Genomic DNA, 57,671 nt, shown 5'->3' with positions numbered 1-57,671 from the left:
CCAGCGGCAAACCCGCTCCGTTCGACTGCATCGGCCCCAGAAGCAACATGAGCGACGCACAGGCTATGGTCCGGCGAATTAGTGTTTTCATTTTTTTAAATACAGGCAAAGGAAATTTAGCTACCGGCTCCGCATCCACACAGTCGGCAGACGAATTATATCAAGCGACAGCGAAACACCCATCAACCACCTTCGTTTGCCACCCCATGTGGAACATGGCCAGTTGCCACAAACCGGCGCGCTGATTCGCAGTGTTCGGTCTGATCATCGAAAAAAATGTCCGCACCAAAAGTCTTCAAAAAGGCGCCTTTATCCAACCCGCCCAGAAAAACGGCTTCGTCTATGCGTATATTCCATGCCCTGAGTGTGCGGATAACCCGCTCGTGTGCTGGTGCACTCCTGGCAGTAAACAAAGCGGTACGGATTGGTGAACAGTCCTCTGGCCAATCAGACTGCAGATGATGGAGAACAGAAAGAAAATGGCGGAACGGCCCTCCGACCATGGGTGAAGCTGCCGCTGCCCGTTCGGATTCAGAGAAGGCGACCAAACCCTGTTCCTGGTAGACCCGTTCGGAATCGTCAGCAAACAGAACGGCATCGCCGTCAAATGCGATCCGTAATTGATCATCCTCGCTATCAACAATCTGCGAGGGCACGATAGTGGCGGCGGCGATGTTAGCGTCGAGAGCGCGTCGTACATCCTGGGGATCAGTAGAAAGAAACAGGTCGGCATTAAACGGTGCGACGTAGGGAAACGGACTGGCGCCGCCTGAAAATGCAGCTCGTGTAATTCCCAGCCCATAGTGGCTGATCGAATTGAATATCCGCAGGCCGGTGTCGGCACTGTTGCGAGATATCAGTACCACTTCGACACGCCGGCTGGTTCTCGCTGAGCGGTTAAGGTTCAGCAGTTTGCGTGTCAACGAAAAAGCCGCGCCGGGCTTTAGAACCTCGTCTTCGTGGCTGATCTGGTACCGACAATATGCGTCAACACCCTCTTCGGTAAAAACACGATGACTCTCTTCGAGATCAAACAACGCGCGTGAAGAGATGGCCACAACCAGACGGTTATCAGATTGGGTCTCCATCAGCGCAGTTTAGCACTGACTGCTCAGCCCTCATCATGCAGTACGGCACCAAAATCGCTTCAAGAATGAGCCTGCAATCACCAATACTGACAGCAGCACTATGGGTAGGTTGCCCAGGCGTACATACGGTGTGATGCCGGCCATCGGAATAAGGCTACCGCGAACCGTGTCGGGTTGAAACTGTGCTGCGACAGTGAGTAGTTTTCCCTCGGCAGAAATCAGTGCAGACAGCCCGTTATTGCTGGCTCTGATCAGTGCTCGACCGCTTTCCATGGCCCGCATACGGGCCATCTGCAGTCGCTGATGTGGGGCCAGAGAGTTCCCAAACCACCCTTCCTCGCTGAGATTGACCAGCACCGCCGATGCTGGCAGTGATTTTCTGATGAGATACCCAAATGCATTTTCATAACAGATCGAAACGCCGACGGGTTGCCCTGCCAGACGCATTGGCTGTTGTGCCGTCGGCCAGGCCGTGAAGTCAGACATCGGGATGTTCAGATAGTTCAGTACCCAACTGAAGAGCGGGCGGATTGGAAGAAACTCACCGAATGGGACCAGGCGCTGTTTGCGGTACATAGAATCAACTACACCCAGGCCCAGTGCGCTATTGAAATACTCTGTTCTCTCGTTGTTTCGGGTGCGTTCCAGAACCCCCACTAATATGTCGGCCGGCAGCGCCCTGAGTTGCGAGAGATAGGCTGGCGGAATCTGGTCATGGTAAAGCGGCAACGCTGCTTCGGGCCAAACAATCAGGTCCACCTGCCCTACTTGACGGGAAACCGATAAATAGCCCTGGGCGATTGCTTCAAGATTATCCGCAGACCATTTGCGCTCGAGGGGAACATTCTGCTGAACGATCGCGATTCGAAGTGGCTTTCCAGCAGATTGAACAAATTCAATACGATCAAGCACCAACACCCCCGCTCCTACGACAACCAGGGTGCAAACCGCAATGACACGATCTCGTAGGGGCCCTGTGATCAGCATCATGACCGCTGCACCACCGGCAGCGCCCACGGCACCGACAGTCAACACGCCGCCAACAGGCGCCAGTGCCGCCAGCGGTGTGTCAATCAACCCATAGCCCAGATAGAGCCACGGAAACCCGCTAAACAGCCAGCCGCGTAGCCATTCCCCAAGTATCCAGCAGGCGGGCATGATCAGCAGCAGTCTCAGGGCTGACCCATGCTGACGACAACAGGACTGCAGCCACCCCGTAGCTGCTATATATCCCGACATGATCAACACAAAAAACACAACGGCCAAGATGGCAAGCGGTACAGGCATCTGGCCAAAGTCGTGCAGACTGACATAAACCCAGGATACGCCCACGCCAAAAGCGCCTATACCGAACCAGAACCCCAACAAAGCTGCCTGCAGGGGGCCGGCTGTTAACCACAGCAAAAACAGTACCGCCAAAGACAGGGGTGCTACCAGTGCATACTCGAACGGTGCAAAACCCAGCGGAAACAGACCGCCGACCGCGACAGCAGTAAGAATTGGGCCGAACCGTCTCAGTAGACCGCTATCACTCAATGTGCTGGCCGGGCCACTTCGACCGCCGGTGGTTTCAAGTCGAGGGCTTGCGAGTGACCCGCAGTAAGCGGGGAAGGCGACTGTCGGCACTGAGTACTTCGACATGAATCCCGGGCAAGTCCACTGATTCACCTCTGGTCGGTAGATGGCCGAGTTCGGCCGTAACAAGCCCACCCAATGTGTCGAACTCCAGCGGGTCCAGTTTTGTATCGAAGGTTTGATTAAAACCACTGATCGACACCATTGCCTTTACCACACAATAATCAGCACCACGACGGACAACCATACCGGCACCTTCATCGACATCATGCTCATCCTCAATGTCGCCGACGATCTGTTCGAGTACATCTTCAATGGTTACCAGGCCAACGACGCCGCCATATTCATCCACCACAATGGCCATGTGATTGCGACTGGCCCTGAACTCCTGCAAGAGCACGTTCAGACGTTTGCTCTCTGGAATAAACACAGCCGGTCTCAACAGCCTTTCCCAGGGCAGGTCACGGTCACCACTTTCACGAAGATGGCGCAGCAGATCCTTGGCCAATAAGATCCCAAGCACTGTATCGCGATCACCGCCCGTCACTGGAAATCTCGAATGCGCTGATTTGATAATGACCGGCAGCAGTTCATCCAGCGTCTGGCTGGAATCCACAGTGACCATCTGTGCCCTGGCAACCATGACCTGATCGACCTGCAGGTCGGAAACCACTGCGACGCGTTCCATCATCAGCAAGGTATCGTCATCCAGCAATTCCCTGTGGTGGGCCTGTCGCAACACTTTAAAGAGTTGCTCTCGACTCAACGGTGCCCCACGAAGAAAATGCCACAACTGACCGATGACTGGGCGCCACCATTGTTGTCTATTTGACATAAGCCGAGCCTGCCACTTAGTGCAAGTTGTAGGGATCTGGAAACCCCAGCTGACGAAGGATCAACACTTCAATGGATTCCATGTCAGTGGCCGCGGCATCGGTTGTATGGTCATAACCACACAGATGTAGTACGCCGTGGATAATCATATGGGCCCAGTGTGCATCCGCGGCTTTGTTCTGTTCTTGTGCCTCGGTTTGAACAACTACTGAACAAACTGCGATGTCACCACTGACACCCCGACGCTGGGATCCAAGGTTGTCCGAGGGAAAGGAAAGTACGTTGGTGGCGGAGTTCTGGCCCCGGAAACGGACGTTAAGATTCTGCATTTCATCTCGTGTAACAACGCGCACCGTGATCGCAACAGCCCTTTTTTGTACAGACTTCAGAGCGGAATCAACCCAGGCTGTTATTCTGGGCCCATCTGGCACGAACTTGTCGTCATGACCCAGCTGGACTTCGATCGCGTTGTTCACTACTTTGGTCTTTCTCCCTCGTCGACTTCGTAGGCTTCCACGATTTTCTGGACCAAAGGGTGTCTGACTACATCCCGGGATGTGAATCGGGACACCGCGATGCCGTCTACATAAGCCAGTAGTCCACTGGCATGACGAAGCCCTGATCGAGTTTCCTTCGGTAGATCCACTTGTGTCACATCCCCCGTGATTACGCTTTTGGAACCAAAGCCAATCCGTGTGAGAAACATTTTCATTTGCTCGCTCGTCGTATTCTGAGCCTCGTCAAGAATGATGAACGATTCATTCAGCGTCCGGCCACGCATGTAAGCCAGCGGTGCCAACTCAATAATTCCTCGATCCATGAGTTTGCCGACGCGCTCAAACCCCAGCATTTCGTACATTGCGTCATAAAGAGGTCTGAGGTACGGCTCCACTTTCTGACCGATATCACCAGGCAAAAAACCAAGCCGCTCACCAGCCTCAACCGCGGGTCGCACCAAAAGAATCCTGTCTACCTCGTTATTTGCCAGGGCCTGCACAGCGCAGGCGACGGCCAGGTATGTCTTGCCGGTACCAGCTGGCCCAATACAAAAGGTGAGGTCATGGGTCATGATGTTACGCAGGTAGGATCGCTGGTTCGGATTCTTGCCCTGGATTATGGTCTTGCGAACACGAATCACGACATCTTGGGAGTCTGGTTCACCGGCATTTTCATCATACGGAATCTGCGAGATTGCCAAGTGGACTTTTTCCGTACTCAATGCCGGATCGGTCGCAGTATCTCGGTACAGTGCGTGGAGCACAGTTTCGGCCTGTTTAACAGCGTCAGGCCCACCGTCTATACAGAACAAATGCCCCCGGTGAGAGATCTTCACACCGAGGCGTTCCTCGACCTGTTTGAGGTTGCAGTTGTATTCGCCACACAGGCCCGCGAGGCGCTGATTGCTTTCCGGATTGAGGTGGAAAGTGACCGGAGTTGTTATCGTCTTCAAGCGGCGTTGCTTGCCCGTGATTGACCGGTTCGCATAATAGCAGAATTTTCCGAAGTGTCCTCAACCCTCTGGCCACGCAGAGAATTCGGCAGGGCTTCGGTGATCATGATATCAACAAACTGGTTCTTACACTGCGAAGAACCCAAGAAATTGACCACCCGATTGTTGTCGGTGCGACCACTTAACTGTTGGGGATCTTTTCTTGACGGTCCGTCGACCAGCACCCGTTGAATGGTGCCAATCATCTGCTGGCTGATCGTACTCGCAAACTGCCGGATGCGTTCCTGCAGGCGGGTTAACCGCTGCTGTTTGACCGCCGCCGACAATTCGTCCGTCAACACTGCCGCCGGTGTGCCCGGCCTGGCACTGTAAACAAAGCTGTACGACTGGTCGAATCCCACACGGTCAACCAAGGCCATGGTCTGATCAAAATCGTCGTCGGTTTCACCGGGGAATCCAACTATAAAGTCAGTTGAAACCGCCAGCTCCGGGCGTTGTAACTTCACCTGCCTGATAATCTGTTCGTAATCTGCCACGGTGTAACCGCGTTTCATCAGCCTGAGTATCCTATCCGATCCGCTCTGTACCGGGAGGTGAAGATGGCTGACCAGTTCGGGCACATCGGCATAAACATCAATCAGGTCCTGATCAAAATCAAGCGGGTGAGAGGTGGTGTACCGTAGCCGCTCAATGCCTTCTACCGCCACGCTGTAACGGACCAGTTCCGCAAAACCGACCTTGCCGCCACCGTGCCGGGCGCCGGCATAAGCGTTGACGTTCTGTCCGAGCAGGGTTACCTCTTTAACACCTTGTTCTGCGAGTTCATAGATTTCTGTGATCACGTCGTCAAACGGTCGACTGAATTCTTCTCCTCGCGTGTAGGGAACAACACAGAAACTACAATACTTACTGCAGCCTTCCATGACAGAGACGAAGGCCCGGCAGCCATCGACCCGAGGTTGCGGCAGGTTGTCGAATTTCTCGATCTCGGGGAAACTGATGTCCACAAGACTTCGTCGCTCCGACAGTAGCGCGTCATACATCGACGGCAATCGATGGTAGGTCTGCGGTCCAAACACCAGGTCAACATAGGGTGCTCGATTGAGAATAGCGTCACCTTCCTGACTGGCCACACAGCCCCCCACGCCGATCACCAGTTGTGGCCGGCTGTCCTTCAATTCACGCCAGCGGCCCAGTTGTGAGAACACTTTCTCCTGTGCTTTCTCTCGCACGGAACAGGTATTCAACAACAGGATATCGGCTGCATTGACATCATCGGTCTTTTCCATACCGTGTGATTGAGCGAGCAGATCCGAGATTCGTCGTGAATCATAGTCGTTCATCTGGCAACCGAACGTTTTGATATATAACTTCGTAGTCATCTTCTGGTCTCGATCGTTCTGCCGTGCGTTTGCCACTGGCTCAGCCCCAACGATCATCACGAACGCTGATCACACCTTCTTTTACCTCTACCGGAAAAACGTGAAGCGGTTCGTAGGCCGGCGGTGCCAGCACCTCACCGGTACGGATACTGAAGCGCGCGCCGTGGCGTGGACACTCGATCACGTCGCCCAGAATACAGCCTGACGCAATCTCGGCACCATCATGGCTGCAGACATCTTCAATCGCATAGTACTCACCGTCGAGGTTGAATAAGGCCACATCCGTTCCGTCTACCTCCACGACCTTCGCTTCCCCGGGTTTCAGGTCGCCAGAGGCCCCGACGACGAACCAGTCACTCATGAATTGTCAGAAAAAGCCAAGTTCCAGGCGAGCGGCCTCACCCATTCGATCCATGCCCCAGGCCGGGTCCCAGACAAGCTCGAGGTGAACATCGGAGATTCCCTCAACGGACCGGGCCGCAGTCTCGACTGCAATCGGCAGGCTCTCGGCGACCGGGCAATTGGGCGAGGTCAGGGTCATATCGATCGCCGCGTTGTTGTCCGGATCAATCTCGATTCGGTATATGAGCCCCAGGTCGTAGATATTGAGTGGAATCTCGGGGTCATAGATTTCCTTAAAGGCGTCGATCACTTTTCCACGCAGTTCGGGATCTCCACCCCCGCTAACCTCGGGCCCAGTATCCGCCGGATCTGTTTCAGGGTCCGTTGAATCTTCTGCGAGTACGTCCGGGGCGGTCTGCACAGATCCTGTGCCGGCCGGGCCGGATCCGAGGGTCTCAGTCGCCGCGCCCTGCTCAGCTTTGCTGACTCCGGCCTGCGGCGCAGCGTGCTCTTCAGTCGGGCCGGTAACCGAGTCACCCTGATATTTCGCGGCTGAGCGTTCCGGATGCTGATCTTCCACGCCTGTTTCGTCCGCTTGCCCGTCACCCGCCATGAACTTGCTGACAAAGCTGTCGTAATGCTTTCTGATATCCATTTCGTTTTACCTACCTGGTGTTATTCGGTCGTGGCCATGTCACCGGTGTCGTACAGTGCCGAACGCACGGTGTGCCAGGCCAGGGTTGCGCATTTGACCCGGCTTGGGTATTCCCTCACACCGGCAAGCACTTCCAGCTTGTCCAGCTCAAGCCTATCATCCGAGTCCTCACCCTTGGCCATGCGGTGGAACGCCTCGAAGTATCGATCCGCTTCTTCGATGGTCAAGCCTTTCACAGTTTCGGTCATGATGGAGGCCGAGGCGGTCGAAATGGCACAACCACGACCCTCGAAGCGCACGTCCTCGACCACGTCGTCGTCACTTAGGTGCAAAAAGACCACCACCCGGTCACCGCATAACGGGTTGAAGCCTTCGGCCCGGCGATTGGCCGATGCCAGCTCACCGTAGTTTCGCGGGCTGCGGTTGTGGTCAAAAATGACCTCCTGATAAAGATCGCGCAAATCGTTCATGTTCTGAACATTTCCCTGGCTTTGCCAATGGCGGCAAACAACGAATCCACTTCCGCCTCGGTGTTATAGGGGCCAAACGTCGCGCGGGTGGTGGCCGGCACACCGAAATGTTCCATGACGGGCATCGCACAGTGGTGTCCAGTGCGAACGGCCACACCTTCGTGATCCAGAATCGTGCCGACATCGTGTGGGTGTATGCCGTCCAGCTCAAACGACAGGATGGCGGCTTTCTCACACGCATTGCCGAAGATGCGCATGCCGGGTTCAGCACTCGCCTGGTCGGTTGCGTAATCGAGCAGTTGGCGCTCATGCGCCGCGATACGGTCCATACCCAACGTTGTGGCGTAATCAATCGCTGCCCCAAGACCGATGACACCCGCGATGTGGGGGGTACCGGCTTCGAACTTGTAGGGCAGGTCGTTGTAGGTTGAGCCCTCGAAACGCACTGTTTTGATCATGTCGCCACCACCTTGCCAAGGCGGCATTGCCTCCAGCAACGATTCTCTGCCAAACAGTACCCCGATACCGGTGGGACCGTAAAGTTTGTGGCCCGAAAACGCATAGAAATCACAATCCAGTTCGATCACGTCGACTGGACCGTGGGGTACAGCCTGGGCACCGTCAATCAGCACCACCGCACCGGCATCGTGCGCCATCTGGACCATGCGCTGTACCGGATTGATGGTCCCCAATGCATTGGATACCTGTGTCATGGCAACGAGTCGTGTACGGTCCGATAACAGTTCGCTGAACCGGGCCATGATCAGTTCGCCATTGTCATCAAACGGTGCAACCTTCAGCACGGCACCGGTCTGTTGGCACATCAGCTGCCAGGGCACGATATTGGCATGGTGCTCCATCTCGGTGATCAGCACCTCGTCGCCCGGCCCCAGCCGAGAACGCCCATAACTCTGGGCCACTAGGTTGATGGCCTCGGTCGTTCCGCGAGTAAACACAATCTCCTTGACCGATCCAGCATTGACAAAACAGCGGATTTTTTCCCGCGCGCCCTCATAGGCTTCGGTCGCCCGCTGGCTGAGGGTGTGGACACCCCGATGGACATTGGAATGATCACGCCGCTCGTATTCGGAAAGCGCGTGGATGACCTGCTCTGGCTTCTGCGAACTGGCACCGCTATCAAGGTAAACCAGCGGTCGCCCGTTGACCCGCTGATGCAGAATTGGAAAATCCTTCCGCACGGCCTCGACGTCAAGCGGAAGAATATCTTCGTCGAGGGCGGCTGACGATTTTTTCATATTGTGGCCTGACCCGTGCTCGAGAACAGTTCGCTCACGCGCTGGTCGAGATACGCTCGCAGATTGCTCGGCTCAATCCTGCCCAGGATTTCGCCGGCGAACGCGTATGTCAGCATTCTGCGGGCCTGGCGCTCACTGACGCCGCGAGAACGCAGGTAGAACACTGCCGTCTCATCAAGCTGGCCCACGGTCGCGCCATGAGCGCATTTGACATCATCGGCATAGATTTCCAGCTGCGGCTTGGTGTCTATCTCGGCATCTCGGGACAGCAGGAGGTTCTGGTTCCTCTGTTCGGCGTCGGTCTGCTGGGCGTCGGGTTGAACCGTAATCCGGCCGTGGAATACGGCTCGCGAACGGTCAAAGAGGATACCCTTGTAGAATTCCCGGCTGGTCCCACCCGGACAGTTGTGGATCACGTGCGTATGGTTGTCGACGTGACTGCGCCCACGGGACAGGTAGAGGCCAACCAGGTCGACCGCGGCACCGGTTGCGTCCAGATTGACCAGCACGTCGTTTCGCACCAGCGCCCCGCCCAGCGTCACCGAACAGGCAGTCAGCCGACTGTCGCGGTTCAGCCTGGTGAAAAGGCCACCGACGTGGAAGCTACGCGAACTCTCATCGACGATACGCTGGTGTGTGAGCCTGGCACCGTCATCCAGGATCACTTCGCTGACCGCATTGGTCAGTGAGCGTGCTTCAACCGCAGACAGGTAACGCTCTATCACGCTTGCACGACTACCGGACCGGCACACAATCAGGTTGCGCGGAAGCCCTAAGCGCCCTTCACCCTCGCACGCAGACACAAACAGCAGTTCGATCGGTTTTTCCAGCACAATTCCGGGACCGATCTCCACGAAAGCGCCATCCGGGATGAAGGAAGAATTCATCGCCGTAAAGCCGTGGGGTAAGCCGGGCAGTGTCGAGCCGAGGTTCTCTTCAGCCCGTTTGGCATCCCGCTGCAGAATGTCCGCCATACCGGCGACGGTCACCCCAGCCGGAAGACCGTCACATTGCGACAGTTCTGGTACCAGAATACCGTCCGCAAAGACCAGTCGGTGGCTGTCAAGACCGGGCACCTGTGCATCGGCGACGAAGTCTTGATCATTCCAGCGGGAAGGCTGTGAGACGGGGCTGAACAAAGACCGAGTGATGGACTTAATGTTAGTGTACTTCCAGTCCTCCTGCCGCGTGCTCGGCAGACCGACCGCCGCCAGTGTTGTCCGCGCTTGATCGCGACTGGTATCCAGCCAGGCAGTGCCTGCAGCCGGGAGGGCAGCAGCTTGCTGAGCAGCAACATAGTCAGCGACATTCGAGGCGACTTGATCCATCCAGTCAGACCGCCAATGCTGCGGCAGGCGAGCCCGCCTGTTCGACCCAGCCGTACCCGTTTTCTTCCAGTTCCAAGGCAAGTTCTTTGCCGCCCGACTTCAGTATCCTGCCGCCTGCCAGCACATGTACCTGGTCCGGCACAATGTAGTCGAGCAACCGCTGATAGTGCGTGACGATAATGATTGCCCGGTCCTTGCTACGCAGGCTGTTCACACCCGAGGCAACAACCTTCAACGCATCAATATCCAATCCCGAATCTGTCTCGTCCAGCATGGCTAACCGCGGTTCCAGCACGGCCATCTGGAAGATCTCGTTGCGTTTTTTCTCTCCACCTGAAAACCCTTCGTTGACCGGGCGGTGCAGAAGCTCTTCTTTCATTTCAACCAGTTTCAGTTTCTGCCGCACCATTTTCAGAAAATCTATCGCATCGAGTTCGTCTTCGCCCCGGTGCTTGCGAATCGCGTTGACCGCAGCCTTGAGCATGTAGACATTGCTGACGCCAGGAATTTCCACGGGGTACTGGAAGGCAAGAAAAATTCCCTGGCGGGCCCGTTCCTCCGGCACCAGTCCCAGCAGGTCCTTGCCATCGTAAAGTACCGAACCCGAAGTGACCTCGTAACCGTCACGTCCGGCGATCACGTTCGCCAGAGTGCTCTTGCCCGAGCCATTGGGGCCCATGATTGCATGCACTTCACCGGCGTTCACCTGAAGATTGACGCCGTTCAAAATTGACCGGCCGTCTACCGTGACGTTAAGGTCTCTGACACTCAGCATTTATGTTTCCCCCACGTTCTATTGTCCATTCCACTGTGCCTTCGGGATCAACCGACCGCACCCTCCAGACTGACGCCCAGCAGCGCCTGCGCCTCTACCGCAAACTCCATTGGCAGTTCCTTGAATACTTCCTTGCAGAAACCATTGACGATCATCGAAACAGCGTCCTCCTCCGACAGCCCCCGCTGACGGCAATAAAACAGTTGGTCTTCACCAATCTTTGAGGTGGTTGCTTCGTGTTCGACGATCGCGGTTGGATTTTTCACTTCCACGTAGGGAAAGGTATGTGCACCGCAGCGGTCCCCCATCAGCAGGGAATCACACTGGGAGTAGTTGCGCGCATTTTCAGCACCCTTGAGTATCTTGACCAGGCCGCGATAAGCGTTCTGGCCGCGACCCGCTGAAATACCCTTGGAGATGATGGTGCTGCTGGTGTCCTTGCCGATGTGGATCATCTTGGTTCCTGTATCCGCCTGCTGGCAGTTGTTGGTCAGTGCCACTGAATAGAATTCTCCGACCGACCGATCGCCCTCAAGCAAGACGCTGGGATACTTCCAGGTAATTGCTGATCCGGTTTCCACCTGAGTCCAAGAAATTTTGGCATCGTCACCTCTACAGGCCCCTCGTTTAGTGACAAAGTTGTAGATACCGCCACGGCCTTCTTCATCGCCTGGATACCAGTTCTGAACGGTCGCATACTTGATCTGAGCACCTTTCATTGCCACCAGTTCGACTACCGCCGCATGCAGCTGATTTTCATCACGCATTGGCGCTGTACACCCTTCCAGGTAACTGACATAACTGTCTTCATCGGCAACAATCAAAGTTCGCTCAAACTGCCCGGTATTTAGCGCGTTAATCCGAAAATACGTCGACAGTTCCATTGGGCAACGTACACCCTTGGGGATGTAAACGAATGAGCCGTCGCTGAATACGGCCGCGTTGAGGGCGGCGTAGAAGTTATCTCCCGCTGGCACAACCGCACCCAGATACCGGCGCACCAGTTCCGGGTGCTCCTGCACAGCCTCTGAAAACGGACAGAAGATCACCCCGACTTCGGCGAGTTTGCTTTTGAATGTTGTCGCGACTGACACGCTGTCAAAAACCGCATCGACTGCGACGCCCGCGAGGAATTTCTGTTCTTGCAGCGGAATACCCAGCTTGTCGTACGTCTCTAGGAGTTTTGGATCAACCTCATCGAGGCTTTGGGGGCCGTCCCCCACGCTGCGCGGTGCCGAGTAGTAACTGATCGCTTGAAAGTCGATCGGTGCGTAATCGACATGGGCCCAGGTGGGTTTGTCCATATCCTGCCAACCGCGATATGCATCCAGTCGCCAGTCGAGCATAAAATCCGGTTCGTTCTTCTTGGCCGACAGCGCACGGATAACGCCTTCATCAAGACCGGGCGGAAACGTGTCCGCCTCGATCTCGGTGACGAACCCTTCCTTGTACTCACGACCGATCAGGTCACTAATTTGTGCTACGGATGAACTCATTTTGGTCGCCTCTATAATCTGGAACAAAAACAGCGGTTGCTGAGAACCATCTGTTTATTGTGTGCGGGGATTAGTACCTGTCAGTCGTTCCCGTCAATTGATCAGGTCCAACGACGATGGACTGCAAGCCACTGGCGTGGCTCTGATGCGTAATATCCTGGCGCTCTGCCACCTCCTGCACTTCGGGTCTGTTCACCAGATCAGCCAAACTGATTCCGTCTAGAAACTTGTAAATCTCTCGGCTGAGATCGGCCCAGAGTTCATGCGTAAGGCACTTTTTTCCATCCTGGCAGTTTGCCTCACCGCCACATCGGGTCATATCAGCTTTTTCATCAACCGCGCTGATGATTGCAGCGACTGAGATGGCTTCAGCACCCTGTGCTAGCCGGTACCCCCCACCGGGGCCCCGCGTGCCCTTGACCAGACCGTCGCGGCGTAATTTGGCAAATAACTGTTCGAGATACGACAGTGAAATTTCCTGTTTCAACGCGATATCCTGGAGTGTCACAGCACCCTTACCCTGATTCAGCGCCAGGTCAAGCATTGCAGTCACCGCATAGCGGCCCTTGGTTGTTAATCGCATATTTATCCCCCTATGTCTAAAATAGAGTCCAAAGCGCCGCAAACTCAGTCGCCGGACGAGAGGGCCACTCGCGAGTTTTCGCTCTTGAGCTCACCCCATTGGCTTAATGCATCGCCAGATTAACCAAGTATCATTATAAGGATTTAGGCACTAAAAACCAAGTGTGCTTGTAGGTTAATTAGCTTTTTGTGCTCAGCCGACGCTTTACGGTCGCCGAGCCGTCGCCAACCAGCTGTAAAGTCCTGCCATGATGCCAAATGCGCACAAGGCCGTGCCCAACCCCTGGGCTGCCGCCACCGATCCCAGCGCCTCACTGCCGAACAGCAGTACGAGCACACCGGACAGCCCGACTGCACTGCCCAGCAGGGCGCCTGTCAGCCGCCGCTCACTGCGGTCAATCTGACGATTAAGCGCCTCAATCTCCCGGGTTCGGGTCTGCGAATGCAATTCATCATCTTGAAGGCGCTGCAACAAATCGTGTGTCAGACCCGGTAGCCGTGGCAGTAGCGCTGCGATTTGCGGGAGTTCCTGTCGAACGGCACGTAAAATCGCCTGTGGCCCGATCTGCTCACGCTTCCAACGTTCGAGGAACGGTTTGGCCGTTTCCCACAGATCGAGTTCGGGATAAAGCTGACGACCCAAACCTTCGATGTTCAACAGGGTTTTCTGTAATAGGACCAACTGCGGTTGCACCGGCATATTGAACCGCCGCGCCACCTGGAAAAGCCGGATCACCAGTCGACCAAACGATATTTCGCTGATCGGTTTGGCAAAGATCGGTTCACAGACGGTACGAACCGCTGACTCAAATTCATCAACTCGGGTATCCGCCGGTACCCACCCCGCCCGCAGGTGTGCTTGAGCAACAGCTCGGTAGTCACGATTGAAAAAGCCGAGTAGATTTTCGGCCAGGTATCGCTTGTCCAGTTCGCTCAATGTTCCCATGATACCGAAGTCAACCGCCCGATATTGACCATCGGGGCCGACAAAAATGTTACCCGGATGCATGTCAGCGTGGAAAAACCCATCACGAAATGCCTGTGTAAAAAATATTTCTACGCCATTGTGTGCCAGTTGCTTCATATCCACACCCGCTTTTTTTATCGCGTCGACATCGCGTATGGGTATGCCATCGATCTGTTCCATGACCATGACGTCACGCCGGCAGTGCTCCCAGTGGACTTGCGGCACGTAGATCAGGTCGGAGTCCAGAAAATTGTGACGCAACTGGGCTGCGTTGGCTGCTTCCCGCATCAGGTCAAGTTCGTCATGAATCGTCTTATCGTAGTCTTCGACGATTTCCACCGGGCGCAGCCGTTTCGCTTCTGACCAGTGTCTGTCGGCCATATGCGCCAGGGCATGAAGCACGGCGAGGTCTTTGTTTATCGCAGCCTCTATCCCGGGGCGCAATACCTTGACCACCACTTTGGTCCCGTCAAGAAGCCTCGCCCTGTGTACCTGGGCCACTGAAGCCGAGGCCATAGGCTGATCCTCGAATTCAGCCAGATGTGCTTCCACCGCTACGCCGTAGGCCGATTCAATGACAGCACGCGCTTTCTGACCGGGGAAAGGTTCGACACGGTCCTGGAGCCGGGTTAATTCACTGGCGATATCTTCCGGAATCAGGTCAGGTCGTGTCGACAATAGCTGCCCGAACTTCACGAAGATCGGACCGAGCTCTTCCAGCGCCTCCCGCAGCCTCTGGCCACGCGGTTTTTCCAGTTTCCGGAACCAAAAACCGGGGAAAACGTAAAGCAAAGCCCGATACGGCCGGAACAGGTGCAAGACCGTGATGAACTCATCCAGCCCGTGCCTGACCAGAATCTGGACGATACGAAATAACCGGAGTGTCTGCCTGGCGCCAACCATCATCAGCTTTTACGATCAACCTTTTCCAACGTACCCAGTCGGCTTGCCAACCGCTCGGTGTCATTTCGCAGTTGATCTACCGCAATGAGGAACCGATCGATTCTTGGTCTCGCTACAAGAAGCTGCTTCTCTTCAGTGAGATACTCGCCCGTATTGACAGCGATCGACTGACCGACCTGCTCGGCCCATTCGGCGAAGGATCGAATCTGATTACCGGCCTGGCGGGCCGGCATGTCGCCGATCAGTGACGACAATTGTTCTTCGAAATCTGGCTGCAGTGATCTGAGAAAATCTCGCAGTACCGCAACCGAATGAGCGTCACCGCTGATCTCCAACAGCTGGTCAGGGTTAGCCGATCCCCTGACGCTGGCGGTCGCACTTCGCACATACGCGAGTAACCCACCCTTGATGACAATGTCGGGGTTTTGATCGTGATTGATCTCAATCGTCACCCGTTCGCGATGGGGCAGAAGGTAGAAACTTCCATCGATCGATTCGATGTTCATTGCAATGACCCTACCGTCCAACTTAGCCAACAGCTGCACAGACGCAGGATCCATCGCCAGCGTCGCGTTCAGGGCACGTTCAAGAACCGACGCTATGATCTGTCGGAATTCCATAAGCGATCAGAACTAACCCTCAGTATCGAAACCCAACATGCAGTGCCACCACGCCACCGCTCAAGTTGTGATACGACACGTCTTCAAGTCCGGCTGAGAGCATCATCTCTTTCAGTGTTTCCTGATCAGGGTGACGGCGGATAGATTCGACGAGATAGCGATAACTGTCTTCATCACCGGCGACTACCCTGCCCAGAGTGGGAATCAGCTTGAACGAATAGTGGTCGTACCAGCGGGCAAAAGGTCCGTCTCGCGGCTGCGAAAACTCAAGCACCAGCATGCGGCCGCCTGGCCGAAGCATCCTGGTCATGGCTTGGAGTGCAGTCGGGATACGCGTCACATTTCTCAGCCCAAAGGCGATGCTCACACAGTCAAATCGATGTTCAATGAAAGGCAGTTGTTCAGCGTTTGCAATCAGTAGTTCGACACCTTGTACCATACCGGCGTCTACAAGTCGCGATCGACCAACCGCAAGCATCTCGGCATTGATATCCACACCAATAACCCGACCGTCGGGGCCGACACGCTCTGCAAATCGGCGAACGAGATCAGCTGTGCCGGTGGCCACATCAAGAACTTTGTGACCGGCTCGTACACCACTCCTGCTGATCACGAAATCTTTCCACAAGCGGTGACCACCCAGGGACATCAGGTCGTTCATTAAATCGTATTGACCCGCTACGGAACGAAAGACACTCGCAACCAGCGTATCTTTCTCATCTTCGTCCACCTGACGGAAACCGAAGTGTGCTACCTGGGGGTTGGTACCTTGCGTTCCCATGGTCGGTGCGCTCCTGTTGGCGGCAGGAGACGATACACCCTTTACCAACGGTGATCGTCTAGTCTGCTTGAAGCCAGCCGGCTACCTCTTCAGCAAAATAGGTCAGAATGGCATCAGCGCCAGCGCGCTTAAAGCCCAGCAAGGCTTCGCTGACAACTGCGCGGCGCATCAGCCAACCGTTCTGAGCTGCTGCACACAACATCGCGTACTCCCCGCTGACCTGGTACACGAATGTGGGCACACCGAGTTCGTGTTTCACCCTGAAGACAATGTCTAAATAGGGCATTCCGGGTTTTACCATGACCATATCAGCACCCTCGGCGAGATCCAGCTCGACTTCCCGAACAGCCTCGTCCGAATTTCCAGGATCGACCTGATAGCTGTATTTATCACCACCACCAAGGTTTGCTGCAGATCCCACGGCATCACGAAAAGGCCCATAAAAAGCTGAGGCGTACTTGGCTGAATAAGCAAGAATCCGTGTATTCACATAGCCCTGTCCTTCAAAGGCCTCTCGTATCGCCCCGATTCGGCCATCCATCATGTCAGACGGCGCCACAATCTGTGCGCCAGCCTCAGCGTGAGACAGTGCCTGCCGAACAAGCACTTCTACAGTCGCGTCGTTGACGACGTAGCCACTGTCGTCCAGCAGTCCGTCCTGTCCATGACTGGTGTAAGGATCAAGCGCTACATCGGTAATCACGCCCAGCTCGGGCAAGTGTTCACGCAACGCACGCACGACGCAGGGAATGAGTCCATCTGGGTTAAAAGATTCTTCAGCATCGGGCGTTTTGGCTTCTGCTCGTATGACCGGGAACAGTGCGACAGCCGGAATTCCCAATGTAACCAGATTCTCAGCTTTGTTGAGAATCAGATCCAAGCTCAAGCGCTCAATACCCGGCATAGTCGGAATCGCTTCACGGTAATTCTGCCCCTCGCACACAAAAAGGGGCTGAATCAGGTCGTCACAGCTCAAAGTGACTTCACGCACCAGTTTCCGGTTGAAAGCATCCCGCCTGTTACGTCGCATTCGAACGTTGGGGTATTGGTTCATGGCTTGTCAGCGCTTGCGTGTGCGTTTTTTAGCTGCAGATTTCCGCACCATGACTTTTTTCTTGACGACCTTTCTTTTGGTCACTTTTTTCTTGACCACCTTCTGCTTGCCGGCCTTTTTCTTGACCGCTTTTTTCTTGACCACTTTCTTAGAGGCCACAACGGATAAGCGACGCTTCGCCTGACCAACAGCTTTATCATCGTCAGCGCGGCTGTCTTTACGAACCACCGTGCCACCGCTGATCAACGTTACAACATCGGATCGACACTCACGACCGGATTCTGTCGCGATGACTTTCGTCTCCAGAGGTCGAATCTCGGTGTCTACGATCTCGCATATACGTTCAAAAATATCCTGTATTTCGCCCTCTCCCTCGACAGTACGCAATTTATGCTGGGCCTTGAAATAGGTGATCAGCGGCGCAGTATCCTGCTCGTAAGCGTCCAAGCGTGCGCGCACCGCCCGCTGATTATCATCCGGTCGTTGAGCAAGCGCTTTCGAACCACAGTGATCACAGATTCCGCGTTTGGCTGGCGGCGAGAAATATCGGTTGTATGATGCACCGCATTCCGCGCACTCCAGGCGCCCAAGGGTTCGCTTTTTAACCACCGCTGGGCTGAGCGAAAAATACAAGACTAACTGTAGCGGCCGGTTCATCCAGCCCAAGCGTGTATCAAGCTGCTGGGCCTGGGGTATCGTGCGGGGAAAGCCATCCAGAACAAACCCTCGTTTGCTTTCGTTGCTGCGAAGCCGTTCCGTTACCGCGTCGATTACAATGCCGTCCGATACCAGTTCGCCCGACGCTATGATCGATTCGACCCGTTTACCCAGTTCGGTTTTCTCTGTCACCGCCTGCCGAAGAAGCTCTCCACTGGAGATCTGTGGCACTCGGTATTTTTCAGCCATCAATTTAGCTTGGGTTCCCTTTCCGGAACCCGGCACACCCAACAGCACTATTCTCATTCTAGGGTCCTTGTTTTACCGGTGTTTCATCGGCGAACACAAGCCGAAAACTCAGCTATCCCTACTACCCGATCTCTCCCCGCGACGAAAAATCGGGGCGCCTACTATAGTTCCGTTTCTCCATCTGTCAATGTATCCGCAGCCTGCAATGGCTGGCGCTGACAATATAATGTTGAATGCCTAGCGTGGGCCGGCGATCAGATTGCGTTCCAGCAGGGTGAAAACCGATTGCCAGCACGGCAACATTACGTGTATGGCTATACTTGATTTTCGGCGGTCGTACTTGATACCCCGATTAATTTATTTAAGGAAGAGAGACCATGGCCCAAGGCAGAAACGCGTTTTATGCACAGTCCGGCGGTGTCACAGCTGTAATCAACGCTTCAGCCTGTGGTGTAATAGAAACCGCACGGAGCAATCGACAACAGATCGGTAAGGTCTATGCCGGTCGCAACGGTATCATCGGCGCTTTGAACGAGGACCTCATTGACACCAGCCGTGAATCGAAGACCACGATCACAGCACTGCGCCATACCCCCGCTGGCGCATTCGGTTCCTGTCGCTACAAACTCAAGAGCCTCGCTGAGAGCGCAGCCGAATATGAACGGCTCATCGAGGTCTTCAAGGCGCACAACATCGGTTATTTCTTCTACAACGGTGGAGGGGATTCTGCCGATACCTGCCTTAAGGTCTCACAACTAGCCAGAACAAAAGGCTATCCGATACAGGCCATCCACATTCCCAAGACCGTGGATAACGACCTGCCGATTACCGACAATTGTCCAGGATTCGGGTCTGTGGCCAAGTACATCGCCGTCTCCACACGAGAAGCCAGTTTTGACGTGGCCTCCATGGCCAAAACGTCAACCAAAGTTTTCATCGTTGAGGTCATGGGTCGGCACGCTGGTTGGATTGCCGCAGCGGGTGGGATGGCGTCGGACCGAAAAACCGAAATTCCGATACTCATCTTGTTTCCGGAAATCCCTTTTGAACGCAAACGCTTTGCTGCTGCGGTCACCCGCAAGATTAAGCGTTTTGGATACTGTTCTATCGTTGTCTCGGAAGGCGCGCGCGAAGCGAGTGGCCGATTCCTGGCCGACCAGGGCCTTAAAGATGCATTTGGCCACACGCAACTTGGTGGTGTGGCGCCAGTCGTCGCCGGAATGATTCGCGATGACCTCGGACTGAAGTACCACTGGGCAGTTGCCGACTATCTTCAGCGTGCTGCCCGTCACATCGCATCCAAAACCGACGTCGACCAGGCCTATGCCACTGGCCGGGCGGCGGTTGAATTTGCTCTAGCTGGCAAGAACGCCGTTATGCCAGCTATAGTGCGGTTGTCAGACTCTCCCTATCGCTGGACGATTGGCGAGGCGGACCTAAACCGGGTCGCAAACCGGGAAAAATTGATGCCCCGCAGTTTTATCAGTCGCGACGGCTATGGCATTACAGCCAGATGTCGACAGTACCTGATGCCGCTGATCACCGGGGAAGACTATCCACCGTACCATCAAGGCTTACCGCAGTATGCGCGATTGAAGAACACACCGGTAAAAAGAAAACTGGCAAAAACTTTCAACCTCTGATTGGACCGCTAGCATCTAGATGACATTACTGTACTCCAGCGCTGCCGAGGGTCCTGGTGGACTTGCCAGCCACCCCAGCTAGACTATGTTCTCCGGAACACCGGAATTCAACGATAGTCAGAACAGGGAATAACGAACAGCGCCACAGCATCATGAATCAGCCGATCGCACAGACAGAATTTATTGCGCAGGAACCGTTCTACGCGACTCAAGGGGAAGAAATACAGGTCTTTGAAGCCGCTTACAACAACTGTATCCCGATACTGCTCAAAGGACCCACCGGTTGTGGCAAAACCCGCTTTATGGAACATATGGCCTGGAGACTGAAACGCCCCCTGGTCACCGTATCGTGCCATGATGACCTAACTGCCTCGGACCTCGTCGGCCGTTATCTGATAATCGGCGGTGAAACACGTTGGATTGACGGGCCGCTGACACGCGCGGTACGACAGGGCGCACTGTGCTACCTTGATGAGATCGTCGAAGCCAGAAAGGATACGACCGTGGTCATTCATCCGCTGGCAGATGACCGGCGCATACTGCCGATTGAGAAGACAGGTGAAACAGTCAAGGCCCCCGGAGAATTCTGCCTTACTATTTCCTACAACCCAGGCTATCAGAGTGTCCTTAAGGACCTGAAACAAAGCACCCGACAGCGATTTGTGGCCATAGATTTTGACTACCCTGAAGCTGAAATGGAAACGAGCATCGTTGCCCATGAATCAGGCATCGATAAACAGACGGCACAACTGCTGGTTCGGTATGCTGCAATGACCCGTAATCTTAAAGGCAACGGACTGGAAGAAGGTGCCAGTACACGGTTGCTTGTCCATGCAGCCAAACTCATGCATAGCGGGGTCGAACCCCGCACAGCCTGCCGAGGTGCCATTGCAGCATCACTCACAGATGAGCCCGACATGCTGGCGGCGGTCAATGAACTGGGCACGACCTTGTTTTAGCTCACTGCCGGGCAAATGACCATGGCAGACATTCATCCGGCACCAGTGCTTGGCATCATTGGCGGCAGCGGTCTGTACGACCTTCAGGGACTGGAGAATATCCATTGGCAACAGGTTAAAAGTCCCTGGGGAGACCCATCGGACGAGTTACTTCGTGGACGACTCGACGGTGTGCAGATGGTTTTTCTGCCCCGGCATGGCCGTGGACATCGACTCAGCCCGAGCAGCATTAATTACCGAGCCAACATCGATGCACTCAAGCGAGCTGGTGTGACTGACATTATCTCCTTGTCAGCCGTAGGTTCTTTTCGCGACGAACTGGCGCCAGGGACCTTCGTGATTATCGATCAGTTCATAGACCGGACGTTTGCACGAGAAAAAAGTTTTTTCGGCACCGGTTTAGTCGCCCATGTGTCTATGGCACATCCGGTCAACGCCCGGCTGGGTGACTGGTGCGAGGCCGCCTGCCGGGATTGCAATATTCCAGTTCAACGCGGCGGTATATACCTCGCCATGGAGGGCCCACAGTTTTCGACTCTGGCCGAATCAAATCTCTATCGACAATGGGGCTGTGATGTGATCGGAATGACCAATATGCCGGAGGCTAAGCTCGCCCGTGAGGCAGAAATACCTTACTGTACGGTGGCGATGGTGACCGATTACGACTGCTGGCACCCTGGCCACGACAACGTCAATGTCGAAACAATCATCGAGGTCCTTCTGGACAATGCTGACCGGGCCCGTTCACTGATCAAGACGGTCGCACCTCAAATGCGAAATCGACCGGCACGGTGTCCTTCAGGAGATGACCGGGCACTGGAGTCAGCGTTGATTACAGAACCCGACGCCCGAGACCCGGATGTCGTAAAAATGCTGGATGCGGTTGCCGGCCGATTGTTCGTCTGAAGGCAAAACGACAATGGACATCGAAACACTCATTCGGTCTATACCGGACTATCCAAAAGCTGGCGTTATATTCCGCGACATCACCACGTTGTTGCAGCACCCCGCCGGTTTCCGTAAGACCGTCGACGATTTAGTTCAACCGTTCGCGGGTAATCAGATCGATGCTGTTGCCGGGATTGAAGCACGCGGATTTATTTTGGGCGGAGCAGTTGCGCACCAACTATCTGTTGGTTTTATCGCCGTACGCAAAAAGGGGAAACTGCCGTGGCAAACAATCGGCAAACGCTATGATCTCGAATACGGCAAGGATGAAGTTGAAATTCACACCGACAGCGCCCAGCCAGGAGACCGAATCCTGCTGGTTGATGACCTGATCGCCACCGGTGGGACAGCGTGCGCGACAGTCGCCCTGCTTCGTGATGCTGGTGCACTCGTTGTGGGTGCGAGTTTCGTGATCGATCTGCCTGACCTTGGTGGGAAAGAAAAACTCCAAGCGATGGATGTTCCCACGCGCACTTTGATCGCCTTCGAGGGCGACTAAGATCAGGGCAGATTGAGTGGCTCTGTTCCGGAGCGCTGCCGAATTCGGTCAATCGCCCTGCGTATCGACGGCCGCTTCACGATAGCCAATTCGAGCCTGTGTTTCCCTGGAAATTCGAGCAGGCTGATCCCAATCAGAATGGTCAGAATACCCTGCCCAGGCAATACCAGCATAGCCAGACCAAGCAATACCAGAAGCACACCGACCAGATTCTTAGTGACGCGAATCACCAGCCATAGGGCGGTGTACCGATAGCGCCAGTGGTCTCGACTCGCTTTAGAGCGCATAAAATAATCCGCATCCATGCGAGCGATAGCCATAAAGATCACTACGGCGTAAATCCCGGCCAGGAGCAACGACACGACCAGCGTACCCGTGACCACCAACGGGTGTGTCTGAACCCACAGTAGTACTGTACTTAATCCGCCCATTTTTACCCCTGATCTGCCGAGCGTGCACTGTAGCCTGACCCGGTTGCCTGCGGCAAACGGGCCCAACGCAAGCCAAACCGTGGCTTCTCGGTATACTTACTTGACTCATGAGGCTGTACAGCAGCACCGATTGCGTTGATGCCTGAACAAAAATCTTTTTCTTTTGAAGCACTTGAAGAACGTTTCGATGAAATGCTCGACGCGGTCCTGTCATCGAGGCGAACGGCCCGGGAACCCGCGCTGGCCCTGTCGGTCTGCACCAGAACACAGCAGGAGTTCGCTCTCCACTGGCTAGAGGTCATCATCCGCACCAACTCCGAGATGGGTTTTCAGTTCGTTCGTCACGCAGCGCGAGCTCTTGAGTTTATGGATCTGAGGCAGGTTGAGGACTGGATCATTAACGCCATGGATGTTTATGACCGCCAGGGTCTTTATCCCGGAAGTGAAGCCTTCGCCGCCGTTGATACTTTCGCTCGTGAAGAGAGTCTGCGCCCGGTTACCGTCCACCTCGACGATACCGTCGGTGTGCTTAATCACTACATCCGCGGTCTGGCAGGTCGGTCTTTACGCATTGAGTCCAGTAATGAAGTATTTACAGATACCGAAGTGCTCTTCCTGCCAGCTCTGCTCAACCGTTATGGTGACAAACAGAACAATTTCTCGCTGTACAAACTCATGACAACCTACCTTTGGGCACAAACGCGCTTCGGCACATTTCGAAAACAAACCCAGGACGATCCACCACTGTCAGCACGCCTGGCTGAATATTCAGAGCCTCAACGAGCGCTATCGCTATTTTTTGCACTTGAATCAATACGCCTTGAAGCTTGCATTAAACGAGAGTTACCCGGTTTGTGGCGCCAGATGAACACTCTGCTAGAAAATACTGGCGACAAACCTGCAGCTATCGAGTGGCAACATGCTACATCTGCACTCAAAGAACCAGCCTCGACCATCGAGACGACACTTGAACAACTTAAGCTGATTTATCCTCGCTCAGTCACCGCGCCCGCTCCCCAACCCTGGCAGGGAACTCTTCAACTCGAGCTCGCCGAACAGGTACTCGCCATACGAATGGAACGGGATCGCGAAGAACTCAAGGTCCGTCTAAGCGAACTGCTGCGCGATGATCAAACCTTGGATGATTCAGCAATACGACAAATTGAATTGCAGACGCCGGAAAACACAACCGGGGAGACAGAGTTGATGCTGGAGATAAACGGCAACCCTGTGGCTACTCCAGCCGATATCAAACGGATTCTGCAGTCGATGCTGCTGGACCTAGATGAAATCCCACCGGAATATCTCGTCGCGGCCGGCGCAGGAGATTACGACGCAGGTCCTAGAGAAGACAGCAGCGCCAAAGACATGTGGAAAGGATCCTACCGTGAGGAAGGCGCACTACACTACGATGAATGGGATTTCCGACGGCGTCACTACCGTAAAGGATGGTGCGTGCTGAGAGAAATCGATATGCGATCGGTAGACAAGCCGTTTGTGGCGGAAACGCTTGAAAAATACCATGGTCTAGTCACAGAAATTCGTCGGAGTTTTGAGGCACTTCGCGGTGGTGAACGACGCCTGAAACGACAGGCTTATGGGGACGATATCGACCTAGATGCCGCAATTGAAGCCAGAATCGAAGCCATTTCTGGCCGAGAGATGCCGGAAAACCTCTTCACCTGCCCGCAACGGCTGGAACGCGATATTGCTGTGATTTTTATGGTCGACGTCAGTGGCTCGACTAAGGGCTGGATCAACGACGCAGAAAGAGAAAGCCTGGTGCTACTGTGCGAAGCCCTGGAAATTTTGGGTGACCGTTATGCCATTTATGGCTTTTCGGGCATGACTCGAAAACGCTGTGAGCTTTATCGTATCAAGCGGATTGATGAAATCTATGGCCAGGAAGTCAAAGCGCGTATCGCCGGCATCCAACCGCAGGACTACACGCGCATGGGTGTAACGATCCGCCACCTTACTCACCTGTTTGAAAATATAGAGGCACGGACACGCCTCTTAATCACCTTGTCCGACGGTAAACCGGATGACTATGACGGCTACCGCGGTGAGTATGGCATCGAAGACACTCGGCAAGCACTAGTTGAAGCCAAGCGGGCGGGCATACATCCGTTCTGTATCACCATCGACCGCGAAGCACGAGACTACCTGCCACACATGTACGGGGCAGTCAACTACACCGTGGTCGACGATGTACACCAACTGCCGGTCAAGGTGTCAGAGATCTACCGGCGTCTGACCACCTGACCGCCTATAGACCGAAGCCCTTTTTTAGGGCATTTTTTGCGCACCCTTGAAAAAAGTTGACCGGCACAATATGTTGGGCGTATGCTCTGTTCAATGCCACAACATATAGTGTTATTGGTCAGACCTACCCAAACAAAGTGGCGTTTTCAGATTCGTAAATAGTAAGTGGTGAATAACCGGCTACCCCTTTAATTTTGAGGGCGCAGCCTGCCGGGTCTTTTACCCCACTCAAGGAATAACAACAAATGACAAAGGCATCACTGGAACAGCGCAAGACCGATGCCTCGGGGGTTGAGTTACAACCTGCGTCCATTGATATCTGGGACAAGAAGTACCGGCTCAAAGCAAAGTCGGGCCATGTGATTGACCGCACCATCGATGACACCTTCAAGCGGGTCGCAAGTGCGTTGGCTGCGGTTGAACAGACCAGTGAAAAACAAGATCACTGGTATAAAGAATTTTTGTGGGCGCTTAGAAACGGCGCCATCCCAGCAGGCCGAATCATTTCTAATGCGGGTGCTCGCGAACACAAACCAGCGACCAGTACGATCAACTGTACCGTGTCTGGCACCATCCCTGATTCAATGAAAGGCATACTGACTGAAGTTCATGATGCCGGTCTGACACTGAAAGCCGGTTGTGGCATTGGTTACGAGTTCTCTACGTTGCGGCCAAAAGGCGCTTTTGTGAGCGGCGCGGGCGCTTACACCTCCGGACCGCTGTCTTTTATGGATATTTTTGACGCCATGTGTTTCACGGTGTCTTCTGCGGGTGGCCGTCGCGGCGCACAAATGGGCACTTTTGACATCGCCCACCCGGATATCGTTGATTTTATTCAGTCTAAGCGGGAAAACGGCCGACTCCGGCAGTTCAATCTATCGTGTTTGGTTACCGATGGGTTCATGCAAGCAGTACAAAATGATGCCGACTGGGAACTGCTATTCCCTGCTCTGGTAACAGAAATTGATGATCCTGAGAGCAAGATCACCTGGCGCCACTGGCCCAGTCGCGAGGGCTATGTCACCAACGATAAAGGCGAGGTCGCCTGCAAAGTCTTTCGCACGTTGCCAGCTCGCCGGTTGTGGAACTTGATTATGTCCTCAACCTACGACTACGCTGAACCGGGATTTATTCTGATTGATCGAATCAACGAGATGAACAATAACTGGTTCTGTGAAGAGATTCGAGCGACCAATCCGTGTGGCGAGCAACCTTTGCCGCCTTATGGCAGTTGTTTGCTGGGCTCGATCAATCTAACCCGCTTTGTGGAACAACCGTTTTCAGTGAGCGTGCGTTTTAATTGGGAACGGTTCCATCGCGTCGTCAGTATATTCTCCCGCATGCTAGACAACGTGGTTGATATTCACGGCTTGCCTCTTGGTCAGCAAGTACACGAGATCGAATATAAACGGCGTCACGGTATGGGCTTTCTGGGTCTGGGTTCTGTATTGGTAATGATGCAGATGAAGTATGGCAGTGAAGATTCACTGGCTTTCACTGAACGCGTTTCACGTGAAATGGCTGAGGTCGGTTGGCAGACCGCTGTTGAGCTCGCTATAGAAAAGGGACCCGCCCCGATTATGCAGGACGAGTTTACAGTCGATAAAGAAATTCTGACCAAACGACCTGAAATGGAAGCCGATGGTTATCAGAATGGTGACCGTGTTAGAGGGTCTGTCTTGATGGCGAAATACAGTCGTTATATGCAACAGTTTCCTGATGAACTTACCGATAAGATTGCTGAGCACGGTGCACGCTACAGTCACCATACTTCTATCGCGCCAACCGGCACCATCAGTTTGTCCCTGGCGAACAACGCGAGCAACGGCATTGAACCGTCTTTTGCCCATTTGTACAGCCGAAACGTCATACGCGAAGGTCGAAAAACCAAGGAAAAAATCGATGTCATGTCGTTTGAGTTACTGGAATATCGGCGCTTGGTCAACCCGGCGGCGGCGCCAGACGACGATAACAATGCGCTACCGGATTATTTTATCAGCGCCGACACCATCACTCCCAAACAGCATGTCGACGTACAGGCCGCTGCACAAAAATGGATAGATTCGTCGATTTCCAAAACTGCCAATGTGCCCACGGACATCCCGTTTGAGGATTTCGAAGATATCTACATGTACGCCTACGAAAAAGGCCTCAAAGGCTGCACGACTTTCCGTTTCAATCCGGATGCCTTCCAGGGCGTGCTGGTCAAAGAAGAAGACCTGGAAAACACCACGTATCGCTTCACTCTGGAAAACGGGGAGGTGATCGAAGCCAAGGGCAACGAAGAAATCGAATACGATGGCGAAACTCATACGGCCGCCAACCTGTTTGATGCCCTAAAAGAAGGTTACTACGGCAAATTTTAGAGTGGAAAATGGTTATTAAGATCGACAACCCCATCGCCGACTTCGAGGTCATCAGTACCGAGGGTGACCCGCCGAAGATCGCTGAGATGGCACCGGAAAACGAAGTCATCGCAGGCATTGAGGGTTCTGCTTCCAACGTCATTCAGATGCATGAGAAGCTCGAACGGCCGGAAATGCTGATCGGCAGCACCTACAAAATCAAGACTCCACTGTCTGAGCATGCGCTTTACGTCACCATCAATGACATCGTACTAAATCCTGAAACGCCTTACGAAAAACGACGCCCATTCGAGATATTTATCAACTCTAAGAACATGGACCATTTTCAGTGGATCGTTGCTCTGACTCGAATTATCTCGGCTGTTTTCCGCAAGGGTGGCGATGCCACCTTTCTGGTCGAAGAACTGCGCAGTGTATTCGATCCTCAAGGTGGCTATTTCAAACGGGGCGGAAAGTACACACCGTCATTGGTTGCTGAGATAGGAGATGCGATCGAAGCACACATGAAAATGATTGGTATGATCCGAGAAGATGATCTCGACGACCATCAGCAAAAACTGGTCGATGACAAGCGCCAGGAATATGAAACCAGAAAACAGCCCTCCCCTGAGGGCGGTTCGACCACTGGATTTCCCGCTGAAGCCAGACTGTGCAGCAAATGCCAAACCAAGGCTGTGGTTCTTCTCGATGGCTGTATGACCTGTCTCAACTGCGGCGACTCTAAATGCGGTTGAACGGTTTTCCGCGACACCGCTGAGCGAAGTTCATGACCGGGTCTCGAACGACCCTTTCTAGGCGCTAGTACCATTACCGCTTGAACCCCTGCCCTTGCTATGCGTCTGCCCATCCTGTGTCTGTGCGCAAATGAGGGAAGGCCTAGGGTCTCAAAACCAATAAACCCCTCGGGGTAGAGAACTGTTAGACGGATCGCTGCATCTGCTGTTTAATTCAATAGACTAGCCACTACGTTGCAAACACAGGCATTCAAGATGATGCCTATTCCTTTGTGACCCAGTTAAAGTTAAACCAACTTACATAGACACCCGTTTCGGAGAACGAGATGACTACACCGAAAACGTTTGGTTTTGACACCCTGACCCTGCACGCGGGACAACAACCCGACCCGACAACGGGTGCGCGTGCTACACCGATCTACCAAACAGCATCTTATGTTTTCAAAAGCCCCGATCATGCAGCAGCACTTTTCAACGCCGAACGTGCCGGTCACGTCTATTCCAGAATCACCAATCCGACTACTGCAGTCCTGGAAGAAAGAATAGCCGCTTTAGAGGGTGGTGTCGGTGCAATCGCCACCGCCAGCGGCCAAGCAGCATGCCATTTGGCTATTGCTACTCTGATGAGTGCGGGCTCACACATCGTGTCCTCAGGTTCAATTTATGGCGGCACCCATAACCTGCTGGACTACACCTTACGCAGATTCGGTATCGAGACCACTTTTGTCGATCCTCGCAACCCGGATGCGTTTGCAGCTGCCATACGACCGGAAACCCGCCTCTTGTTTGGCGAGACGCTCGGCAACCCTGGATTGGAAGTTCTGAATATTCCTGTCCTGGCCGAGGTCGCACACCAGCATGGCCTGCCGCTGATGATTGATTCAACCTTCACCACGCCGTATTTGTGCCGACCATTTGACCTCGGCGCTGACATTATTTTTCACTCGGCCACCAAATTCCTAAGTGGCCATGGTGTAGTGATCGGTGGTCTGCTGGTAGACAGTGGCACTTTCGACTGGGAGGCCTCTGGGATGTTCCCAACGATGACCGAACCTTATGCCGGCTTTCACAACATGAATTTCGCGGTTGAATTTGGCCCCGCAGCGTTTATCACCCGCGCCCGCAAAGAAGGTGCGCGGGACTTCGGTGCCTGTATGAGCCCGACCACGGCATTCCAGGTGCTTCAAGGGATGGAAACCCTGCCGCTTCGTATGCAGCGACATGTCGAAAACACGCGGCTGATCGTCAAGTATCTGTCACAGCACGATGCGGTGGAGTGGGTCAGTTATCCGGAGTTGCCCGACCATCCGGATCACGAACTGGCCAAGGACATTTTGCCGAACGGTTGCGGCGCCGTTTTCAGCTTCGGCATCAAGGGCGGGAGGGCTGCAGGGCAGCGTTTCATTGAAAATGTCGAGCTGCTGTCACATCTTGCCAATGTTGGTGATGCCAAATCACTGGTGATTCACCCCGCCAGCACAACCCACCACCGGATGGATGCCAAGGCACTTCAAGCGGCCGGTATCTCGGAAGGACTGATTCGCCTGTCTGTGGGACTAGAAGATCCACAGGACCTACTGCAGGATCTAGAAACCGCTTTGCGCGCCGCGCAGAAAGCCTGAGCACGGAAGGCTGATCGATCATGTATATCAATGCTAACAAGAAAAATATTTTTGCCTATACAGGTGCCCGGGAACATCAGTCTGAACAGGAATCGGTCGTCTTTGTACACGGAACCGGGATGGATCACACCGTCTGGGTCCTCCCCGCGCGTTTCTTTGCCCGGCATCAGTACAACGTGTTGGCAACTGACCTGCCCGGCCATGGTCGTTCCGAAGGACCTCCACTGGATACTATCGAAAAGATGGCTGATGAAGTCGTCGCTGCAATGGATGGAGCGAACATCGAAAAGGCCGCCTTGGTTGGCCACAGCATGGGTTCGCTGGTGACGCTTGCCCTTGCAGCTCGCTATCCGGAACGGACACGATCGTTGGCGCTTATCGGTACCGCCGTACCGATGGCCGTCCACAAATCTCTTCTGAGCAATGCCGCACAAAACAACCACGCTGCAATCGATATGCTGACCTACTGGGGTTACAGCAAAGCTGCTCAGCTCGGTGGCAATGAGAACCCCGGAATGTGGATGGTCGGCGGTACGCTGCGACTGCTCGAGCGTTCAGACGACGACGTCATTCATGCCGGCCTTGCAGCCTGCAATACCTATAACACTGGGATGGTGCACGCCGACGCAGTACAGTGTCCAACCCTGTTTATCTTGGGAAACCGTGACATTATGACACCTGCCAGAGCTGGCAAGGAATTGGCCAAGGTAATAACCGGCGCGCGTGTCGAGTTGCTTGAGGGTACGGGCCACTCCCTGATGATGGAACGGCCCAATGATGTGCTGGACGCGCTCATCACCGTCGTCTAGAGCGAAAACCCGCTTAAATTACCCTAAAACGAAGAAGGCCCCGAATGATCGGGGCCTTCGAGATACAACTTGCGCTATGACTGGCAGCTTACATCATGCCGCCCATACCGCCCATCCCCCCGTCCATGCCACCTGGCATTGGCGGCATTGGCTTGTCTTCGGGTACTTCAGCAACCATTGCTTCGGTCGTGATCATAAGACCGGAAATCGAAGCTGCATTCTGGAGCGCGGCCCGAGTGACCTTGGTCGGGTCCAGGATGCCCATCTCAATCATGTCACCGTATTCACCGGTAGTGGCGTTGTAGCCATAGTTACCTTTTTTAGCCACAACATTGTTCAGCACGACTGAACCTTCTTCTCCGGCGTTGTTGACGATCTGACGCAACGGTTCTTCAACGGCACGCTTAACGATATCGATACCGACATCTTGATCAGTATTGTCACCCTTAAGGTCATCCAACACGTCCAGGCAACGTACATACGCTACACCGCCACCGGGCACCACGCCCTCTTCCACTGCTGCACGGGTTGAATGCAACGCATCTTCGACGCGGGCCTTCTTCTCCTTCATCTCAATCTCGGTTGCTGCACCGACCTTGATTACGGCGACCCCGCCTGCAAGCTTGGCAACTCGCTCCTGCATCTTTTCCTTGTCGTAATCCGAGGTGGCTTCCTCGATCTGCACACGGACCTGATTGACCCGGCCTTCGATATCATCCTTGCTACCCCCACCATCGATCACGGTGGTGTTTTCCTTGGTTACCTGCACACGTTTAGCGCTACCCAGATCATCGAGACTGCAGGATTCGAGGCTCATCCCTACTTCTTCGGAAATCACCTGACCGCCGGTCAGAATTGCTAGATCCTGCAACATCGCTTTACGGCGATCGCCGAATCCTGGCGCCTTGACCGCACAAACCTTAACGATCCCACGAATATTGTTCACGACCAGTGTCGCCAGTGCTTCGCCATCAACATCCTCAGCGATGACCAGCAACGGCCGACTGGCCTTGGCTGTGGCCTCAAGCACCGGCAGCATGTCCCGGATGTTCGAGATCTTCTTATCGTGAATCAGAATCAGCGGATTCTCCATGTTGGTCTGCATCGCGTCCTGATCGTTGATGAAATAAGGCGAGAGATATCCACGGTCGAACTGCATACCTTCGACCACCTCAAGTTCATTTTCCAGTGTCTTGCCTTCTTCAACGGTGATCACACCTTCCTTACCAACCTTTTCCATAGATTCGGCAATAATGCTGCCGATTGACTCATCAGAATTGGCGGACACGGTGCCTACCTGTGCGATTTCTTTATGATCCGCACAAGGCTTGGACATGTTGTGAAGCTCTTTAACGGTCACGATGACTGCTTTGTCGATTCCGCGCTTTAAGTCCATTGGGTTCATCCCCGCAGCGACGGCTTTGAAACCTTCGCGCAACATAGACTGTGCCAACACAGTCGCGGTCGTGGTGCCGTCACCGGCCACGTCCGACGTCTTGGAGGCTACTTCCTTAAGCATCTGCGCCCCCATATTTTCGAACTTGTCTTTAAGTTCAATTTCCTTGGCGACAGAAACCCCGTCCTTGGTCACGGTGGGTGCGCCAAACGATTTGTCGAGTACTACATTTCTTCCCTTAGGCCCGAGTGTCACCCTGACGGCGTCGGCCAGGATATTCACACCCCGTAACTTGGCTCCACGGGCTGCTTCGCCGAATTTAACTTCTTTAGCTGACATTACTGTATTCCTTTATAAATATAAATCAGTGTTGATGTTCAACGGTCTGGGTAATCAGCAGGCTTAAGCCTCGATGACACCCATGATGTCGTCCTCGCGCATGACTAAAACTTCTTCACCATCGATTTTGACTTCGGTACCGGAGTACTTCCCAAAAAGCACCTTGTCCCCGGCTTTGACGTCCAGTGGACGCTGTTCACCGTTCTCCTGGATCTTGCCGTTGCCGGTTGATAAAACTTCGCCGGTCATCGGTTTTTCCGCAGCACTATCGGGAATCACGATTCCGCCGGCACTGGTACGCTCTTCTTCGAGTCGTCGCACAACGACACGATCGTGAAGCGGTCGAATCTTCATTACCTAAATCTCCTAAAGTATTGATGAATAACAACAAAATGATAACATAGAGGTGAGTATGTGGTACAACTAGCACTCATCCCTATCGAGTGCTAATAATAGCTGGTTTTAACCCCCTGTCAAGTAGGCTATCTCCACTCAATCATCCAGCCGGCGATAATCGGTTTCAATGCTGGATTTACCCAGGGCGGAATCCGCGGGGGGCGACCCCGGGTGGACCAAGCCAAACCGCCGGACAGCCAGCTTGATCAGCGACCTTCGGAACGGTGGCGTCAAGCAGGCAAACCCCACGACATCCGTAAAAAACCCCGGTGTGAGTAACAATGCGCCTGCGGCGAGGAGAAATAAACCTTCCAGCAGCTCGAATGCCGGCAACTCACCGCGCGCTGCACTCCGACGGACTCGGTTCAGGGCAGACAGGCCCTGCAGCCGAACCAGCCAAGCACCCACCAGCGCTGTGAGGACAACCAGTGCGATGGTCCACGGTGCACCGATTACGTTCCCCACCTTGATCAACAAGAAAATCTCAATCAATGGAACCGCGAGAAAAATCAGAAAAATAATGGGCACTGTTAAGGTCCGGTTAAGGTCTCAGTGGCACGTTTCGACTCAACAGCATAAGGAACTTAATTCGATTGTGGGCGCCAAGTGTAGTCGATTGTCAGACGATCGTCGGTCTGGGTCGCTACAATAGCCTGGGCATATAATCGGGTGCTAATATAACGCGTCGTTTACCGACCCAAGATGTTTCGCACAGCGTAACAATCCAACGCGATTATCTCGATTTGCTCATGAAAACGATGACTGCCCTGCTGTTGTCAGTGCTGTTGTCAGTGATGCTGTTTTCATTGTCCGGGGTGGCGCAGCAGGACAGCAAACTCCTTCCAGCTGAACAAGCGTTCAGGTTCCACGCCTCGCTGGTCAACCCGAACACGATCGAGGCCGTCTGGACGATCGCCGAGGGCTATTACATGTATCGCAGTAAGTTTGGCTTTACAGCTGAACCTGTTCAAGCCGTTCTGGGTAACCCTAAATATCCAGCCGGGACCATCCAACACGATGAGTTTTTTGGCGAGACCGAGATTTACACCGATTCAATTCGCATCGCACTGCCGTTGGATAGAGACCACTTCATCGGCGGCCCATTGATCTTGCTGGCGGCAGGTCAAGGCTGTAACAAACCGGTTGGCGTTTGTTATCCACCGATGACGCAACGTGTCCGGATGGACGTCCCCCTCACAACGTCGTCGTTAATCAACGAGCGCTCTGGCTCAGTCAAAACGGGTTGGCAGTCGACCAGCACTGGGGGCAGCGCGACTGAATTGCAGAAACTGCTGGGGACCGCCACTGGTGATGTATCCGAATTCCTTGATCCCGATGATGCATTTCAGGTGGAGATCGAAATCGCCGGCGAAAACGCTCTGGCGGTACATTTCAAGATCGCACCGGGGTATTACCTGTATCGTGACAAAATCGCTTTCCAGGCAGTGCAGGGTAACGCACAAGTTCGCGCATTCGACCTGCCGCCAGGCACTGTAAAACAGGATCCTTATTTTGGTGCGGTTGAGGTTTACCTCACTAGTCGTAGCGTCATTGTACCGATCGAGAAAAATGCCCTGATGGCTGACACACTCAGCCTGACCGTCAATTACCAGGGCTGTGCCGAAAAGGGCATTTGCTATGCGCCCATGAGCACAACCCAGACGATTGAGTTCCCCAGCTTCGTGAACGCCAAAGCGCAGGAGCCGGCTGAAGGGGCATTGTCAGCCCGCAACCTGATCGCTATTTTCGGTGCCGCGTTCGTCACAGGGTTTCTGCTGACCTTTACGCCGTGTGTACTGCCCTTAATTCCGATTCTTTCCAGTATCATCGTACGTCAAGGCGGCACTTCCCGTCGCCTCCGGGGTGGTGCGATTTCAGTGGCCTATGTACTGGGGACGGCCGCGACCTATGCGGCAATCGGTGCTGTGGCAGGCGCGACCGGGGAGCAACTGCAAGCCTATTTCCAAAATATCTGGGCAATCGGCTTGATCAGCATCATCCTCACACTGATGGCATTGTCTATGTTTGGCCTCTATGAGATCCAGATGCCTGCCTTTGTGCAGTCTAGTCTGACCGCGCGTACGACCGGTTTAAGTACCGGTTCGTTTGGTATGATTTTTCTACTCGGCGCTGTCTCCGCACTGGTGGTCGGTGCTTGTGTGTCACCGCTGCTGATTTCAGTGCTGAGCATCGCTATTTTCCATGGTGACCCCTATCTGGGTGCTGGGCTGATGTTTTCTATGGCGCTGGGTATGGGCGTGGTTCTCATTGCCATCGGCTTCGGTGCGGGTGTCTTGCTGCCGCGAGCTGGTGCCTGGATGGATCGAGTGAACCATCTGTTTGGTGTGATGCTGATTGGTGTTGCCATTTATCTGCTTGGCACCATACCCGCTGTACCTGTTCTACTGTTGTGGGCGGCGCTCTTGATCACGTTTGGCATCTATCTCGTCAAAAGCCAGGCACCTCTGCTGCGGTGGCGCTACGCCTGGAAAGGTTTGGGTACCATCTCCATCATCTGGGGGATGTTGGCAATAATCGGCGGCTTGAACGGTGGTCGCGACATCCTGCAGCCCGTCAGCTTAGCGCTGTTTAGCGAGGAGGTACTGAAGGATGCTGTCTCCGAAAAAGACCAACCTGATTTTTACACGGTGACAAGCGTGGCCGAACTTGAACGGTTGCTGTCTGACGCCCGCTCAGATGAACAACCTGTGATCCTGGATTTTTATGCCGACTGGTGTACTGATTGCCTGCGCATGGAAAAAACGACATTTAGCAACCTGCAGGTACGCACAGTTCTGAACCGATTCCGTCTGCTCAAAATAGACGTCACGGATCCGTCAGATCCGGTTGGCAAGACCATCAAGCAAAACTATGGCGTATATGGTCCCCCAGCGCTGCTGTTTTTTGACGCACAAGGTCAAGAAGTGTCTGCAAAACGCCTCTACGGCTACCTTGACCCGAACCGCTTCCTCTCCCTGCTCAAGACTCTTAGAATCTGACATCCTAGTGGACAACCCAAGAAAATCCTTGGTGGTCTACACCCTGCTTGTATTGGCGGTGGCGGTGGCGGCGGCGGCGGCTGGCGGGTACTGGGTAAGTCAGCTGCGTTCGCCTACTGTCTCTGACCTGGGCGCCGGGGCTGACACCATTATTCCGTTTGTCCTGCCTACCAGCACGGGAGAGGAATGGTCGACACGAGTGATTCACAACAAAGTGGTATTGTTTAATTTCTGGGCCACGTGGTGCGCACCTTGCCGAACTGAAATCCCCGTGTTGATCGCAATGCAAGCACGCTATGGGCAGAAGATTCAGGTCGTGGGTATTGCGGTCGACGATGCCGAGTCCGTTCGCCGATTCGAGGATGAAGTGGGTCTGAACTATGTCTCATTGATCGGCCCGACCGCAGGTCCCGAACTCATGCAGCGCTACGGCAGTGCTGGACAGCTGCCATTCACTTTAGTGTTTGACCGGACCGGTGTGCTCCGATACCGAAAAACTGGTGAGCTGCAAACCACTGAACTCGCGGATTGGTTGGCACACCTTCTCTAAGTGGTCGCCTAATTTCGTCGAACTTGCCTATATCTACGCCTAACTTTCCCCATTGTCCCCGAACTGGACAGACAAGAAAGCTTTGTGCACAATGGACACATTGTTTAATGTTTAGGGTCTTCTTTCCGTGAGACACATTCTGCTGCTGCACGGCCCCAACCTGAACTTACTGGGCACTCGTGAGCCTTCACATTATGGTCACCAGACGTTGGCTGACATCAACCAGCTGGCATCTAAAACCGCTGCCCGCAAAGGGTTTCAGCTGACGAGCTTCCAGTCAAACGCTGAAAACGCCCTGATCGAACGGGTTCACGCGGCAGCGACAGATGGCACCGAATTCATCGTGATCAACCCCGCGGCCTTTACGCATACCAGTGTGGCCTTACGCGACGCGCTCGCAGGAGTGGCGATTCCGTTCATCGAAGTGCATCTGTCGAACGTCCACGCCCGAGAGAGTTTCCGCCGCCATTCCTACTTTTCTGATCTTGCGGTAGGGGTTATCGCCGGTTTCGGGGGCATGAGTTACGAGTTGGCTCTTGAGGCTGCAATTACATACCTTGAATCCGGGCACTGAACACCAGTCGACAGCCGATGGATATCCGCAAAGTCAAAAAACTCATTGAGCTGCTTGAAGAGTCTGAATTGACCGAAATTGAAATCAGTGAGGGTGAGGAATCGATTCGCCTGAGTCGCAGCAGCACCGGAACCCATGTGTACTCGGTACCGGCGCAGACAATGACAGACACGCGACTGAGCGCGGTCGCTGAACCCTTATTGGATAACCCCGCGGCTAGCGAGATCTCTTCAGTCGGTAAAGTGCCCGTGGTTTCACCAATGGTAGGCACTTATTACGCCTCACCAAATCCTGAAACCCCACCCTATGTCGAACTGGGAACCGAGGTGAACGCCGGTGACACGTTATGTGTCATTGAGGCCATGAAAATATTTAATCAGGTCGATACTGAAATCACCGGCATCGTCCGCAAGATTTTCAAGCACAGCGGGGACCCGGTTGAATTTGGCGAGCCTCTTTTCCTGATCGAATCTTTGTCCCCCTGACCGGCGTCTGATGATTGATAAATTGGTGATCGCCAATCGCGGTGAGATTGCGCTGCGCATTCTTAGAACATGCCGTGAGCTCGGTATCCGCACTGTTGCACTGTATTCCGAAGCGGATCGGGATACAAAATACGTACGCCTCGCTGATGAATCCGTGTGTATTGGTCCAGCGGCAAGCATAGACAGTTACCTGAATATTCCGGCTGTGATCGCCGCAGCTGAAGTAACAGACGCAGTTGCGATCCATCCAGGTTACGGATTTCTTGCAGAAAACGCCGATTTTGCCGAACGGGTCGAACAGAGCGGATTTATCTTTGTGGGTCCTACAGCAGAAACAATCCGTGTGATGGGTGACAAAATCGCGGCCATTGCCCAAATGCAAAGCGCCGGCGTGCCCTGCGTGCCAGGCTCGAACGGCCCATTGCCGGACGACAACTTGGCGGTGGCAAAAATTGCTGCAGAAATCGGTTATCCCGTCATTATCAAAGCCGCTGCGGGCGGCGGCGGTAAAGGCATGCGGGTTGCCCACACTGAAGCCGCGCTGCTCAATGCCTGGCAGCTGACCCGTAACGAAGCACAAGCATCCTTCGGCGACGACGCTGTCTACCTGGAGCGTTATCTGGAACGTCCGCGTCATATTGAGTTCCAGGTGCTTGCGGACACGCACGGACATGTGATCCATCTTGGCGATCGAGATTGCTCAATGCAGCGCAGAAATCAAAAGGTCTTAGAAGAAGCACCCGCCCCAGGCATTGATCCGAAGCTGCGGGCAAAGATGACTCAGTGCTGTATAGACGCCTGCCACACCCTGAACTATCGAGGAGCTGGTACCTTCGAATTTCTTTATGAGAATGGTGAGTTCTTTTTCATCGAGATGAATACACGTATCCAGGTCGAACATCCAGTAACCGAAGCGATTACCGGGATCGATATTGTCAGAGAACAGATGCAGGTGGCGGCAAATCAGCCACTTGAACATACTCAGGCGGACATCATCTTCACGGGGCATGCTGTAGAGTGCCGCATCAATGCCGAAGACCCGGACACGTTTCTGCCATCACCAGGTACAATCACCCAGTACCACCAACCGGGCGGACCGGGTATCCGTGTGGACTCTCACATTTATAACAACTACACCGTGCCACCTTATTATGATTCCATGATCGCCAAGGTCATTGCACACGGCGAGAACCGTACACAGGCGTTAACCAGAATGAGCGGTGCTCTGGAGGAGATGGTGATCGATGGCATCAAGACCAATATTCCACTTCAACAACGTCTGGTAACTGATTCGGCCTTTGGCCGACAACCGATGGACATCCACTACCTCGAAAGGAACCGGCGGAGCTGACCCGAGCGGTCGCATTACAGGCTCCGTTGGCGTTCTGTCTCCTGTGGATTATTGGCTGCAAATCAGTATTACCGTTGAACAACCCGCCGTTCAGCGGATCACCGAAGCAATGGACGGCCTCGGTGCTGTGGCAGTATCACGGCAGCATGCCGGCGGCAGCGCGCGTTTCGACACTGCATCATCCAATTTTCAGGGCTGGTCAACAGAAAAAGTAAGCGGTCTTTTCCCGCCAGACGCCGACCAAAAGACTATCTGCAATTACCTTTATGACGTCAGTGGCGGACACACCGGGATCAACTGCGAAATCTTGGCGAACCGTAACTGGGAACAAGTTAGCCGCGATCAATTCAAGCCGTTCAATGTCGAGGGTGATCTGTGGATCTGTCCGAGCTGGTGTCAACCGCCCGTCCCTAGCGCTGTCAATATCATTATTGACCCAGGTTTGGCTTTTGGGACCGGCACACATCCAACGACTGCGCTGTGTCTCAGGCAATTAGCCAAATTTGATCTCACTGAGCGCACGGTGCTTGATTGGGGCTGCGGATCGGGGATTCTGGCTGTAGCGGCGTTGAAGTTGGGTGCTTCGCGAGCAACAGCCACAGATATTGACCCTAAGGCCTTGATCACCACTCGGGGAAATGCCCAGAACAACGGAATCGGTGACCAGCTGGCGGTAAAGACACCTGAACAGATCGTGAGCCCGATGATCTTTGATATCGTTATCGCCAACATACTGTCTCACACGCTAATCGAACTGGCACCACGGCTGAATTCACTGCTCGCGGCAGATGGAATCGTGTTGCTCAGCGGGGTTCTAGGGGCTCAGGCTGAAACAGTATGTTCGGCATTCGGTCCGGGCTATACTTTTGATACCGTGCCGGCAGACGAATGGATTTTGCTTATCGGTGCGCGCACAGCATGAAGGCCCATCAAACATGACGTATGACGAACAGGCTTTGCTCGAAACTCGCTGTAGCGGTTGCAAGAGCATCCTACCGGTGACGGCGGACACCCTGGCTGCCGGGGCGGGTCTTGTTCAATGCGGCGAGTGCGATACGGTATTCAACGCAGCATGGAACCTGGTAGAACAGATTGCAAACCCGACACAAGCCCGGTCGTTACAAAATCGATTAACTACCCGTGTTTCAACTGACCGAATTCCTGAATTTGACCGATCCAAAGTCGACCCGCGACCGCGGTTGTTCGATCTGACGACGGAACAACTCGGGGATCTGCAATTGCCGGCCACTGAAACAGAAGGTCTGGACGAGATAAACCGGGCACTTCGCAGGGAGCGAGGGTTCGGCCCAACTGGAAATCAGAAAGTGCCGGATTCCCGTTCAACAACCTATCGAACTGAGCCTAGGCTCAGTCTGAGTGATAGCGTCCGCGACAGCACATCAACTGACACACCAGCTCTCAGCCGTAGTCAGTTGCGGACTGAACATCAAGCACCAGCGACGTCCAGAAGCCTGATCTGGTTTATAGCATCAGTGGTGGCGGTTTTGGCATTGTTTCTACAGACACGCTACGTGTTATTCGACCAACTCACAGCTATTCCAGCTGCCCGACCCTATTTGGTTCAAGTCTGCAAGAACATGGGTTGCAGCGTACCGCTGCCGCTGTCAGGTCCTGTATTCCGCGTGATCGAGACCAAGGTTGATCTACATCCGGACATACCCGGTGCTGTGATCGTTGAAGTTCACCTGCTTAACCGCAGCACACAACACCGATCCTACCCTGCGATTGAACTGGCACTAAGCGACCGAAATGGCCGTATTGTCGGTCGTCGTACATATTCACCCGAATCGATTCTCACAATAGACGACCTCGACAAGAAAGTGCCGCCTGGGGCCGATGTGACCGTGGTCGTAAACCTGGCCCAGCCCGAAGATAATGCCGTAGGTTTCGAGGCTAGAATCGTCAGTAGTTAAGCCTATTTTCAGTACCACATCGATGACGGGTTCCTGTATCCAAATCGGCCAGGTCGAGCTGCGGGGCAGCGTATTGGCTGCACCCATGGCCGGCGTGAGTGATCGACCATACCGTCGTCTCGCCCGCATCCACGGTGCTGCTCTGGCTGTCAGTGAAATGGTCAGTGCAAACCCCGCACTTCGCCACTCGTCCGAGAGTTTGCGCCGAACTGAGCACGGCGGTGAAACAGGCCCCATCAGTGTTCAGCTGCTCGGCGCGGACCCGTTACAGATGGCTGAAGCTGCAAGGTTCAACGTAGATCGTGGCGCCAATATCATCGACATCAACATGGGCTGTCCATCCAAGAAAGTGTGCAATCGCCGGGTCGGCTCGGCTCTGTTACGGCATGAAAAACTGGTGGGTCAAATCTTGGACGCTGTGGTTTCAGCAGTCGATGTGCCGGTCACGCTAAAGATTCGAACCGGGTGGGACCCGGATCACCGCAACGGGGTTCGTATCGCGAAGATCGCAGAATCGGCGGGTGTAAGCGCGCTGTCAGTACACGGCCGTACCCGCCAGTGCAGATTTCATGGTCCAGTCGAATATCAGACCATCAAGCAAATAAAACGGGAAGTAGGGATCCCCGTCATCGCAAACGGTGACATCGATTCACCACAAAAAGCGAAGCGGGTGCTGGAATTTACCCAAGCTGATGGGATCATGATTGGCAGGGCAGCGCAGGGACAGCCCTGGTTGTTCGGTCGTATTGCCAGCTATTTAAACAGTGGAATCGATCCGGGAGACCCCCATCCAGTCAGTAAACGTGATACCCTTCTGAGACACCTGAGCGAGTTGTACTTGCTCTATGGAAACGTCAAAGGTGTCCGTATCGCCCGTAAACATGTGTCGTGGTACACCTCGGCAATGGGAAACGCCCAAGTGTTTCGCAGACGCTTTAATCTGATCGGCAGACCTGATGAACAGGTCGAGTTTGTCAGGCACCATTTGATTGGCCCGGAGGGGTAGAGATCACTCAGCACGTGGATACTTCTGAAGGCAAACCGCTTAACCACCACGTCAAGCACTCCATAGAACGTTATTTCAGGGAGTTGAATGGTGAACAGCCGGCCTCGGTTTACGATATGGTTCTGCGGGAAGTCGAACGCCCTCTGCTTGAAGTCGTTATGCAGGAAACCAACGGAAATCAGTCTCGCGCAGCCGAAATTCTGGGCATCAACCGCAACACTTTACGCAAGAAACTCAAGCTTTACCAATTGATCAGATGAACTCTGCTGTACTGCTGCGCTGGGTTATTACCGCCGCGACTTTGACCTTGGATCAAACACTATGGCAACGGAACGCTTTACGCCCGTAAAACGTGCGCTCATCAGCGTCTCGGACAAATCAGGTGTAGTGGCCTTTGCGCGTAAGCTCCGGGAGCTCCAGATTGACATCCTCTCAACCGGTGGTACGGCCCGATTACTGCAGGAATACAACATCGATGTTGTCGAAGTTTCTGATCACACAGGTTTTCCCGAAATGATGGCTGGGCGTGTAAAGACCTTGCATCCGAAAATACACGGCGGCATTCTGGCTCGCCGCGGTACCGATGACGGCGACATGTCAAAAGCAGGGATACTGCCTATAGATCTTGTGGCTGTTAACCTCTATCCGTTTGAACAAACAATTGCACAACCGGACTGCACCACCGAGCAGGCAATAGAAAATATCGACATTGGCGGGCCGGCGCTGCTGCGCGCTGCGGCCAAGAATCATGCAGATGTTACGGTGGTGGTCAACAGCAATGACTACGACTGCATTCTTGAAGAGCTCAGAACCAGTGGTGGCGTCTCAACGGCAACCCGAAAACGCTTGGCAGCAGACGCTTTCAGTCACACCGCTCGCTACGATGGATTGATATCCAATTACCTGAGCGTTAGCGGTGAAAAAAAAGGATTGCCGCGTACACTAACCCTACAGTTCCAGAAAGCCAGCACCCTGCGCTACGGTGAAAATCCCCACCAAATTGCGGCCTTTTATCGGGAAGCAGCACCCGCCCCCGGCACTTTAGCAACCGCCCATCAGACCCAAGGTAAACCACTGTCTTTCAATAATGTCGCAGATGCCGACGCAGCACTTGAGTGTGTGGCGGCTTTTGATGCACCCACCTGTGTCATCGTCAAACATGCCAACCCCTGTGGTGTCGCCTGCGCCGATACCTTACTCGATGCTTATCAGGGGGCTTACGCGACTGACCCCACCTCCGCTTTTGGTGGCATTATTGCGTTCAACCGAGAACTCGACGCCTATACCGCCCAAAACATCCTCGACCGACAGTTCGTGGAAGTCATCATCGCGCCTACCCAAAGCGAACAGGCGGCTGAAGTGCTCGCAACCAAAACGGGCATACGCGTCTTGCTGACAGACATCATCGCAAGCGAAGCCTTTGAACAGCTCCACTTCAAACGTGTTGGCGGCGGTCTTCTGGTTCAAGAACAAGATCAAGGACAGGTATCAGCCGACGACCTCAAGGTCGTGACCCGACGCGAACCGACTCCCGAACAATTTCGCGACCTGCGTTTTGCCTGGACAGTGGCCAAATTCGTCAAGTCAAATGCGATCGTCTACGCCGCTGAACAACGAACGATTGGAATCGGTGCCGGGCAGATGAGCCGTGTTTATTCAGCCAAAATAGCCGGCATCAAAGCAGCGGATGAGAATCTGGACCCAGCGGGTGCCGTCATGGCATCAGACGCTTTTTTCCCATTCAGGGATGGTATTGACTCAGCCGCGGCAGCCGGAATCAGTGCCGTTATCGAACCCGGTGGCTCGATCCGCGACGACGAAGTCATTGCAGCTGCGGACGAGCACGGACTTGCGATGGTATTCACAGGCATGCGTCACTTTCGGCATTGAAATCGATGGCAAAAGCACTGGTAGTCGGTGGTGGGGGTAGGGAACATGCACTGGCCTGGAAGCTTGCACAATCCGACCGTATAAACACAGTGTTTGTTGCCCCGGGCAATGCGGGCACGGCGCAAGAAGACGGCGTAGAAAACATCGCTATAGCGGCTGACGATATGGATCAGCTGTGTGAATTTGCCCAACTTGAACGGGTTAATCTCACCGTCATTGGTCCCGAAGGGCCGCTCGTAGAGGGTATCGTTGATCGTTTTACGGAAAAAGGGCTGCGCTGTCTGGGACCTAGCAAAAAAGCTGCCCAGCTTGAAGGGTCTAAATCTTTCGCCAAGGATTTTCTACAGCGCCACAACATACCAACCGCCAAACACCAAGTTTTCACCGAGTCAATAAAAGCTTTCGCCTGGCTTGATTCAAATGAACCGCCTTTTGTCATCAAAGCAGACGGTTTGGCCGCTGGTAAAGGTGTCATCATCACTCACAAACTCAAGGAAGCAAAGCAAGCTATTAAGCAAATTTTGGAAGAGCGGCGCTTTGGTGCAGCAGGCAACCAGGTTGTCGTCGAGCAATTCCTGAGCGGAGAGGAAGTCAGCTATATCTGTCTTGTCTCCGGTAAAGAGGTGCTGCCTCTGGCAACCTCCCAGGACCACAAGGCTCGAGATGATGGTGATCAGGGACCCAACACCGGGGGTATGGGGGCTTATTCACCCGCACCAATCGTTGACACGTCACTCAATCAGCGCATTCTCAAGCAGGTCATAGAACCGACCGTCAATGGCCTGGCTAGCGAAGGAATTCCTTACACCGGTTTCCTCTATGCTGGTCTGATGATCGGTGAGGATAACGTACCACGGGTGCTTGAATTTAACTGCCGCCTCGGTGACCCTGAAACCCAGCCGATTCTGATGCGACTGAATTCGGATCTTGTAACACTGTGCGACGCGGCGCTCGATGGTCATATTGCAGACATCGAGGTCAGCTGGGACAAGCGCTGTTCTCTGGGCGTAGTGATGGCATCGGCCGGATATCCGGACCGCTACGACATCGGTCTGCCCATCGACGGCCTCGATAGGTCTGCGGCAGACACTGCCAAGGTCTTTCATGCGGGTACCCATGATCGCGACGCGCAGGTACTCACCAGCGGCGGTCGCGTACTGTGCGTAACAGCGCTTGGTTCTGATATTGAATCGGCCCGCGAATCGGTCTATAGCGCAATAAAGACGATACACTGGCCAGGTGCTTTCTGGCGTGGCGATATTGGCCACCGTGCACTAGCCCGCGAAAGGGCCGAACATAAGTAGGGAGTATTCATGTGAGTAACAAATTTATCTCAGTCTTGATGGGATCCGATTCGGACCTCTCAACCGTACAAACTACTCTTGACACCTTGAACGCCCTGGCAATACCTTTTGAAGTAAAGATTACGTCCGCCCACCGTACGCCCGATGACACCCGTCGTTATGTGTTTGATGCTGAGGAAAGGGGCTGCGCCGTATTTGTTGCAGCCGCGGGTCTGGCAGCGCATCTTGCTGGAACGGTTGCTGCCCTGACACTAAAACCTGTCATCGGGATCCCCATGGACGCTGGACCACTCAACGGGCATGATGCATTGCTGTCTACTGTCCAAATGCCTGGTGGAATACCGGTCGCTTGTGTTGCCATCGGCAAAGCAGGGGCAAAAAATGCGGCTTATCTGTCCGCACAGATACTTGCAATCGGTGACCCCGAACTGACTGAAAGACTTAAAACCGAGCGTAAAGCAAACGCCCAGCTCGTTCGAGATAAAGATCGCAAGTTGCAAACAAGCCTGGATAAACAAAATGTCCATTTGGAGTCAGATTGAAAAAGCAGTCGAAGTTTGTACGGCAGGCGGGATAATCGCCTACCCGACTGAATACTGTTTCGGGCTGGGCTGCGACCCGCTCAATGAAACTGCCGTCCGACGGATACTGACACTGAAGCACCGGAGTTGGGCCAAGGGGCTGATCGTGATCACAGACGATGTCCGCCGGCTGAGACGACTTATTGATTTTTCCGTCGGCAGTTCACTCATTACACCACTCGCCAACTGGCCTGGACCACACACCTGGTTACTGCCCGCTTTAACCGCTACCCCCCGTTGGCTGCGCGGTCAACACGATACCCTGGCAGTACGTCTCATCGACCATCCACTGGCATTGGCACTGTGTCGACAAAGTCGGTCTGCGATTGTATCCACCAGTGCAAACAGAAAGAACCAGCCACCGCTGCGTACCGCCAGACAAGTCCGGTTTGAATTTGGTGATCGCATAGATTGGATAATTGATGGCCCGGTAGGGCGGGCGACTTCACCGAGCGAGATCCGCGATGCCCGTACTGGCCAGCTTGTCCGCGGCGGAAACTGAAACCTGGGTTTTTGAAGTAGACACCAGCTATGACCACTTCTACTGACGAGGAGGTTCGCGAATTTTTGAGAAATTTGCAGGATCAGATCTGCTCGACACTCGAACGCACCGACGGTAAGGCGTTATTCACAGAAGACACCTGGACCCGCCACAATGATGATGGTGGTGGTCGAACTCGAATTCTGTGTCAGGGAGCGCTTTTTGAGCAAGCAGGTGTTAACTTCTCCCACGTTAGGGGAGACCGACTGCCATCGGAAGCAACAGCCCATAGACCTACCCTGGCAGGTTGCAAATATGAAGCCATGGGCGTCTCCTTGGTGATTCACCCACTAAATCCCTACGTTCCAACAGCCCATATGAATGTTCGTTTTTTCAAAGCATCCACCGGTGAGAATGATACGACCTGGTGGTTTGGCGGAGGTTTCGACCTCACTCCCTACTACGGATTTGAAGAAGATGCTGTTCACTGGCATCGCACTGCACGGGAGGCCTTAAGGCCTTTTGGTGAGGATCTCTATCCCCGAATGAAAAAGTGGTGTGACGAATATTTTGTTCTGAAACACCGCGGAGAACAGCGCGGCATTGGTGGACTGTTTTTTGACGATTTCAATGAAGGTGGCTTTGAAAATGCCTTCGGAGTAACTCGCAGTATCGGCGAACATTTTCTCACAGCTTATCTCCCAATTGTAAAGCGCCGGTGTGCGACCCCCTACGGCACAAATGAACGCGAGTTTCAGCGCTATCGGCGAGGTCGATATGTGGAATTCAATCTAGTCTACGATCGCGGCACATTGTTCGGTTTACAAAGTGGTGGTCGTACGGAATCTATTTTAATGTCGCTGCCGCCCGAAGTATCCTGGAGATACAACTGGCAACCAACCCCGGGTTCTGCTGAAGAAGCGCTTTACCTTCAATTCCTTCGACCCAGAAACTGGCTCGAAGATGAATCATGAACTGATCGAGAACAACTAAAACCATTGGCTCGAAGTCTTTATACCCTGCTGCTTTGGTTGCTGCTGCCTGTCGTACTGCTGCGACTGGTCGTCAAGGGATTCTACAGCTCTGCCTACCACTACCGTTGGGCAGAGCGATTTGGGTACGGCCCGCATTACCCAGACCGGTTCAATGTCTGGATTCATGCAGTGTCAGTTGGGGAAGTCAATGCAGCCACTCCGCTTATTAGCAATCTGCTCAACGCTCGGCCTGACTGCCGAATTTTGGTCACAACGATGACCCCTACTGGATCGGAAAGGGTACGCTCAACGTTCGATCAACAAGTAACCCACTGCTATGCACCATATGATTATCCGTTTGCCGTAACCCACTTTCTACAAAGAACATCACCCGACATTCTGATTCTGATGGAGACGGAAATCTGGCCAAACATAATTTCTCAGTGCCACCGCATGGGAACGAAAGTCGTAATGGCGAATGTCCGCATGTCAGAAAAGTCACGCCGAGGCTATGCGCGTATTTTGCCGGTAGTCGGGCCGGCTTTGGCCAAGGTATCTGAATTCGGTGTCCAATCCGATGGTGACCGTCAACGCCTGATTGATCTGGGTATCTCCCCGAATAGAGTAACCCGAACCGGCAGCATGAAATTTGAGACCCATTTGCCGCCCAGCCTGCGAGAGGTCGCAGAAGCTGTGCGGCGGGATTGGGGACGCGACCGTTCTGTGATCGTCTGCGGCAGTACTCACGATGGTGAAGAATCACTGCTTTTGGGCCTGCTCAAGGACCTGTCTGAGCAGTTTCCACAGACGCTACTGGTCTTGGCACCCCGGCATCCGGAACGTTTTGACCAAGTCGCCCGGCTGACCGTTCGATCCGGATTCACCGTGGTGCGACGTAGCCAGCAGCACGGCCCAATCCCAGACTCTGTATCTGTTCAGATTGCGGATACTATGGGTGAACTTGCCATGCTTTATGCTGCTGCCGACATTGCTATCGTCGGGGGAAGTCTGATCCGTATAAAAGGTATCGGTGGTCACAATATTCTAGAACCTTGCGCAGTGGGTGTGCCCGTTATATTTGGGCCTTATATGCGTAATTTTTTCGAGATCAGCCAGCTCACGCTAGCTCGTCAGGCTGGGTTTCAGATTGATGGCCCTGAAACGCTTAAAGCGCAGGTGTGCTCTTTGCTGCGCGATGCCAATCTTCGCGCAACAACCGGCGAAAACGGTATACGGATGGTATCTGAAAACACCGGTGCCACTGACAGTACACTAAAACTTGTTTTGCCTTATCTAAACTAACGGTGGTTTTTCAACGACAACACGCAATACTTTCGAGATGTTTTTTGATAAAACAAATGCTGATTACTGCTCAGTAAGAATAAATAAAACGACTTCGCGCACGCATGAACATACCCTAACATTGGTTGCACCGCATTTAGTTGAAGTTACTATCGCTTGACATTTGTTTTTGCCTGACTATAGTTCGCGCTTTAGGAGCAACTGTGTTTTGTTACTCCGCGTTTGCCAGAACGAATTGATTAACGGTAAAACGATCTTGACATATTAAAAGAGACCTTTAACGTTATAGTTGAAAACATATCGTTCCGGTCAACAGCTGGCAGTCAGAAGCTCATCTCACATCAACCCTAGCAGAGGAAATTAAATATGGCGGCAAAGAAAAAAGCCACGAAGAAACGAGCAGCATCCAAGAAAAAAGTAACTAAGAAAAAAGTAACTAAGAAAAAGGTAACTAAGAAAAAAGTAACTAAGAAAAAGCGGCGCTAAGAACGCGTAACAGTGACGCTAAATAACCGTTAGGCAGACGTTCCTAACTTGACAGAGGCGATGGCTCCGGCCGTCGCCTCTTTTGTTTGCTGGGGTCCTTTTCTCGCCTGCTGGGCAAACGGTCGACTGTAATCAATGCAGGTGACTAACGCTGGTGTGGCCGTCCGATGACCTGTGAGATCTGATAATCCCAGGTGATATAACCCGAAACTTGGGATGCGGGAAATGACAGGTTGGTGTTGAACTGCTGGGCCTCACCGGGGGGTACATCCGTAGTGATCCTGGCCGTCACCGACCCCAGTTTGTTACAGTTAACCCGATCTGTTTTGCTCTGAGCTGGGCAATCCAGCATCTCAATCTGTACGACAACTTCGACTATAGAAGAAACTAGCGAGTCATTGCGCAGAAAGCCTTCCATGTCGTAACTACCCGCGTAACCTGAAGTCATGGTCACCTGTGATAGTTCGACCTCTGAATCAGATATCAGCGAGTCGGAACGTTCGTCATTTTTCGAATTCAACTGGAAGGTGATAGCTGCGAGTGCGAGAAGTACAACCAGCAAAGTAAACGCCAGTCGAGGATAACGACTTGCTGATACGACCAGCGTAAGCCCGATAATCCCAAGCACGAACCAGTGCATAATCTAACTCCTGGGTCTATGGTTCCGAATTAAGTCACCGGAATAACCACAGATTCATTAGGCCCTGTTATAACATGATAGCGTGGCGCGATCGTTATTGGGCTTCGATTTCATCAGATCTCACACTCGATTGGAGCCTGACTCGACAATGAACGATCACATATAAAATCCCGTTAACACCATCTTCAGTGAGGGGAGGCGATATCCATTGATATACATTGACACACACTGCAAACGAGCCTTAAGTAGCGTACAACTGTCATCGTACGATTTAGACTATTGCAGCGTGAGTCGTTGCCGTGTCAACCGGCCGAGTAAAAACAATCAATTCTAGGAGTGTGACCGGATGCGCTACCAAACTGGGATTGACTCTGATCGCAACCGCAGCATAGGCGTCATTCTCGCTAACCTGGGAACACCTGATGCTCCAGATTCACCCGCCGTACGCCGGTTTTTAACTCAGTTTCTGCACGATCATCGTGTGGTAGAACTACACCGGATGATCTGGTGCCCAATACTGCACGGCATTATTCTCAGGTTTCGACCGCGACTCAGTGCCACCGCCTACAAAAAGATCTGGTCACCGACGGGGTCGCCTCTTCTGACTATTGCGAGACGGCAAACCAACCTCATCTCGGACTATCTTCGACAAAAAATCGAGCTCCCAGTGAATGTTGAGCTGGGTATGCGTTATGGCAACCCGTCAATTGTTTCCGCACTGCAAAGTCTGGCTGAACGGGGCACAGAACAGATCCTGATTCTGCCACTTTACCCACAGTATTCGTCTTCCACTACCGCATCGATCTACGATGCAGTAGCCAACGTTGTAAAAAGCTGGAGAAATCTTCCAGCGCTGCATATCGTTCGTGACTATCACCTCAATGAGGGTTACCTCAATGCGCTGGCGGCGTCGATCTCTGAGCACTGGGCGGAACAGGGTAGGGCTGAACATTTACTGATTTCTTTCCACGGCACACCAGAGCGCTTGCGGCAGGCCGGCGATCCCTATGCCCAACAGTGCTTCGCCACCGCCACAGCGCTTGCTGAAAAACTCAAGCTGTCTCGAGGCGACTGGCGGGTAACCTTTCAGTCACGTTTCGGCCGCGCAGCCTGGCTTCAACCGTACACCGATAAAAGTCTGGAACAGCTCGCAAACCAAGGCGTTCGTAGTGTCAACGTGATCTGTCCGGGTTTTTCTGCAGACTGTCTTGAAACACTCGAGGAAATCGAAATCCAGAATCGGGAAGTATTCCTACGTTCAGGTGGTGAAACATTCCATTACATTCCCTGTCTCAACGATCGCCAAGACCATATCCTGGCGCTGGGAATTATCGTGGAACAGGCGTTGGCCGGATGGCTTTGATCCCTGCGCCTTCTTATATTAAACCGCCGACTACTGGACCTACTCATTGAGGAGGCTCTAACCAGGCGCCGAAAAATATCGCCGTCACATCTGTCGCACCAAGCGGATGACTTCCTCGGTCTGGGGCTTGATTTCGTTCCAGAGATAAAACGATGCCGCTGCCTGTTCCACCAGCATACCCAAACCATCGCTGACTTGCCCCGCCCCGTGGCCCTCGGCCCACTGCATAAATACCGTGGGCTCATCACCATACATCATGTCGTAGGCCAGAGCATTAGCTGCAAACAACACATCAGGTAACGGTGGCATCTCGCCGGAAAGACTCGCAGAAGTGGCATTGACCACCAGGTCATAATGACAGCCTGAAAGACGATCCAGCCCCACTGCCTCGACCGGACCGTAACCTGCAAACGCGAACGCCAGTTGGCGGGCTTTCTCCGCGGTACGATTTGCAATCACTAGCTGCTGAGGGCCGGCCTCGAGCAGAGGCTGGAGCACACCCCGCGCTGCTCCACCCGCACCCAGAAGCAGCAGTGTTCGGCCGCGCAATCGCAGTCCTAGGTTTTCCTCGACATCTGTTACTAGGCCGACACCATCGGTGTTATCACCATAAATATCCCCCTCGTTTCTAAAGCAGAGCGTGTTTACCGCAGCGGCGACCTCAGCGCGATCACTCACATGATCACACAACTGGCGAGCTTCTTCCTTGAACGGAAGGGTCACGTTGAGACCGCACACACCGCCTGCCTGCAGGTTGTGTACGCCCTGAACGAAACCACCCCGGTCAAGCTGAATCGCCATGTATTCGAGTTCGAGCCCGCACTGCTGCGCAAAAAGTCGGTGAATCGGGGGAGATTTACTGTGTTCTACCGGGTGCCCCACCACACCGAACCGGCGTTTTTTTGCTCCGAGGTCAAACAAATCTTTCATTACGCTGTGTGGTTATCCTGAATGTGCGTACCATCGAAACAGTACTGACACTGCGGGTAGCCTGACCGCATAATCTCATCTCGGCTTCCATCGAGTGTATTCCATACCATCGGTATGCGTCATGCCGGAAACTCCTCAGCAGCAGGTGACCCTAAAGATGAAATTACAGCACGTCAACGTAATTGACTCCCACACAGGTGGTGAGCCCACAAGAATTGTGGTCTCGGGAGGGCCGGATCTCGGCAAAGGTGACATGGCCAGTCGGCGGAAAATATTCCGAGATAAATATGACGAATTTCGATCCGCAATTGTCAACGAACCCCGCGGCAGCGACGTTTGGATTGGTGGTATTCTGTGTGAACCAACCCGAACGGAGACAACCGCCGGAATCGTCTTTTTCAACAATGTGGGTGTACTCAACATGTGTGGTCACGGCACCATTGGTCTGGCAGTCACGTTACATCACCTGGGCAGAATCGCTCTCGGTAACCATCTGATCGAAACACCGGTTGGCGATGTCAGCATCCGCCTTCACGAAAACAACCGAGTTACTGTCACGAACGTTCCAAGCTATCGTTACAGACAGTGCGTCAAACTCGAACTTGCTGGTGGCGACACCATTTATGGTGACATTGCCTGGGGCGGGAACTGGTTCTTTCTCGCGCAAGACCCACAGCAACAGGTCACGGTTGACCATATCCCGCGCCTCAGTGAAATCGCCAACCAGATCCGCGCGGCGCTGATCCGCGATGGGATCACTGGAGACGATGGCGGAGAGATCGACCATATCGAACTGTTTGGTCCGGCAGATGAGCCAGCGGACAGTCGCAATTTTGTACTCTGCCCGGGCGGTGCCTACGACCGATCTCCTTGTGGTACGGGTACCAGCGCCAAACTGGCTTGCTTGATGGCCGATGGCAAACTCGCACCAGGAACGATCTGGCGCCAGCAAAGCATCGTCGGCAGTGTCTTCGAAGCAGAGGGACAGTGGCACCAAGACCGGGTAATACCCGAGATTACTGGCAGTGCGCATGTCAATGCCGAATCTACTTTGATTCTAGATCCGGGGGATCCTTTCTGTATGGGTATAACCGGATGAGCCATCACGCAAAACACGTTCTGGTGATAGGCGGAGGCGTTATTGGCACAGCCTGTGCACATTACCTCGAGGCAGTGGGTTATACCGTCTCACTGATAGACCGGGGCCGAATCGGTGGTGAGGCATCGCACGGTAACTGTGGCGTGATCTGTCCGAGTCACCTTTTACCCCTGGCAGAACCCGGTGTGGTTGGACAGGCGTTGGGTTCGTTTTTTCGGCGACGCTCACCCTTTTTTGTAGCGCCCCGCATAGATTTTGATCTATGGCGCTGGCTATTCAGATTTGCCGGTCATTGTCGTGAAGATCTGATGATTAAGACAGGTCACGCAGCACTTGGTCTGTTGCAGCAATCTAGACGGCTCTATGACGAGTTAATGAAGGAATACGGGTTAGGTTGTGACTGGGAAACCACGGGGACACTTTATGTGTGTAAGCTGCCCAAGACGTTCGCCTCGTTTTCCAGCACAGTCAAACTCTTGCAGACCGAATACGGCGTTGCCGCAAAGGCTTATCTTGGCGAAAACATGACGGCGTTGGAACCTGCGCTGCGCCCCGGGTTGGCCGGCGCCTGGCATTTTCCTGGAGACGCTCATCTCAGGCCGGATCGCCTGCTTCAAAGTTGGCGAGATTCTTTGGTCGAACGAGATGTCAAGATACTGGAAAACACAGCGTTACAAGAGCTCGTGTTTAACGATGGTCGGCCCATCGCTGCTCGCACGACACGGGGCGAAATCGCGGCAGACCATTTTGTTTTTGCGACCGGCGCATTCACCCCACAGCTTTCCGGCCAGCTTGGCTGGTCACCGCCGATTCAACCGGCCAAGGGCTACTCACTGACCATGCCCCGACCCAAGCGTTGTCCGAACTATCCACTTAACCTCGTTGATCACGGCGTCGTCGCAACACCCTGGAAAAGTGGTTACCGTCTGGGATCGATACTTGAATTTTCGGGTTACAACCGGCGAATCGACCCACGTCGAGTGGCGCTGCTTCAAACCGGTGCCAATGAATATCTTAAAGAAACCTGTGCCGATATGATCGAGGAAACCTGGGTTGGATGGCGCTCGATGACGCCAAACGGGTTGCCCTGTATTGGTCGTTGTCCTATCGCGTCCAATGTCTATGTCGCCGCCGGGCACAATATGCTGGGCATGTCGATGGCAACCGGCACCGGTCAGATGATTGCACAGATGATCGATGAACAGGTCCCTTCTGTTGACCCGAGCGCCTATCGTCTACAGTCCTGAGTCCACAAAAAGACCCTCGGTATTAATGTGTAGGTCCATACCTCTGAATTGATGACAACAGCCAAAGACATTGCCAAAGATAGTGTTGTTGGCCTGCCGCCCGCCCTTCGGCCTCTAGTGCTGTCACGCCTGGAAAGCCTACTGGACCGCCCTGAAAACCTGGCGGGCCAAATCAATACAGCCGGTTCAAGTCAACAGGCCGTGCAGGCATTGGCCCGAATCGTCGCCTGCAGTGACTTTATCGCCCGCGTTTTGTCTCGTGAACCGGGACTGCTTCAAACATTCTGTGGTCCGTCGGGCGTTGAACAGCCGCGGCACCCGGGTGAGCTAACAGCCATTGTGCAAGAGATCGGGAGACGGATAGTTCATCGTGCCGAGCTGGCAGCAGAACTGCGTCGCTTAAGACAGCGCGAAGTCGCGCGAATTGGCTGGCGCGATCTCGCAGGGTGGGCAACACTGGAAGAAGTAGTTGCCACGCTGTCGGAACTCGCCGATGCCATCATCGAAATAGCGCTGGCCTGTGCTCACCGCGAAGTTGCAGATCGCTACGGACAACCTATAGGGGATGACAGTGGCCTCCCCATACGGTTGACGGTGTTTGGGCTTGGCAAACTCGGCGGCAGGGAACTGAACCTGTCTTCTGACGTTGATCTTATATTTGCCTATGCTGAACCAGGCGAAACTCTCGGTCCCAGCAAAATAAGCAATCAGGAATTCTTTGTCAAACTGGGTCAGATCCTGATCGCTATCCTGGAGGAACCCACAGCAGACGGCATCGTCTACCGCACCGACATGCGGTTACGTCCCAATGGCGACAGCGGCCCGCTCGTACTGTCTTACGACGCGATGGATCACTATTACCTGACACACGGCCGGGACTGGGAACGTTACGCCTTGATCAAGGCCAGGCCTGTTGCCGGGGATCGACTCGGGGGTAACCAGTTACTCGAGACACTCAGGCCCTTCGTATACCGCAAGTACCTGGACTTCGGCGCCATTGAAGCGATCCGTTCGATGAAAGCACTGATTGAGCGGGAGCTTCAATACCAGGATATGTCCGACCACATCAAGTTAGGTCGAGGGGGTATACGGGAAATCGAGTTTGTCGTGCAGAGCCATCAGATCATCTACGGTGGTCGTCATCAGACGCTCCAGACAGCCAGTATCTGGTTGGCGCTGACTGCTCTCGAATCGTTGGGCATTGTAGACCACCAATGTGTTGAACAACTGTGCTCGGCCTATGATTTTCTACGCCGGCTCGAACACCGTCTCCAGGTCTTGGACGATCAACAGACTCATCGTATCCCAACGGGTTCCGTGGAGAAACGACGCATCGCCACAGCCATGAACTTCGAGTCTGAAAGTCATCTTCTTTCTCGGCTCAACCAGGTAACCGAAGGCGTCCATCAGATATTTGTTGACATATTCACGCCTGTTGCAGACCTCGACGCTACAGAGTCGACCTATCTTGCCGATATCTGGCAGGGTGTACTGCCGGCCGACGCAGCGGGCAAAAAGTTGGCTGCGGCGGGCTTTAGGGAATCCGACCGCATTTACCAGTTGCTGAAAAACGTTCGCACAAGCCGTTTTTATCTCGCTTATTCGCGAGAAGGCCGTGAACGCTTCGATCGACTGTTGCCGCTTGTCCTCGAGGAATGTGGGCAGTCCAGCGAACCGGAAGTCACGCTCACCCGACTATTGTCGGTTATCGAAACAATCGGCCGACGCTCCGCTTATCTCTCACTGCTGGCCGAAAATCCTCTCGCGCTCAGGCAGCTGGTAGAACTCACGACGGCATCAAGTTCCATCAGCAACTGGATCGGGCAACACCCGGTTATCCTGGACGAACTACTGGATCCGATCACAAATTTTGAGGTTGAAAAACGGTCGACTATTACACAGGACATCGCCAGAAAACTGGGCGATGTCAACAGTACAGATCTCGAACGAGACATGGACCTGCTGCGCGAATACCGCTGGGGTTATAACCTTCGTGTCGGTGCCGCCGATATTGCCGGGCTACTCAGTGTACGCGACGTGTCCCGAGCACTATCTGCGTTAGCAGAAGCACTCGTTGAACAGGCGTTAGATAGCGCGCGCAATACTCTAATACCGTCGCTACTGGACATAGACACAACCGAACTGGGAATTGTTGCGTATGGGAAGCTCGGCAGTGGTGAGTTGGGATACAACTCCGATCTGGACATCATATTCGTCTATGACCAGCCGTCTTCGATAAGTGCATCAGCGGCCGCAGAACGTCGCTACCGACTTAGTCGGCTGGTACAACGACTGGTCCACATTCTCACGGTGCGAACCCCGGCCGGAAATCTCTATGAGATTGACCTGCGTCTTAGGCCTGACGGGCGATCCGGTACGGTCGTTACACCATTGGATGCCTATGCACAGTATCTGCAGGACAGCGCCTGGACCTGGGAACACCAGGCACTCGTTCGGGCCCGGATGATCTGTGGAGATGCGGCATTGGAAGAGCGGTTTGAAGCAATCCGGGAAGATATTCTGCTGACGTTTCGCGAACCAACTACGCTCGCCCAAACGATTGCCAACATGCGTGATCAAACCATCGCCGCCAACTGCCGCAGCACAATAAGCCAGTACGATCTGAAACTGGATCGAGGCGGGTTGGTCGACATAGAATTCCTGGTCCAGTACTGGGTCCTAAACTGGGCCCGGGATTACCCCCAACTCGTGGTGAATCGAGACAGCTATTCCATCATCAAGGCATTGCTCGACTCAGGCCTGATTGATGCGGACGCCGGGTCTTCCCTATTGGAAATCCTTACGCTCTACCTGACCACAGAAAACCGGCTCAAGCTCCAGGAGATGCCTCCACTGATCGACCAGGACCAGCTGGTCACGGAACGCAACAGAATCACATCGCTCTGGCAGCAACATTTGTCTGTCGACTGAACCAAAAAAAATCCCGCACGCTCCATTCGGCCCGTACTCTGACTACCATGCGGTAGAATTATCCTCTCAATTAGCCCTGCACACGCTGCTCCACAGTTATGCACAAAGGACCCACCATTGCCGTCATCATTGGATCTTTTCACCGAGCCTATGGAGAAATCATGCTGGCCCAGGCGCGCGACACCGCGATAAGTGTAGGACTGCAGCTGGACGAACCAGTCTGGGTCCCCGGCTCAATGGAAAAACCGCTTGCACTGAAAAAGGCGTTAAAGCGGGCTGATATTGTGGGTGCTGTGACACTGGGTATTATTGAACGCGGTGAAACTGGGCACGGTCTCGTCATGGCGCAAGCCGTGATCAAGTCGATCATCGACCTTCAGTTGGAAACGATGAAACCGATTGGAGTCGGTATATTGGGGCCCGAAATCACAGCGGAGCAGATTCAACCCCGGCTTGAGCCTTATGCGCGAGATGCTGTGCTCGCAGTCAGCTCGATGCTTCGGGAAACGGAAAATATCCCGATCTAGACAGAACATCACTGGTTGACAGGGGCGTATTTGTGCTCTAAACAGGGGCGCTCGATGTTCAGATACAAAGAACACAACACACTGGGGAAATTCTGATGTCATTTTCAGACCGCGACGGCACTATCTGGATGGACGGCGAGATGGTG

Annotated in this window: 56 protein-coding genes (2 of these 56 cut by a window edge); 30 read left to right on the top strand and 26 right to left on the bottom strand. The window is 53.8% G+C overall.

Annotated features, from left to right (window positions below; genetic code table 11):
* The 20 genes from MK323_03245 to MK323_03150 form a co-directional block, all read right to left on the bottom strand.
* Positions 1-91, bottom strand: the start of a protein-coding gene (locus MK323_03245) for a DegQ family serine endoprotease (protein ID MCH2481177.1). The gene continues 1,289 nt to the left of window position 1, outside the view; 91 of the gene's 1,380 nt are visible here — the first part of the coding sequence; its start codon is at positions 89-91; its stop codon lies beyond the left edge, outside the window.
* 91 nt (positions 92-182) lie between these two features.
* Positions 183-1,088 (bottom strand): 5'-nucleotidase, encoded by a 906-nt coding sequence (locus MK323_03240; GenBank protein ID MCH2481176.1) that lies wholly within the window; start codon positions 1,086-1,088, stop codon positions 183-185.
* Positions 1,089-1,121: 33 nt separating this feature from the next.
* Positions 1,122-2,729 (bottom strand): apolipoprotein N-acyltransferase, encoded by a 1,608-nt coding sequence (gene lnt, locus MK323_03235; GenBank protein MCH2481175.1) that lies wholly within the window; start codon positions 2,727-2,729, stop codon positions 1,122-1,124.
* Positions 2,659-3,498, bottom strand: coding sequence for a CBS domain-containing protein (locus tag MK323_03230; protein MCH2481174.1), 840 nt, complete (start codon positions 3,496-3,498; stop codon positions 2,659-2,661). The genes lnt and MK323_03230 overlap by 71 nt, the downstream gene beginning before the upstream one ends.
* Positions 3,499-3,514: 16 nt before the next feature.
* A complete protein-coding gene (gene ybeY / locus MK323_03225) occupies positions 3,515-3,973 on the bottom strand; it encodes an rRNA maturation RNase YbeY (protein MCH2481173.1) in 459 nt (152 codons plus the stop codon).
* Positions 3,973-4,947 (bottom strand): PhoH family protein, encoded by a 975-nt coding sequence (locus MK323_03220; GenBank protein ID MCH2481172.1) that lies wholly within the window; start codon positions 4,945-4,947, stop codon positions 3,973-3,975. Before MK323_03220 ends, ybeY begins: the two co-directional genes overlap by 1 nt.
* A complete protein-coding gene (gene miaB, locus MK323_03215; GenBank protein ID MCH2481171.1) occupies positions 4,944-6,329 on the bottom strand; it encodes a tRNA (N6-isopentenyl adenosine(37)-C2)-methylthiotransferase MiaB in 1,386 nt (461 codons plus the stop codon). The genes MK323_03220 and miaB overlap by 4 nt, the downstream gene beginning before the upstream one ends.
* 40 nt (positions 6,330-6,369) lie before the next feature.
* On the bottom strand, positions 6,370-6,690 hold the full coding sequence (locus MK323_03210) for a non-heme iron oxygenase ferredoxin subunit (GenBank protein ID MCH2481170.1): 321 nt from the start codon (positions 6,688-6,690) through the stop codon (positions 6,370-6,372).
* Between the two features lie 6 nt (positions 6,691-6,696).
* The gene (locus MK323_03205; protein MCH2481169.1) at positions 6,697-7,326 is read right to left on the bottom strand and encodes an iron-sulfur cluster assembly protein; all 630 of its coding nucleotides are present in this window, start codon (positions 7,324-7,326) and stop codon (positions 6,697-6,699) included.
* A gap of 20 nt (positions 7,327-7,346) precedes the next feature.
* Positions 7,347-7,796, bottom strand: a complete 450-nt coding sequence (locus MK323_03200) for an SUF system NifU family Fe-S cluster assembly protein (protein MCH2481168.1) — start codon at positions 7,794-7,796, stop codon at positions 7,347-7,349.
* Positions 7,793-9,052 (bottom strand): cysteine desulfurase, encoded by a 1,260-nt coding sequence (locus MK323_03195; GenBank protein MCH2481167.1) that lies wholly within the window; start codon positions 9,050-9,052, stop codon positions 7,793-7,795. Before MK323_03195 ends, MK323_03200 begins: the two co-directional genes overlap by 4 nt.
* Complete coding sequence (sufD, locus tag MK323_03190; protein ID MCH2481166.1) at positions 9,049-10,380, bottom strand: Fe-S cluster assembly protein SufD; 1,332 nt, start codon at positions 10,378-10,380, stop codon at positions 9,049-9,051. Before sufD ends, MK323_03195 begins: the two co-directional genes overlap by 4 nt.
* 4 nt (positions 10,381-10,384) lie before the next feature.
* Positions 10,385-11,155: a Fe-S cluster assembly ATPase SufC gene (sufC, locus tag MK323_03185; GenBank protein MCH2481165.1), complete on the bottom strand. Its 771-nt coding sequence runs from the start codon at positions 11,153-11,155 to the stop codon at positions 10,385-10,387.
* Positions 11,156-11,202: 47 nt separating this feature from the next.
* Positions 11,203-12,651, bottom strand: a complete 1,449-nt coding sequence (gene sufB, locus MK323_03180; GenBank protein ID MCH2481164.1) for a Fe-S cluster assembly protein SufB — start codon at positions 12,649-12,651, stop codon at positions 11,203-11,205.
* A 70-nt stretch (positions 12,652-12,721) separates the two neighbouring features.
* On the bottom strand, positions 12,722-13,234 hold the full coding sequence (locus tag MK323_03175) for a Fe-S cluster assembly transcription factor (protein MCH2481163.1): 513 nt from the start codon (positions 13,232-13,234) through the stop codon (positions 12,722-12,724).
* Between the two features lie 204 nt (positions 13,235-13,438).
* Positions 13,439-15,106 carry a ubiquinone biosynthesis regulatory protein kinase UbiB gene (gene ubiB, locus MK323_03170; protein MCH2481162.1) on the bottom strand — a complete coding sequence of 556 codons (1,668 nt, stop codon included), beginning with the start codon at positions 15,104-15,106 and terminating at the stop codon, positions 13,439-13,441.
* Positions 15,106-15,723 (bottom strand): hypothetical protein, encoded by a 618-nt coding sequence (locus tag MK323_03165; GenBank protein MCH2481161.1) that lies wholly within the window; start codon positions 15,721-15,723, stop codon positions 15,106-15,108. Before MK323_03165 ends, ubiB begins: the two co-directional genes overlap by 1 nt.
* A gap of 19 nt (positions 15,724-15,742) precedes the next feature.
* Positions 15,743-16,504, bottom strand: coding sequence for a bifunctional demethylmenaquinone methyltransferase/2-methoxy-6-polyprenyl-1,4-benzoquinol methylase UbiE (gene ubiE, locus MK323_03160; protein ID MCH2481160.1), 762 nt, complete (start codon positions 16,502-16,504; stop codon positions 15,743-15,745).
* Between the two features lie 58 nt (positions 16,505-16,562).
* On the bottom strand, positions 16,563-17,558 hold the full coding sequence (hemB, locus tag MK323_03155; protein ID MCH2481159.1) for a porphobilinogen synthase: 996 nt from the start codon (positions 17,556-17,558) through the stop codon (positions 16,563-16,565).
* A 6-nt stretch (positions 17,559-17,564) separates the two neighbouring features.
* A complete protein-coding gene (locus MK323_03150) occupies positions 17,565-18,521 on the bottom strand; it encodes an adenylate kinase (GenBank protein MCH2481158.1) in 957 nt (318 codons plus the stop codon).
* Positions 18,522-18,841: 320 nt separating this feature from the next.
* Here MK323_03150 and MK323_03145 point away from each other — a divergent pair, with 320 nt between their 5' ends.
* The 4 genes from MK323_03145 (at position 18,842) to MK323_03130 (ending at position 22,513) form a co-directional block, all read left to right on the top strand.
* Complete coding sequence (locus MK323_03145) at positions 18,842-20,107, top strand: 6-phosphofructokinase (protein ID MCH2481157.1); 1,266 nt, start codon at positions 18,842-18,844, stop codon at positions 20,105-20,107.
* A 152-nt stretch (positions 20,108-20,259) separates the two neighbouring features.
* Entirely contained in the window at positions 20,260-21,066 is an 807-nt protein-coding gene (locus tag MK323_03140) for a CbbQ/NirQ/NorQ/GpvN family protein (protein ID MCH2481156.1), read from the top strand.
* Positions 21,067-21,087: 21 nt separating this feature from the next.
* The gene (locus tag MK323_03135) at positions 21,088-21,972 is read left to right on the top strand and encodes an S-methyl-5'-thioadenosine phosphorylase (GenBank protein ID MCH2481155.1); all 885 of its coding nucleotides are present in this window, start codon (positions 21,088-21,090) and stop codon (positions 21,970-21,972) included.
* A gap of 13 nt (positions 21,973-21,985) precedes the next feature.
* The gene (locus MK323_03130; protein MCH2481154.1) at positions 21,986-22,513 is read left to right on the top strand and encodes an adenine phosphoribosyltransferase; all 528 of its coding nucleotides are present in this window, start codon (positions 21,986-21,988) and stop codon (positions 22,511-22,513) included.
* A gap of 2 nt (positions 22,514-22,515) precedes the next feature.
* On the opposite strand, the gene MK323_03125 is transcribed toward MK323_03130, so the two are convergent.
* Positions 22,516-22,944 (bottom strand): hypothetical protein, encoded by a 429-nt coding sequence (locus MK323_03125; GenBank protein MCH2481153.1) that lies wholly within the window; start codon positions 22,942-22,944, stop codon positions 22,516-22,518.
* 138 nt (positions 22,945-23,082) lie between these two features.
* On the opposite strand from MK323_03125, the gene MK323_03120 reads away from it, so the two are divergent.
* The 5 genes from MK323_03120 to MK323_03100 all read left to right on the top strand — a co-directional run bounded on the left by MK323_03120 (position 23,083) and on the right by MK323_03100 (position 30,740).
* The gene (locus MK323_03120; GenBank protein ID MCH2481152.1) at positions 23,083-25,209 is read left to right on the top strand and encodes a nitric oxide reductase activation protein; all 2,127 of its coding nucleotides are present in this window, start codon (positions 23,083-23,085) and stop codon (positions 25,207-25,209) included.
* A gap of 245 nt (positions 25,210-25,454) precedes the next feature.
* Positions 25,455-27,575 carry an adenosylcobalamin-dependent ribonucleoside-diphosphate reductase gene (locus MK323_03115; GenBank protein ID MCH2481151.1) on the top strand — a complete coding sequence of 707 codons (2,121 nt, stop codon included), beginning with the start codon at positions 25,455-25,457 and terminating at the stop codon, positions 27,573-27,575.
* An 8-nt stretch (positions 27,576-27,583) separates the two neighbouring features.
* Positions 27,584-28,309, top strand: a complete 726-nt coding sequence (locus MK323_03110; protein ID MCH2481150.1) for an NrdJb — start codon at positions 27,584-27,586, stop codon at positions 28,307-28,309.
* A gap of 326 nt (positions 28,310-28,635) precedes the next feature.
* The gene (locus MK323_03105) at positions 28,636-29,931 is read left to right on the top strand and encodes an O-acetylhomoserine aminocarboxypropyltransferase (GenBank protein ID MCH2481149.1); all 1,296 of its coding nucleotides are present in this window, start codon (positions 28,636-28,638) and stop codon (positions 29,929-29,931) included.
* A 20-nt stretch (positions 29,932-29,951) separates the two neighbouring features.
* Positions 29,952-30,740 (top strand): alpha/beta hydrolase, encoded by a 789-nt coding sequence (locus MK323_03100; protein MCH2481148.1) that lies wholly within the window; start codon positions 29,952-29,954, stop codon positions 30,738-30,740.
* A gap of 88 nt (positions 30,741-30,828) precedes the next feature.
* Here the strand turns inward: MK323_03100 and groL are convergent, their stop codons facing one another.
* The 3 genes from groL to MK323_03085 all read right to left on the bottom strand — a co-directional run bounded on the left by groL (position 30,829) and on the right by MK323_03085 (position 33,399).
* Positions 30,829-32,475, bottom strand: coding sequence for a chaperonin GroEL (gene groL / locus MK323_03095; protein ID MCH2481147.1), 1,647 nt, complete (start codon positions 32,473-32,475; stop codon positions 30,829-30,831).
* Between the two features lie 63 nt (positions 32,476-32,538).
* The gene (locus MK323_03090) at positions 32,539-32,829 is read right to left on the bottom strand and encodes a co-chaperone GroES (protein ID MCH2481146.1); all 291 of its coding nucleotides are present in this window, start codon (positions 32,827-32,829) and stop codon (positions 32,539-32,541) included.
* Positions 32,830-32,967: 138 nt separating this feature from the next.
* Complete coding sequence (locus tag MK323_03085) at positions 32,968-33,399, bottom strand: FxsA family protein (GenBank protein ID MCH2481145.1); 432 nt, start codon at positions 33,397-33,399, stop codon at positions 32,968-32,970.
* A 221-nt stretch (positions 33,400-33,620) separates the two neighbouring features.
* Here MK323_03085 and dsbD point away from each other — a divergent pair, with 221 nt between their 5' ends.
* The 15 genes from dsbD to waaA all read left to right on the top strand — a co-directional run bounded on the left by dsbD (position 33,621) and on the right by waaA (position 48,302).
* On the top strand, positions 33,621-35,870 hold the full coding sequence (dsbD, locus tag MK323_03080; GenBank protein ID MCH2481144.1) for a protein-disulfide reductase DsbD: 2,250 nt from the start codon (positions 33,621-33,623) through the stop codon (positions 35,868-35,870).
* A gap of 7 nt (positions 35,871-35,877) precedes the next feature.
* Positions 35,878-36,420 carry a TlpA family protein disulfide reductase gene (locus MK323_03075; GenBank protein ID MCH2481143.1) on the top strand — a complete coding sequence of 181 codons (543 nt, stop codon included), beginning with the start codon at positions 35,878-35,880 and terminating at the stop codon, positions 36,418-36,420.
* Between the two features lie 127 nt (positions 36,421-36,547).
* Positions 36,548-36,994, top strand: a complete 447-nt coding sequence (aroQ, locus tag MK323_03070) for a type II 3-dehydroquinate dehydratase (protein ID MCH2481142.1) — start codon at positions 36,548-36,550, stop codon at positions 36,992-36,994.
* A gap of 17 nt (positions 36,995-37,011) precedes the next feature.
* Positions 37,012-37,479 carry an acetyl-CoA carboxylase biotin carboxyl carrier protein gene (gene accB, locus MK323_03065; GenBank protein MCH2481141.1) on the top strand — a complete coding sequence of 156 codons (468 nt, stop codon included), beginning with the start codon at positions 37,012-37,014 and terminating at the stop codon, positions 37,477-37,479.
* A gap of 10 nt (positions 37,480-37,489) precedes the next feature.
* Entirely contained in the window at positions 37,490-38,830 is a 1,341-nt protein-coding gene (gene accC / locus MK323_03060; GenBank protein ID MCH2481140.1) for an acetyl-CoA carboxylase biotin carboxylase subunit, read from the top strand.
* 43 nt (positions 38,831-38,873) lie between these two features.
* Positions 38,874-39,752 (top strand): 50S ribosomal protein L11 methyltransferase, encoded by an 879-nt coding sequence (gene prmA / locus MK323_03055; protein MCH2481139.1) that lies wholly within the window; start codon positions 38,874-38,876, stop codon positions 39,750-39,752.
* Between the two features lie 13 nt (positions 39,753-39,765).
* Positions 39,766-40,764, top strand: a complete 999-nt coding sequence (locus MK323_03050; protein ID MCH2481138.1) for a zinc-ribbon and DUF3426 domain-containing protein — start codon at positions 39,766-39,768, stop codon at positions 40,762-40,764.
* Positions 40,765-40,786: 22 nt separating this feature from the next.
* On the top strand, positions 40,787-41,770 hold the full coding sequence (gene dusB / locus MK323_03045) for a tRNA dihydrouridine synthase DusB (GenBank protein MCH2481137.1): 984 nt from the start codon (positions 40,787-40,789) through the stop codon (positions 41,768-41,770).
* Positions 41,771-41,784: 14 nt separating this feature from the next.
* Positions 41,785-42,030, top strand: coding sequence for a DNA-binding transcriptional regulator Fis (gene fis, locus MK323_03040; GenBank protein ID MCH2481136.1), 246 nt, complete (start codon positions 41,785-41,787; stop codon positions 42,028-42,030).
* 61 nt (positions 42,031-42,091) lie between these two features.
* Positions 42,092-43,660, top strand: coding sequence for a bifunctional phosphoribosylaminoimidazolecarboxamide formyltransferase/IMP cyclohydrolase (gene purH / locus MK323_03035; GenBank protein MCH2481135.1), 1,569 nt, complete (start codon positions 42,092-42,094; stop codon positions 43,658-43,660).
* Between the two features lie 5 nt (positions 43,661-43,665).
* The gene (gene purD, locus MK323_03030; protein ID MCH2481134.1) at positions 43,666-44,964 is read left to right on the top strand and encodes a phosphoribosylamine--glycine ligase; all 1,299 of its coding nucleotides are present in this window, start codon (positions 43,666-43,668) and stop codon (positions 44,962-44,964) included.
* 11 nt (positions 44,965-44,975) lie between these two features.
* Complete coding sequence (gene purE / locus MK323_03025; GenBank protein MCH2481133.1) at positions 44,976-45,506, top strand: 5-(carboxyamino)imidazole ribonucleotide mutase; 531 nt, start codon at positions 44,976-44,978, stop codon at positions 45,504-45,506.
* Positions 45,484-46,047 carry a Sua5/YciO/YrdC/YwlC family protein gene (locus MK323_03020; protein ID MCH2481132.1) on the top strand — a complete coding sequence of 188 codons (564 nt, stop codon included), beginning with the start codon at positions 45,484-45,486 and terminating at the stop codon, positions 46,045-46,047. Before purE ends, MK323_03020 begins: the two co-directional genes overlap by 23 nt.
* A gap of 29 nt (positions 46,048-46,076) precedes the next feature.
* Positions 46,077-47,000, top strand: coding sequence for an oxygen-dependent coproporphyrinogen oxidase (gene hemF / locus MK323_03015; protein MCH2481131.1), 924 nt, complete (start codon positions 46,077-46,079; stop codon positions 46,998-47,000).
* 24 nt (positions 47,001-47,024) lie between these two features.
* The gene (gene waaA, locus MK323_03010; GenBank protein ID MCH2481130.1) at positions 47,025-48,302 is read left to right on the top strand and encodes a lipid IV(A) 3-deoxy-D-manno-octulosonic acid transferase; all 1,278 of its coding nucleotides are present in this window, start codon (positions 47,025-47,027) and stop codon (positions 48,300-48,302) included.
* A 631-nt stretch (positions 48,303-48,933) separates the two neighbouring features.
* Here the strand turns inward: waaA and MK323_03005 are convergent.
* The gene (locus tag MK323_03005) at positions 48,934-49,428 is read right to left on the bottom strand and encodes a hypothetical protein (GenBank protein ID MCH2481129.1); all 495 of its coding nucleotides are present in this window, start codon (positions 49,426-49,428) and stop codon (positions 48,934-48,936) included.
* 346 nt (positions 49,429-49,774) lie between these two features.
* Here MK323_03005 and hemH point away from each other — a divergent pair, with 346 nt between their 5' ends.
* The gene (gene hemH, locus MK323_03000) at positions 49,775-50,791 is read left to right on the top strand and encodes a ferrochelatase (GenBank protein ID MCH2481128.1); all 1,017 of its coding nucleotides are present in this window, start codon (positions 49,775-49,777) and stop codon (positions 50,789-50,791) included.
* 84 nt (positions 50,792-50,875) lie between these two features.
* On the opposite strand, the gene aroE is transcribed toward hemH, so the two are convergent.
* Positions 50,876-51,721, bottom strand: coding sequence for a shikimate dehydrogenase (aroE, locus tag MK323_02995; GenBank protein MCH2481127.1), 846 nt, complete (start codon positions 51,719-51,721; stop codon positions 50,876-50,878).
* 157 nt (positions 51,722-51,878) lie between these two features.
* Here aroE and MK323_02990 point away from each other — a divergent pair, with 157 nt between their 5' ends.
* The 5 genes from MK323_02990 to MK323_02970 all read left to right on the top strand — a co-directional run.
* On the top strand, positions 51,879-52,820 hold the full coding sequence (locus MK323_02990) for a proline racemase family protein (GenBank protein ID MCH2481126.1): 942 nt from the start codon (positions 51,879-51,881) through the stop codon (positions 52,818-52,820).
* The gene (locus MK323_02985) at positions 52,817-54,067 is read left to right on the top strand and encodes an FAD-dependent oxidoreductase (protein ID MCH2481125.1); all 1,251 of its coding nucleotides are present in this window, start codon (positions 52,817-52,819) and stop codon (positions 54,065-54,067) included. Before MK323_02990 ends, MK323_02985 begins: the two co-directional genes overlap by 4 nt.
* Before the next feature lie 51 nt (positions 54,068-54,118).
* On the top strand, positions 54,119-56,998 hold the full coding sequence (gene glnE / locus MK323_02980) for a bifunctional [glutamate--ammonia ligase]-adenylyl-L-tyrosine phosphorylase/[glutamate--ammonia-ligase] adenylyltransferase (GenBank protein ID MCH2481124.1): 2,880 nt from the start codon (positions 54,119-54,121) through the stop codon (positions 56,996-56,998).
* A 98-nt stretch (positions 56,999-57,096) separates the two neighbouring features.
* Complete coding sequence (locus MK323_02975; protein MCH2481123.1) at positions 57,097-57,525, top strand: 6,7-dimethyl-8-ribityllumazine synthase; 429 nt, start codon at positions 57,097-57,099, stop codon at positions 57,523-57,525.
* 95 nt (positions 57,526-57,620) lie between these two features.
* Positions 57,621-57,671, top strand: partial view of a branched-chain amino acid transaminase gene (locus MK323_02970; protein ID MCH2481122.1) — the start only. Its footprint extends 870 nt past the window's final position; the window shows 51 of its 921 coding nt (coding positions 1-51); the start codon lies at positions 57,621-57,623; the stop codon falls past the right edge of the window.

This window comes from Gammaproteobacteria bacterium, from assembly GCA_022450155.1.
Classification (GTDB): domain Bacteria; phylum Pseudomonadota; class Gammaproteobacteria; order Arenicellales; family UBA868; genus REDSEA-S09-B13.
This window is presented reverse-complemented; position numbering and strand designations above follow the sequence as displayed.

Coding starts and splice junctions, on each gene's coding strand:
- glnE (MCH2481124.1), top strand. CDS start 54,119: ATGACAACAGCCAAAGACATTGCCAAAGATAGTGTTGTTGGCCTGCCG.
- accC (MCH2481140.1), top strand. CDS start 37,490: ATGATTGATAAATTGGTGATCGCCAATCGCGGTGAGATTGCGCTGCGC.
- MK323_03240 (MCH2481176.1), bottom strand. CDS start 1,088: ATGGAGACCCAATCTGATAACCGTCTGGTTGTGGCCATCTCTTCACGC.
- purH (MCH2481135.1), top strand. CDS start 42,092: ATGGCAACGGAACGCTTTACGCCCGTAAAACGTGCGCTCATCAGCGTC.
- MK323_03115 (MCH2481151.1), top strand. CDS start 25,455: ATGACAAAGGCATCACTGGAACAGCGCAAGACCGATGCCTCGGGGGTT.
- MK323_02975 (MCH2481123.1), top strand. CDS start 57,097: ATGCACAAAGGACCCACCATTGCCGTCATCATTGGATCTTTTCACCGA.
- MK323_03120 (MCH2481152.1), top strand. CDS start 23,083: ATGCCTGAACAAAAATCTTTTTCTTTTGAAGCACTTGAAGAACGTTTC.
- MK323_03135 (MCH2481155.1), top strand. CDS start 21,088: ATGGCAGACATTCATCCGGCACCAGTGCTTGGCATCATTGGCGGCAGC.
- MK323_03195 (MCH2481167.1), bottom strand. CDS start 9,052: ATGAAAAAATCGTCAGCCGCCCTCGACGAAGATATTCTTCCGCTTGAC.
- hemF (MCH2481131.1), top strand. CDS start 46,077: ATGACCACTTCTACTGACGAGGAGGTTCGCGAATTTTTGAGAAATTTG.
- MK323_03130 (MCH2481154.1), top strand. CDS start 21,986: ATGGACATCGAAACACTCATTCGGTCTATACCGGACTATCCAAAAGCT.
- MK323_03145 (MCH2481157.1), top strand. CDS start 18,842: ATGGCCCAAGGCAGAAACGCGTTTTATGCACAGTCCGGCGGTGTCACA.
- purD (MCH2481134.1), top strand. CDS start 43,666: ATGGCAAAAGCACTGGTAGTCGGTGGTGGGGGTAGGGAACATGCACTG.
- MK323_03125 (MCH2481153.1), bottom strand. CDS start 22,944: ATGGGCGGATTAAGTACAGTACTACTGTGGGTTCAGACACACCCGTTG.
- MK323_03140 (MCH2481156.1), top strand. CDS start 20,260: ATGAATCAGCCGATCGCACAGACAGAATTTATTGCGCAGGAACCGTTC.
- ubiE (MCH2481160.1), bottom strand. CDS start 16,504: ATGGGAACGCAAGGTACCAACCCCCAGGTAGCACACTTCGGTTTCCGT.
- MK323_03050 (MCH2481138.1), top strand. CDS start 39,766: ATGACGTATGACGAACAGGCTTTGCTCGAAACTCGCTGTAGCGGTTGC.
- accB (MCH2481141.1), top strand. CDS start 37,012: ATGGATATCCGCAAAGTCAAAAAACTCATTGAGCTGCTTGAAGAGTCT.
- MK323_03110 (MCH2481150.1), top strand. CDS start 27,584: ATGGTTATTAAGATCGACAACCCCATCGCCGACTTCGAGGTCATCAGT.
- ubiB (MCH2481162.1), bottom strand. CDS start 15,106: ATGATGGTTGGCGCCAGGCAGACACTCCGGTTATTTCGTATCGTCCAG.
- sufC (MCH2481165.1), bottom strand. CDS start 11,155: ATGCTGAGTGTCAGAGACCTTAACGTCACGGTAGACGGCCGGTCAATT.
- MK323_03205 (MCH2481169.1), bottom strand. CDS start 7,326: ATGGATATCAGAAAGCATTACGACAGCTTTGTCAGCAAGTTCATGGCG.
- MK323_03100 (MCH2481148.1), top strand. CDS start 29,952: ATGTATATCAATGCTAACAAGAAAAATATTTTTGCCTATACAGGTGCC.
- MK323_03230 (MCH2481174.1), bottom strand. CDS start 3,498: ATGTCAAATAGACAACAATGGTGGCGCCCAGTCATCGGTCAGTTGTGG.
- miaB (MCH2481171.1), bottom strand. CDS start 6,329: ATGACTACGAAGTTATATATCAAAACGTTCGGTTGCCAGATGAACGAC.
- MK323_03150 (MCH2481158.1), bottom strand. CDS start 18,521: ATGAGAATAGTGCTGTTGGGTGTGCCGGGTTCCGGAAAGGGAACCCAA.
- MK323_03020 (MCH2481132.1), top strand. CDS start 45,484: ATGTCCATTTGGAGTCAGATTGAAAAAGCAGTCGAAGTTTGTACGGCA.
- MK323_03165 (MCH2481161.1), bottom strand. CDS start 15,723: ATGGAATTCCGACAGATCATAGCGTCGGTTCTTGAACGTGCCCTGAAC.
- MK323_02985 (MCH2481125.1), top strand. CDS start 52,817: ATGAGCCATCACGCAAAACACGTTCTGGTGATAGGCGGAGGCGTTATT.
- lnt (MCH2481175.1), bottom strand. CDS start 2,729: ATGTCGAAGTACTCAGTGCCGACAGTCGCCTTCCCCGCTTACTGCGGG.
- MK323_03090 (MCH2481146.1), bottom strand. CDS start 32,829: ATGAAGATTCGACCGCTTCACGATCGTGTCGTTGTGCGACGACTCGAA.
- dsbD (MCH2481144.1), top strand. CDS start 33,621: ATGAAAACGATGACTGCCCTGCTGTTGTCAGTGCTGTTGTCAGTGATG.
- hemH (MCH2481128.1), top strand. CDS start 49,775: ATGCGCTACCAAACTGGGATTGACTCTGATCGCAACCGCAGCATAGGC.
- MK323_03200 (MCH2481168.1), bottom strand. CDS start 7,796: ATGAACGATTTGCGCGATCTTTATCAGGAGGTCATTTTTGACCACAAC.
- MK323_03175 (MCH2481163.1), bottom strand. CDS start 13,234: ATGCGATTAACAACCAAGGGCCGCTATGCGGTGACTGCAATGCTTGAC.
- dusB (MCH2481137.1), top strand. CDS start 40,787: ATGACGGGTTCCTGTATCCAAATCGGCCAGGTCGAGCTGCGGGGCAGC.
- MK323_02990 (MCH2481126.1), top strand. CDS start 51,879: ATGAAATTACAGCACGTCAACGTAATTGACTCCCACACAGGTGGTGAG.
- groL (MCH2481147.1), bottom strand. CDS start 32,475: ATGTCAGCTAAAGAAGTTAAATTCGGCGAAGCAGCCCGTGGAGCCAAG.
- hemB (MCH2481159.1), bottom strand. CDS start 17,558: ATGAACCAATACCCCAACGTTCGAATGCGACGTAACAGGCGGGATGCT.
- MK323_03105 (MCH2481149.1), top strand. CDS start 28,636: ATGACTACACCGAAAACGTTTGGTTTTGACACCCTGACCCTGCACGCG.
- sufD (MCH2481166.1), bottom strand. CDS start 10,380: ATGGATCAAGTCGCCTCGAATGTCGCTGACTATGTTGCTGCTCAGCAA.
- sufB (MCH2481164.1), bottom strand. CDS start 12,651: ATGAGTTCATCCGTAGCACAAATTAGTGACCTGATCGGTCGTGAGTAC.
- aroE (MCH2481127.1), bottom strand. CDS start 51,721: ATGAAAGATTTGTTTGACCTCGGAGCAAAAAAACGCCGGTTCGGTGTG.
- MK323_03210 (MCH2481170.1), bottom strand. CDS start 6,690: ATGAGTGACTGGTTCGTCGTCGGGGCCTCTGGCGACCTGAAACCCGGG.
- MK323_03005 (MCH2481129.1), bottom strand. CDS start 49,428: ATGCACTGGTTCGTGCTTGGGATTATCGGGCTTACGCTGGTCGTATCA.